Genomic DNA, 57,671 nt, shown 5'->3' with positions numbered 1-57,671 from the left:
TGTGACGAGAAATACGGATGTCAAGGTGAAGGAGGACAAGGCCAGCACCATCGTCCTGCCGGCTACGGCCAATATCAGCGACATCGTCGGAGCACTCAATGCCGTGGGCGCGACGCCGCGCGATACGATTTCGATTCTGCAGGCCATCAAGGCGTCCGGCGCCCTGCATGCAGAGCTGCAGATCATCTGATGCAGAATCAGAATGGTGAGAGAAAGGAAGATGCGGGATGCAGATAGCGCCTTTGGACCCGATGGGATGGAACGAACAAAGCGGGAATGCTGCAGGCTATGAATCTGCCCGCGCAGCGGCGGAGTCGAAGCAGTTCGAGTCCGTGCTGAAGGAGATGCAGAACAAAGCCGCGGCAGCCGGAAAACCGGCGCCGCTGATCGACAAAGAAGCTGCGGCGAAGCAGGACAAGGAGCTTCGGGAGGCCTGCCGCGGCTTTGAGGCCATGTTCCTGTCCATGATGTACAAGCAGATGCGGGCGACGGTGCCCGAGGACTCGCTGTTCGGGGAATCCAACGCCCGGCAGATCTTCGAGGATATGAGGGATTCGGAGCTCATGAAGCAGGCGGCGGAGTCCGGCGGCGTCGGGCTGGCGGATATGATGTACCGCCAGCTGTCCCCGCAGGTTCTGTCCAGGGAATCCGCGCAGCAGCAGGCGGCGCAAAAAGCACGGCAGGCAGCTGCTGCGGTGAAAAAATAAACAGGAGTCAACGGAATTGAATAGCCTTCTCTTGCGGGAAGGTGGCCCCGGACGGGGCAGGGGAATCGCCGGTAAGGCATGCCCTGCCCGATGCGGTCCGGCACCTTTTTGCGGGGGAAGGCTTTTTATTCTGTTTCATAGGAAGGAAGAGATAGGTCTATGAATAGGTTGAGACGAAGGGTTCTGGCGGTATTGCTGGCCGCGATGCTGTCGATGCCGGCGGCGTCGGCGGCAGATTTGACGGCGGTGCGTTATCACAGCGGCAGCGAACACGACCGGGTGGTATTCGATCTTTCGTCCATGCCGGATTACCGGGTGCGGACTTCGGCGGATGGACGCGAGGTGACGATTGATTTTCGCGATGTGTCGGCTGCGGCGAAGATCAGCCGGACACGGCTGGAAAGCAGCCGTATCGAGTCGGTGAAATACAAGGCCGGACAGGGGCATTTTCTTGTGACGCTGCGGCTGAAAAGCGGATTGGACTTTCAGGTCAGGAAGCTGAGCCATCCGGCGCGCGTCTTTGTGGATGTGGTGCCGAAGTCCGCGGTGAAGTCCTATGGCGGCAGCGAAACGAACAGTCGGAAGGATGCGGGCGCCCCGGCGTCTCCCGCCGCGGGCGGCGAAGGGAATATCCTGCCGCTTTCGTTTGACGGGCTGTACACCCGGATGGCCGCGCCGGGGATTGCCAGCCGCACCTATGTGTATTGGGACGCGGACGGCAAGGTTTCGGCGTATTTTGTCGAGGCGGACAAAAATCTTTATGCGGTGAAGCCGGTATTGGCGCGCGGACGGGTGCCGGGGCTGCAGACGACCAGCGGTATGTCCGATGCGGCCGATGCGGTGGCCGCGGTCAACGCGACCTATTTTGCGGGCAATGGCGACATGATCGGTCTGGTGAAGATCGACGGCGTGATCGCGGGAACGACGTATTATACCCGCTCCGCTTTCGGCCTGATGCCGGACGGCAGGCCCGTGTTCGGGCGCGTGTCGTACAGCGGGACGGTCACGCTGGGCGATGAAACACAGCCGGTATCGGGCGTGGATGCGGAGCGCGGAGAGAACAATCTGATCGTTTACAACAAATGGTACGGCAGCCGGACGCGCACCAATGAATACGGCATGGAATATACGGTGCGCAATGGAAAAGTGACCGGCATACAGACCGGAAATTCGCCGATTCCCGCGGACGGCTGCGTCATTTCCGTGCATGGGACAGCCGCTGAAGCCTTTGCGGGAGTACAGATCGGCGACCGGGCCGTGGTCACCGAGGATCTGGGCTCTCCGTGGAATGAAGCGGTGCAGATCATGGGAGCCGGGCCGCGTCTTGTTGAAGGCGGTCAGGTTCATGTGACGGCCGGAGAAGAGGAGTTCCCATCAGATATCCGTTATGGCCGGGCGCCGCGCAGCGCCGTAGCCGTGCTGCGGAACGGCAATTACTTATTTGGGGTTGTCGATGGGCGGCAGGCCGACAGTCACGGCCTTACGCTGACGGAATGGGCGAAGCTGCTGATCAAAATGGGAGCGGTGGACGCTGTCAATCTCGACGGCGGCGGCTCCAGCGATCTCGTCATCGGAGGGAAGGTGCAGAATAAGCCGTCGGACGGATCGGAACGGGCTGTCGGCAGCGCGCTGATTCTGATGAAAAAATGATGGGAATCCTGCCTTTCTGGACAGAGTATGATATAATAAACAGATAATGGGAGTTCAGACGTTTGAATGAGGTGAATTTTTTGCGCAGATATATCAAGAAGCTGGCTGCTGCGGGCATGGCCGCTGTGTTCTGGTCAGCTCAGGCGGCCTCCGTGCTGGCCATGGATCCGATCCTGCCCCACGATCAGGTTCGGCCGGGCATGACGGGAACAGCCTGGACGGTTGTCGACAGCTCCGGGGTACGGAAAGATTTTCAGGTGGATATCGTTGGCACGCTGGACAACGGAAAGGGCTCACAGCCCATGATTATGGCGAAAGCCTCCGGGCCGGTCATTGAACAGACGGGCGGCATTCTCCAGGGCATGAGCGGCAGTCCGGTCTATGTGGGCGGGCGTCTGGTCGGCGCGGTAGCGGCCGGTATCAAAGAAATGACGCCGTATACGTTCTTCATCACGCCGATCGATGAGATGCTCCCCCTCTGGAAAATGCCGGATCGGAAAAATCAAACGCATATTCATACGATCGATCTCCATAAGTTAGCGGAAGAACAGGCCAAAAAAGAGGCAGAGCAGAAAAAGAAACAGGAAGAGCGGGCCGGAAAGGGCGCCGGCGGCAAGCTGACTGGCGATGCGCTGATCGAGCGGGCCCGGGAAGCTCTGGCGGAGCAGAAAAAGAAGGCGGCCGCGGAAGAAGCGGCTTCCCCTGCCGCACCGTCTGAATCCGCCGGGAAAGCGGATTCTGCGGACGCGAAGGAAAGCGCCGCTCCGGCGGAAAAGACCGCCGAGCCCAAGTCGGTATTGTATTTCTCCGGCTTCAATCAGGCCGGGTTGAACTTCCTGCAGAAGCAGCTGGATCCGCAGGGAACCATGAAGTTCCTGCCGATGGGAGCGCCGGTTCAGGCGGATATGAACCGTACGGACTATGAGGCCTCGCTGGCTCCGGGATCGGCGATCGGCGTCGCCGTGGCCTATGGCGACTTTGCCGTAGGGGCCACCGGTACGGTCACGGCCGTCGATGGCCAAAAGGTGCTCGCTTTCGGACATCCGTTTATGCATCGCGGCAATGTGAATTATTTCATGACGGATGCAAAAGTCGTCGGAACGATCAGCGGGCAGAGCAATGGCATGAAGATCGCCAATATCGGCAGCATTATCGGCCGGATCAGTCAGGACCGTGCCACGGGAATAGCGGGGACGATCGGGACGTTCCCCGCGGTAGTGCCGATCCGGGTCAAGGTACGGGACGCTTCGCTGGCCCGTGTGGACGATTACGGCGCGCGCATTGCCTATGACGAGGATTTCCTCGCTCAGCTCAGCGGCGGCATCGCTTATGCGGCGATGAGCAAAACATCGGATAATCTGAGCGGAAGTACGGCCAAGGTTTCCTTCACGATCCGCACGAATGCGGTAAAGGGCGGCAAAGTGGAGCGAAACAATATGTTTTATAATGCGGCGGATGTCGGTCAGATCGCTATGGCGGAGCTCATGCAGGCGATGACGATCATCAGCCAGAATAGCGATATGGAATCCGATATCATTGATGTGCAGGTTCAGATCGACGTCGATGATACCCGGCGCACCGCGTCGCTGATTTCTGCGGTGCCGGACCGCAAGACCGCCAGACCCGGCGAGGTCGTGAACTTTACGACGACGATCAAGCCGTGGCGCAAGGCGAAGGAGACGATGATCATCCCCTATACGGTGCCGGAAAATCAGCCGGACGGGCCGCTGGTGCTCGATATCCGCGGCGGCGGATTGGTGCCGGCTACGCCGATCATGGTGCTGCAGCAGTCGGGACTGGACGTAAAGAGCGAAGACGATGCGAAGCTGACGGCGGCGGACCGGCTGAAGAAGCTGCAGGAAAGCGGGCGCAACAATGAAATCATCATCGCGCCGGGGCCGGTGCAGAAGCAGCTTTCCGCGCATGAACAGCGCAGGCTCGCACAGGAACAGGCCCGGCGCAAAGCCGCTTCGCGCAAGGTGACGCTTTTGGGAGCGGGCGAGAAGAAAAAAACCGGTGAGTCCAAGTTCGCGACGAACTACATCATCGACAATGTTATTCATGCGACTCTGCAGATCGAGAGAAAGTAAAAAGAGTCCTATTGTCATGAATCGTATATGATGATAAACTATTGGTTGATGCTTTTCAGGCGCAGCTATTAGGAGGAAAACGAACTTAATGGAAAAGTTGATTATACATGGGGGACGCCGGCTGGAGGGCCGGGTAAAGATCAGCGGAGCCAAGAACGCGGTGCTGCCGATCATCGCGGCGACGCTTCTCGGGCAGGATGCCCCCAGCCTGCTGGACGAGGTGCCGGCGCTGGAAGATGTGCATACGATCACCGAGGTATTGAAGAAGCTGGGAGTCAAGGCTGAGTTTGACGCCGCCGGGCATCAGCTTCACGTGGACAGCACGGTGATTGGCAGCTGTGAAGCGCCGTATGATCTGGTCCGCAAGATGCGGGCGTCGTTTCTCATCATGGGGCCGCTGCTGGCCCGCTGCGGCAAGGCGAGGATCTCTCTGCCCGGCGGCTGCGCGATTGGAACGCGGCCGATCGACCTGCATCTCAAAGGCTTTGAAGCGCTCGGCGCGGATATTCATATCGGCCATGGCTTCATCGAGGCGGCGGCGCCCGAGGGCCTGCACGGTGCGAAAATTTATCTGGATTTTCCCAGCGTCGGCGCGACGGAAAACATCCTGATGGCCGCTTCCATGGCCGAGGGACAGACGATTTTGGAGAACCCGGCGCAGGAGCCGGAAATCGTCGATCTGGCGAATTATCTCAATGTCATGGGCGCGAGGATTCGCGGAGCCGGAACGAATGTCATCAAGATCGACGGCGTGTCCAAGCTCATGGGGCGCGATTACACGATCATTCCTGACCGCATCGAAGCGGGGACCTATATGGTCGCGGCTGCGATGACCCGGGGCGATGTATATATCGAAAATGCGATCAGCGAGCATCTGAAGCCGGTTATCGCCAAGCTCAAGGAAGCGGGCGTCACCATCGAGGAGGATGTCAACGGCATCCGCGTAATCTGCGACAGCCGTACCAAATCGGTGGACATCAAGACGATGCCGTATCCGGGTTTTCCGACGGACATGCAGGCGCAGTTCATGGCCATGCTCGCCGTTTCCGAAGGAACTGGTCTGGTAACGGAGACCGTGTTCGAGAACCGGTTCATGCATGTCGACGAGCTGAAACGGATGGGGGCAAACATCAGAATCGACGGGCGCACCTCCGTGGTCGAAGGCGTCGAAACGCTGATGGGCTGTCAGGTCAAGGCGACGGATCTGCGCGCCGGAGCGGCGATGGTTCTGGCCGGACTGGTCGCCGAGGGAGAAACGCAGGTAGGATATATTCACCATATCGACCGCGGCTACGACAATCTCGTCGCCAAGCTGGTCGGGCTCGGTGCGGATATCTGCCGGGTGGACCAATGAGACGGTGCGGTTTCCATGGGACAGAGCGTGTGGAGCAGGGGGCTGTTCATGGAAAAACGGATATAAGACAGACTTCCTGGAGGTAATGTATGAGCAACAAAATCGAATCTCCGCTCCAGCTGGCGGATATCCGACTGAAAAACCGCGTGATCCGTTCGGCCGTGCACAGCTTTTTGGCGGATCAGGACGGATATATGACCGAAGCGGAATACGCCATGTATGAGGCACTGGCCGGATCCGGCATCGGGACGATCATCACGGGACATTGCTGTGTAGACCCGCTGGGGCGCGCCAATCCCGATCAGGTAAATATTTATGAGGATTGCTATGCCGGCCAGTTCCGCCGCGCCGCGGATATTGTTCATGCGCAGGGGGCGGTTCTCATCCCGCAGATCTCCCATGCCGGCCCGCGATCGATCGGGCATGACGATCTGGCTGATGTCGTGGCGCGGCCGCTGAAAAAAGGGCGAAACGCGCGGATGCTGACCGTGGAAGAAATCCATGCCATCGAGCGGCGCTTTATTCAGGCCGCAGTTCGTCTGCAGAAGGCCGGCGTCGACGGCGTGCAGCTTCATGCCGCACATTCCTATCTGCTTTCCCGTTTTATCGACCCGACGTTCAACCAGCGTACGGATGAATACGGCGGGGATGTGGCCGGCCGCTTCCGCATGACGGAACGCATTATCCGCGGGATTCATGAGGCCTGCGGCCCGTCGTTCCCCGTCCTAATAAAGATCAACATCGATACCAAGCAGGAAGACCATGCGGCTTACCGCGAGGATATGATCTGGATTCTTTCGCGCTGCCGGGAGCTTGGCGTATCGCTGGTGGAATTATCCGGCGTGGACTTCATCAATCAGCCCAAGACGGCGACGCTTTATTATCTGGACGAAGCAAAGCTGCTGAGACAGGCCGTGCCGCAGATGCCGCTGAGTCTGGTCGGCGGAGTCCGGTCGCTGGCGGATATGGAAGCCGTGCTGGATGCCGGACTGGATGCGGTATCGCTGGGACGATCTCTGATCGCCGAGCCGGATTTCCTGCCAAAGGCTTTGGCGGGAAAAACCTCTGTCTGCCTTTCCTGCAACCGCTGTTTTGTCCTGCCCCAAATGCATCCGGGCATTCGCTGCGTATGGGAATGGAAAGCCCGGCGGGCCAAGGCCGCGCAGTAAATCTTGCCAGTTTTTTGAAAATTACTTCTTTATGTTTACAAGTTGACACTTTTTTTTCATAGTGCTAAGATACAATCCATAAGAAAGTCCGGTCGCAATGGCGCGATATGGGTGGAATTGTTCGGATGTATCTTGCATAAGAACAAAAATATCCCGCCTGCATCATGCGATGCGGACGGGATTTATTTTTTTATCTATGGAAAGAGGGAGTTATGATGAATGGTTTGACGATTGTCGGTTTAGCCATCGTCGTATTCGTGGCCGCTTATGCCGGTTATGGCCGATGGCTGGTCAAAACGTGGGGGATCGATCCGCGGGCAAAAACGCCGGCCGTGAAGTATGAGGACGGTCAGGATTTTGCTCCGGCTTCGCGCTTTACGGTGTTTTCGCATCAATTTTCGTCCATTACCGGCGCCGGCCCTGTGACTGGCCCGATCATTGCGGCGATGTTCGGCTGGGCGCCGGCGCTGCTCTGGCTGCTGGTCGGCGGTGTGTTTTTCGGTGCGGTGCAGGACTTTACGGCGCTGTACGCATCGGTCAAAAATGAAGGTAAATCCATGGGCATGCTCATCGAGCAGTATGTCGGCAAGACGGGCCGCCGCCTGTTCCTGCTTTTCTGCTGGCTGTTCACGTTGCTGGTGCTGGCTGCCTTTGCCGACATCATCGCCAATACGTTCAACGGCATGACCAAGGCAGGGGCGCCGAACGTGCCGGGGGCTCAGGCCGCATCGATTTCCATGCTGTACATTTTTGTCGCGATGGGTTTTGGTTTCTTCATCCGCAAGGTCAACCCGTCGGGCGTTGTGAAGTTTCTGGTTGCTGTGGTTCTGGTTTTGGCCATGTTTGCCGTCGGCATGCAGTCCCCGCTCTATTTTGACGCGCAGACCTGGCGCTATGTCACGTTCGGCTACTGCTTTATCGCCTCGGTCCTTCCCATGTGGCTGCTGATGGAGCCGCGCGACTATCTGAGCGCGTTCCTGCTCCTTGGCATGGTTTTCGGCGGCGTGGTCGGCGTCATCGTTGCCAATCCGTCGATCAACATGCCGGCCTTTGTCGGATTTGAAGTCAACGGAAAGTCGCTGTTCCCGATTCTGTTCATCACGATCGCCTGTGGCGCCGTATCCGGGTTCCATAGTCTGGTGTCCTCCGGCACCTCGTCCAAGGCCATCGCCAAAGAGGACGATATGCTGCCGGTCGGCTACGGCGCTATGCTGGTAGAGTCGCTGCTCGGCGTCGTGGCGCTGGTCATTGCCTGCGCCGCAGCGTCCAACGGAGTTCTGCCGAAGGGTACGCCGTTCCAGATTTTTGCCGGAGCGATCAGCGGCTTCTTCCAGATGTTTGGCCTGCCTGCCGGCGTTTCCGCCTGCGTCATTACCATGTGCGTTTCCGCACTGGCCATGACGACGATTGATTCGGTCGCCCGCATCGGCCGCATGTCCTTTCAGGAGCTTTTCACACCGAGTGAGGGAGAAAAGCCAGGGGCGGTCGCTTCTCTCTGCATGAATACTTATTTCTCGACCGTGATTACGCTTTTCCTGGCATTCTTCCTCTGCATGGCCGGCTACATGAATATCTGGCCGCTGTTTGGCGCGGCGAATCAGCTTCTTTCCGCGCTGGTTCTCATTTCGCTGGCCGTGTTCCTCCGCACGACGGGCCGTAAGGGCTGGATGCTCTATGTCCCCATGACGTTCATGTTCATCGTGACTATGACGGCGCTGGTCATGAGCGTTGCCGGGGGAATCGCGAAGCTGCAGGCCGGCAGCTTCGTCCCGATGATCGACGGGCTGCAGCTCATTTTGGCATTGGCCCTGATGACGCTGGCTGTTCTTGTCGTCAAGCACTGCGGAAAAGAACTGATCAGCGGCAAAGCGGAAATGCCGCAGCCGGAAGAATAACCTGTTGCTTATATCCTGAGTCATAAAAACGCACCGGACAAGGTAAATGTCCGGTGCGTTTTGCTTGTGAAAAAACGCCGTCAGGCGGTTTTTAACGGTCAGTCCTCGTCGGTATCGCGGTATTCCAGCCAATAAGTAAAGGCTGTAGTCAGGACTGCCAGAATAATCCAGGTATACGATGGAATGGATGAAATCATGTTTGTTACCTCCTGGTCGATAAATAAGATCGGTGTGATAGCAAGCGTTGCTTTCCGATAGTCTGTACAGTATAGCAGGCGTTTATGAAAAGAAACAGGAAGTCAGGAGGACCGGCGGATATAAGCGTGATGAACGGCCGTGCTGAGGATCAGCAGCAGGATGCCGGCAAAGCCGAATACGAATGGCATGCCGAGCCATGTCGCGATGACCCCGCCGAGAATAGGGCCGGCCATGGAGCCGACCTGCTGGGCGGCAAAGAGGAGGCCGAAAATGCGCCCCTTATGGCTGGGCGGCGTATGGGCCGCAAGCACGGCATTGATCGCCGGATGAATGGCGCAGAAGAATAGTCCGCCGACAAACTGCATAAAAGCAAACCAGTAAAGATTCGGCCAGCTTCCCTGAAGGATCATCGTGATGCCCGCGCCCGCCATGCCGCAGCACATGGCGCGGAAAAATCCGCGGCGCTGGCCGAACGAGCCCCAAAACGGCGCGCCTATCGCGCCGGCAATGCCGCCGAGCGAGAAAACAAGGCCGGCCACGAAAACAAGATTCGGCAGATTGCCGGCCAGATGAGCGATATACGTTGTGAGGATCGGCTGGAGGATCAGGATAACCATCTGAACCAGCGTTCCGCACAAAAGCATATTGCGGATGAGCGGGATATGAAAGAGGCTGACCGTCCCGGGCTGCGTGGCTTTTTCCTGAGGCTGCGCGGCCGGCGGTTCCTTGATGACAAAGGTAAAAATGAGGAAGTTCAGGAACAGGGCGCCGGAGGCGAGGAAGAAGGAATACCGCATGCCGACAAGCTCGGCCAGCACGCCGCCGAGTAGAGGCCCGACGACGCCGCCCGCCGTCAGCACGCCCTGCATGATGCCGAGGCACAGCCCGAGGCGGCTCGCGGGAGCGTAAAGGGTCATAATCGCGAGATCCATCGGCCATAGTCCGGAAGCGAATCCCTGAAACAGCCGCATCAGCGTGAGCTGCTCGGGACTCTGCACGATTCCGCCGAGAAAATAGCTGATCGACAGGAGAAAACTGGCGCGCATGGCCATGAGTCGTTTTCCCTTCGTATCCGCCATCCTTCCCCAGATCGGCGCCATGATTGCCGATACGAGAAACGAGGCGGAAAACACAATGCCCGACCAGAGGCTGACGGATGCTGCATCCACGCCGAGCTCACGGGTCAGATACATCGGCAAAAAGGGAATCAGCATCGTATAACTGGCCGACATGAATAGAATATTGCAGGTCAAAATGCCCAATACGACTTTCCAGTTCAAGATAACACGTCCTTTTTCCATACATATGAGGGATGCCATCTATTTTATCACGCTGGGCGGAGATGTAAATGTTTTTCTTGTATTGCATAACACTTCGGCTTCTGCTAAAATAATATTGTTGCGGTTGTAGCTCAGATGGATAGAGCGTCCGCCTCCTAAGCGGCAGGTCGTGAGTTCGACTCTCACCAATCGCACCATGAATACTTCGCCCTGTGATGAGAGACGGAAGCCTGAACGGGGCGTTAAAAAGCGCAGAGGATTCTTTCCTCCGCGTTTTTTTGTTCCCTTTTTTTCTTCGGCGGTCAGCGCCTTACGTTGGCCATCCGGAGCATCGGCACATGCTCGATGAGGTTCATCTGGTGAGCGAGTTCATAAAAGGTATGCAGTCCGTCGAGATATTCTTCGGTGAGATCCCAGCGAATGACATTCCCGAGGTAATGGTCGAGCTGGTCGTAAGTGAATGGGCTGCCTGCGGCAATGGCCGAATCGATGACTTCTCTTTTATGCTCAAGACCGAGCCGGAATGCGCGGTGAATGCGGTCGTAGACGAGCTGCAGCAGTTCCGGCTGCTGCCGGGCGAAATTTTGGTTGGCCACCCAGAGCGCATAGACCATCTTTTTTCCCGTCAGCTGTTTCCATTCGCGCCCCAGATCGTAGTAAAAGAATCCCGGCTGGCGGTGGTGATAGAGCCACAGCGCATCGTCGCCGATGAGCAGGGAGGCGGAGGCGTCATCAGGGACCGGGTCCTCCGGCGTGATATGGCGTATATAATATTGGGGAATGGCGCCGTAGGCGGCGCGGAGAATGATCTTGAGCAGGCAGTGCGAAGTAGCGGATTTTGCCGTCAGGATGATCTTGTCGTTCTGCAGGGAATGAATGGGCTTGCGCGAGACGAGAAGGATGCTCTGGACATCGCCGTCGGTGCTGATGCAGACATCCGGAAGGATGACCAGCTCCTCGCTGTCTCTGGCATATATGATGGATGAGACATTGCTGACATCCAGCCGATGGGTCAAAATGTCGTTATTGAGTACGGCCGGCACTCCGCGCGTGATGGACAGCCCGCGGTCTGCGCCGTGTGCATAGCTCCAGGTAAGGGGCAGGACGTTCAGAAAATGGATATGTCCGACTCTTGGACAGCTCATAGAAGATGCTCCTTTCGTTCAAAAAGCTCATCCTTATTATACATGGCTTCTCCGCAAAAAGATATGAAGAGGGAAAAGTATACAATGTGCGAAGCAGCTGCAAACTGTCAGAAAAGAGCGAGGAATATTGACATTTCGTCCAAATGTGAGTAAAATTATTTGATAGAATCAACAAGATAGTTGTGAATTCTATCGACAGGAAAGACGCAGAAAAAGAACAGAAATGGACATCGGATGGTTTTAGGGGGAATTTGGTATGGATGATTATGTAAATGTAGGCCGCTGGTTTTCTATTCTGCATCGGCGCTCGCAGCTGTTTGTCGTGGAAGCCTGTCAGAAACTGCATCTTACCTTTTCCGAATATATCATGCTCATCCGGATTTATGATCATGAAGGAGCCAAGCAGGATGAGCTGGCGAACATGCTTTATCTGGATAAGGCCGTCGTGACCCGTACGGTAAATCTGCTTCAGGAGAAGGGGTTTATCTACCGGGAGGTGGATGCAGCGGACCGCCGCATTAAGCATATTTATCTGACCGATTTCGGACGCCAGCAGCACCAGTTCCTGCGCAATATCATTCAGGGCTGGGTAGACTATCTGGTGCGTGATATGAATGAAGAAGAAGTGCAGACGATGTTCCATGGCTTTAATCAGCTGGTGCAGCGGGCCTGCCACGCCGATCTGGTCAAGCTGGCGAGAAAACTGCCGAGTGGAGGCAATGTGCATGAGAAATTATAAAGGGAGTCTGGCAGCCTGTCTGGCTGCGGCGGCGATGATGGCCTTTTCCGGCTGCGGCGGCAGTCAGCAGGCGGAAAAGGCGCCGCTGGTCAAGACGCAGCAGGCGGGCAGCGCCTCGCAGGCGGATATCGGCTCGTATGCGGGAACGGTTCGCGGGCGTTATGAAACGAATATGTCCTTTCAGGTTGGGGGGCAGATCATTGCCCGCAATGTGCAGGTCGGTTCGCCGGTGCGAGCGGGTGATGTGCTGATGACGATCGATCCGCGCGATGTGGTGCAAAAAGCGAATCAGGGCGATGCGCAGGTTGCGTCGGCCCGTGCCCAGCTGGATCTGGCCCAGCGCAATCTTTCCCGCTACAGCGAGCTGTATCAGGAAAATGCTGTGCCGGCCGCGGTACTCGACCAGTATCAGGCCAGCTATGACGCGGCGTTTGCGGCTTATCAGAACGCGCTGGCGCAGGCCGCGCAGGGGCATAATGCGATGGGCTACACGAACCTGACTGCCGGAGCCAACGGCGTCGTTTCCTCCATTACGGCGGAAGAAGGACAGGTCGTAGCTGCCGGACAGACGGTGCTTACACTGGTTCAGACGAATGAGCTGGAAGTCGAGATTCAGGTTCCGGAAAATCGCGTGGCGGACATTCAGACCGGGATGCCGGTCACAGTGGATTTCTGGGCGCTTACGGGGCGGACCGACGGTGTGATCCGGGAGATCGCGCCGATGGCGGACAGCGCCGCGCGCACCTACCGCGTCCGCGTCTCCCTGCCGAATCCCCCTGCCGGGATGCAGCTTGGCATGACGGCCAATGTCCGCATGGTGCAGCCGGATGAACCGGACAGCGGCGCGGCGGGCGGTGCGATTCTGCCTCTTTCCGCCATTTATCAGGATGGAGACACGCCGCAGGTATGGCTTGTCGGCGAGGATGGAACCGTACGGCTCAAAGATGTTGAGATTGGTTCCTTTGGCGATAACGAGGTCGTGGTCTATGGACTGGCACCGTCTGATCTTGTCGTTACGGCCGGCGTTCACAAGCTGCATGAGGGCGAAGCAGTCCGGACGGAGGCATCGGCGTCATGAGAAATCTTACAGAACTGTCCCTGAAACACCGGACGCTGGTCTGGTATTTTATCGTCGTCGCCGTAATCGGCGGCGTATTCTCTTATTTCCAGCTCGGACGCATGGAGGACCCGCAGTTCACGATACGCCAGATGGTCATATCGGCCGCCTGGCCGGGCGCTACGGCGGAACAGATGCAGAATCAGGTCACAGACAAGCTGGAAAAGAAACTGCAGGATACGCCGGGGCTGGATTACATCAAGAGCGAGACGAGGGAAGGCCAGACCGTTATCTACGTCAATCTCAAGGATGAGGTGCCGAAAGCGCAGATCCGCCCGACTTGGCGCGATGTGCGCAATTTTTGTGAAGATATCCGGAAAGACCTGCCGGACGGAGTATACGGACCGTATTACAACGATCGGTTTGACGATGTTTATGGCTCGGTTTATGCTGTGACCGGTGACGGCTACAGCTATGAGGAAATGCGCCAGTACGCGGAAAAGACGCGCCGGATGCTGCTCAACGTGCCGAGCGTGCAGAAGGTCGAGCTGATCGGCGAGCAGCCGGAAAAAGTCTACGTCGAAATCGAACGGGCGAAGCTTTCCGAGCTCGGGCTTAATCCGCAGTCCATCGCGAGCGCGCTGAAGACGCAGAACGAAATGACGCCCTCCGGCATGGTGGAAACCGAAAGCGACAACGTTTATCTGCGCGTCAGCGGAACCTTTGCCGATGTCGGCGCGATTCGCGAAACAAGCATAGCGGCCAATGGCAAGGTGTTCCGCCTCGGCGATATTGCCAAAGTGGAGCGGCGTCCGGTGGAGCCGGCTGAACCGAAGATGTTCTTCAACGGCGAACCGGCTGTCGGCATTGCCGTGTCGATGGAGGACGGCGGCAACATTCTGGCGCTCGGGCGCAGCCTGAAAAAACAGATTGCCGATATTCAGCAGGAGGTACCGGTGGGCATTGAGATTCATCAGGTATCGGATCAGCCGTCGGTCGTCGATCATTCCATTTTTGACTTCGTCAAGACGCTGGTGGAAGCGATCGTTATCGTGTTGGCGGTGAGCTTCCTGTCCCTCGGCGTGCGCACGGGCATGGTCGTGGCCGGCTGCATTCCGCTCGTGCTGTGCGGCGTGTTCTGTATGATGTATATGCTGGGCATCGATCTGCATAAAGTATCGCTCGGCTCGCTGATTATCGCGCTGGGCCTGCTGGTCGATGACGCGATTATCGCGGTGGAGATGATGAGCGTCAAGCTGGAAATGGGGCTCAACCGATTTGACGCGGCCTGTTACGCGTTCCGTGCGACAGCGAAGCCGATGCTGACAGGTACGCTCATCACCTGCTCCGGCTTTATTCCCGTCGCCTTTGCTCAGGGCATGGCCAGTGAATTTTGTCAGGCGCTTTTTCCCGTCATCAGCATTTCCCTGCTGCTTTCCTGGATCGTCTCCGTCATGGTTGCGCCATTGTTCGGCTATCATCTGATCCGTGTCGAGGTCAAGCGCGATGCGGACGGGCGAATCGATCCGTATCAAAGCCGCTTTTACGTCTGGTTCCGCAAGGTACTGGGCTGGTTCCTGACGCACCGCCGGCTGGTTCTGGTGAGTACGCTGGCGGTATTTCTGATCTCACTGGGGATGATGAAGTTCATCAAGCAGGAATTTTTCCCGACGTCGACCCGTCCCGAGGTGCTTGTGGAAATGAAGCTGCCGGAAGGGGCTTCGATGGAAGCCTCGCAGCAGGTGGCCGACCGCATGTCCGACTGGCTGCAGGAGCGGCAGGAGCTGCTGGCCAATTATTCGTACTACGTCGGCCGGTATGCGCCGCGCTTCGTGCTGACCGTCGATCCGAAAGCCGACGCGGACAATGCGACGCAGTTCGTTCTCGTGGCGAAAGATACAAAATCCCGGGAAAAACTGGCGCAGGAACTGGAGCAGGCCTTCAGCGACGAGTTTTCGGACGTCCGGGCCAAGATTCAGTATATCCAGACCGGCCCGCCGTCCGACTATCCCGTTATGCTGCGCGTGACGGGGTATACGACGGATCAGGCCAAGGACCTGGCCCGTCAGGTCGAAGGCGTCGTCAGCAAGGACCCGAATCTTTATAACGTCAACACAGACTGGGGCGATAAAAGCAAGGTCATGCATCTGGAACTGGATCAGGCGAAGCTGCGCGCGCTTGGCGTCAGCAGCCAGACCGTTTCCCAGCAGATCTATACGGAGGTTACGGGGGCGTCAGCTGCGCAATTTTACGCGGGCGACCGGACCATCGATATCGATCTGCGGCTGGCCGGCACAGACCGGCGCGATCTGTCCCAAATCAAGGACCTGCCGATTTTCCTCGGAAAGGCTGGTTATGTGCCGCTGGAACAGCTGGCCAAGATCTCCTATGATGCGGAAGACGGCCTGATCAAGCGCCGCAACCTTATGCCGACCGTCACCGTGCAGGCGGATATTCACAGCGGGACGGCGAACGATGCCACGCAGAAAGCCTATGAGGCGACGAAAGAACTGCGGGACAGCCTGCCGTTCGGCTGCCGGATCGAGCCGGCCGGCACGCTGGAGGACAGTCAGGATAACGTTGCTTATCTGCTGAAGCCGGTACCGGTTATGGTCTTTATCATCATGACCCTGCTGATGTTCCAGCTTGGCAGCGCCAAACAGATGCTTCTGACCGTGCTGACCGCGCCGCTTGGCCTTATCGGCGTATCCTGGGGCATGCTTATCACCGGTTCGGCCATGGGGTTCGTGGCGGAGCTGGGAATTCTTGCCTTGTTCGGTATGATTATCCGCAATTCGGTCATCCTCATCGACCAGATACAAAAGCATCTGGCCGATGGAGAAAGCCCGTGGGATGCCGTGATTGATTCGGCCATCCTCCGCTTCCGGCCGATCATGCTGACGGCGGCGGCAGCCATTCTGGGCATGCTTCCGCTTATGGCCAGCACCTTCTGGGGGCCGATGGCCGTAGCCATTGCAAGCGGGCTTTTCGTGGCGACGGTTCTGACCCTGCTGGTTCTGCCGACGATGTATGCGGCAGCCTACCATGTGGAAAAGTAAACCAGTATCCGCATACGAAAAAGAATGAAATTGCGGTCCGTCTGACAGGCGGGCCGCTTTTTGTGCTCAGAAAAAGGGCTGGGACAAAATGAACTCATTTTGTCCCAGCCCCTGTTTCTTATTTCAGATCACTTTCATTTATCGACTGAATGTTGGTGTACTTGCCGTCCTTTGAATTATGCAGGGAAAGGGTGCCGGCCTTCCGCTGCGCTGCCGCTTTTTTATAAGCGGCGGAGTCGCGGTCGAAACCGGTGATTTTCCAGTCATGAACGGGTTTGACGTCAATCCTGCCTTTTTTGACCTCGCGGATGTAGCGGATGGCCATGTTGCGGATGGTCCCGTCCGTCTCGCCGAATGCCTTGAGCGAGGTCCAGAGCTCCGGGAAATGGCGTCCCTCCAGCGCGCCGCCTTTGGCGATGAGCTGGTTCATGCGATAGGCATTCATGCCCAGTTTGAGCTTGTCCGCATCGCCGATGAGCCTGCCCGATTTTTTGAGGCGCAGGTTCCGGATGCGGGAGCCTGCCGGCTGCGTCAGATCGATTTCGTAAGTGACGCCGCCGAAGATGTCATTCGTGCTGTACTTGGACGAACGGCGCGCGGGATTGTAGCTCGGCGCGATATCGCCGGGCTGTTTCTGATTGAAATAGGCCGCCGCCCATTCCATGTAGTCCTTGAGATCGCGTCCCGTCACCTCATATACCGTTGTCTCGCCGCCCGTGTATTCATAGTTGAACGCAATATCCTTGCGGCGGATCGGCCCGACTGCCTGCTGGGCGTTGTCGCGGCTGATGATGACCGACACGACATCGGCGCCGCTGTAATAGAGCTGGACTTCATTGAAGAAATTCGTGAGCGGCGTATCGGCCACCTGCACCTCGCTGATGCCCGGCATCGTGTCTTCCGGCACCATATTTATACCGGTCACTTCGCCGATTTGTTCATTGGCCACGGCACGCGCTTTTTCATGAAAGGGCGCCAGCTCCTTTTCCAGACCGGCATCGGACGAAGCCTTTCCGACCGGCAGGGTCTGCGCTTTTTTGTCCGTCAAAACGAACCGGCCGTTTTCCTTTCGGAACGTCAGGTCGATGCGCGTCAACGCCTGACCGTATTTATACGGCTCGGAAACGAGTACGCCGTGAATGGTTTTGCCGCTGACATTGCGGTGCATATGACCGGCTACGATGGCCGCAAGCTCCGGACATGCCGCAGCGATGTCCGTCACGCCGGTATCGGGAATATCATTCTCATTGTCCACGCCCATGTGCATGACGCCTACGAGTACATCCGCCTTTCCGTTCAGCTCCGCGATTGCCTTGCGAGTCTCATCCTTTGGATTTTTGACGACGACGCCTTTCAGGTGATCCGAGTTCTTTTCAAACTCGGCGATCATCGGCGTGTCCATGCCGATGATTCCGACGCGGATCCCGCCGCGTTTCACAACGGCCGTCGCCGGCATGAAGCGCTTTCCGCTGTCCCAATAGACGTTGCCGCAGAGCACCTGTCCCCGGAACTGTTTCGTCACATGGCGCAGTACGTCCAGACCGAAGTTGAACTCATGGTTGCCCATATTCCAGACATCGTATCCCATGCGGTTCATCGCCACGACCATCGGCTGCGCCTTGCCGGTATTGAACTGCTCGACGCTGTTGTCCTGAATGGCATCGCCGCAGTCGACCAGAATCGTATTCGGATTTTCCGCGCGAATCTGCCGGATCATGGTGCTGAGCTGTACCATGCTGCCTGAGCGGTCCTCGTGGTCTGTCGCGTAGTTCCACGGCATGAACCGGCCATGGACATCCGAAGTCCCGAGAATCGTGACCGTCACGGTATCACCGGCGGCGGCCCAGGCCACCGCGCCCGGGAAAGAACCGGTGATCATGGCAGATACACAGCCTGCCAGCAGAAGGTTTCGTATGTTGTTCCAACGCATTTTTTTTGCCCCCTTCACGGTGTGAATAGCAAACAGACTTTTCCCGAAGGAAAAGTCCGTTTTTGCTTCCAGCAAAGCGATTATTTGATTACATTCCAGTTATGGTCGCAGGTCGGCGTGATCGTCCCTTTCTCCTGCACATAGCGGATCATGAGGGCGCGCATCTGGCCGTCGTCGCCGTATTTGCGCATGGAGTCGAAGATGACCTTCGGCTTTTTGCCGTTCGTGTAGCCCATTGCCGCCATATAGCCGCTGCCGCCGTTCATGCGGTAGTCGTTGATGGCCATCGTGAACGTATCCGTGTCCTTGACATCCTTGCCCTTATACTGGAGCTTCGTGATGCGGCTGCCGACCGGCTTCGTCATGTCGATGGTGTAGTCCACACCCTGAATCATGTCGTAGTTGTAGTCCGGCGTCGTGCCGTAGAAGCTGGCCGCATGCTCCATGTACTTGCGCAGCTCAGCGCCGTTGATCTCGATGCCGTAGAGATAATTCTCGTAGATATAAAGGCCGGACATCTCCTGCAGAGTGATCGGTCCCTTGTCGATATTCTGGCTCGTGTTGAACGAAGCCGAAGCCGAAAGCTGCGTGCCGGCATAGTGGCGCTGCACTTCATTGACGAGATCGACGATCGCCGAATCCTGATGATTCGACTCCGCGCCGGAGAACTCATCGGCCGCCTGACCGATGACCGTCTGGAGGTGTTTCAGCGTCTTTTCGTGCCATGGCTTTACCTGAGCGACGATCGCCGGATCGTCCTTGACGCCTTTCGTCGAAACGGCCTGCGTCGAGACTTTCTGCACCGTCCATTTGCCGTCGGCTTTCTTGAGCGTCAGCTTGCTCACGCCGACGAATTTGCCGTCTTTGCCGCTTTCGACAACCGGTACGCCGTTGATGACGCCGTCGGAATAAACCGTTCCGTCCGGTCCCGTTACGCCTTTCTGGTTGTCAATGACGACATGGTTGTGCGCGCAGATCAGAAGCGAAAGCTCCGGGCAGGCCTCGGCGATGCTCACGACCTGATTCTCCGCCGAGTTGCGGTCGCCGCGCGGCACGCCCGAATGCGTCACGCCGATGATGATGTCGGCGCCCTGCGCCTTGAGCTCTTTGATGCACTGTTTTATGACCGGAACCTGATCGGTGAAGTGGACGCCGGCAAAATGCGACGGATCTTCGAAATTCGGGATAGCCGGCGTATCTGTGCCGATGATGCCGACCTTCACCTTTTCGCCGTCGATCTTGACCGTCTTCATGAGATACGGCCGGACGCCGTTCCAGGTCTTTCCGGTCTTATCATCAATGACGTTGGCGCCGAGGACGTTCTTGTTCTTGCCGATTGCCTTGCGCAGATAGTCGAGCCCGAAATTGAATTCATGGTTGCCGAGCTCGATCGCATCGTAGCCGATCTTGTTGAACGCGGCAAACATCGGGTGCTGGCCGGCTTTCCACTCATTCGGATGCTGAACCATATAGGTATCGAGCGGCGTACCCTGCAGGATATCGCCGCCGTCGATGACGAGGATATCGTCGTCCTGTCCTTTGTTTTTGCGGCCTTCATTGATGATCGTGCTGACCTTTGCCAGTCCGAGATCAGCCTCTTTGGCCGTAAAATAATTCCAGCCGATGACGCTGCCGTGAATGTCCGAGGTCGAATAGACCGTCAGATCCCCGGCGAATGCCGTTCCCGACGTAATGGCGGCAGACAGCGCGGCGATGGCCAGAATTTTTTTTGAACGTTTTCCAAACATATATCTTCCTCCCGTCAGCGAAAGACGCGTTCCGGGCTTTCTTCAGGGGAAAGCCCCGGGAACGGCTTCCTTTTCGCTAGAATCAGAACTGCCACTCCATACGGCCGAAGAGCTCTTTATAATTGTGGTTGCCGATCAGCGTCTTGCCGACTTCATACTGCAGCCAGGTATAGGTGTGCTTCATCGGATTGCCGATGATGCTGAGCGCGAGGCCCTTCGTGCCCGGGTCCATGGTGTAAGTAGCCGTCGGGCCGACGTTCTGGCCGACATAGCGGTAAGCAACGCTGGCGCCCCACTGGCCCTGATGCTCCGTGTTGAAGTTTTCGAAATCCTTGTAGCCGAGGACATAGTGGAAGGAATCGTTGTAGTTTTCCGCTGCAAAGTTATGGCCATAGTTGTACTGGAGCGCCCAGTTCTTATTGAAATGATATGTGGCCTTGCTCGTAACGACATTCATCTCATGTTTATGGGCGTTTTCACCAATAGCGGCTTTGCCATAGCCCGGCAGGAAGCCAAAATCATCGGAATCGAGATGATGGTAAGCTACGCCCGTATTGGTCCATTTGCCCGCGCTGACATTGAGACCAATAGCCTGATAACTGGCAGTTGCATCATTTACGGCATTTCCCTTTGCCACATCTTTAGCATAGAGGAAGTATTCATTGCCGCTGTTCAGGGTGAAGCGACCGGCATTGATCGTCGTGATAAGGCCCTTCTTTTTCCCGAAAGCGACCTGCGCGCCGGAGAAATGCGTATCGAACATGATGTCCATGTCGATGCCGACCGGCATGCGGCCGAATTTCCACGTCGTGTTGCCGTAGCGGCCCTCAGCCCAGAGACGCTTGAGGCCGAGCGTGCCCTGTGAATCATTTTTCATATCGCCGTAAGCATCGAGACGCGCGCGGACTTTCCAATGGTCGTTGACCTCTGCGATCGGTTCCAGACGGAACGTCGTGGAATTGTTGTTGGCGCGGACCTTGGTGTCGCCCTTTTGTGCTACCTTGCCGCCGTTGACATAGAGATCGATCGGCGCTTTGTCATAGCGGAGGCTGCCGTAGTCATAGCGCAGCATGCCGTGCCACTGTACCTTGTCGGCGTTTTTCTCGAGCTGTGCCACGCGCACGCCGAGGTTGTTCAGCTCATCGGCGAACTCAGCGGCGAGCTTGTCAATGAGCGCCTTGTCCGTGCCGCCGACATTCTGCTTTGCCATAGCCTTGGCAACCATCTGCGCCATCTCATAGCGCGTAATGCTGCGGTCTCCTTTGAACGTGCTGTTGCCGTAGCCTTCGATGACGCCGTCGGCGGCCAACTGCGTTACGGCATCATAGGCCCAGTGGTCAGCCGGTACGTCGCTGAACGGATTGGCCGCGGCAAACGTCGTGCCGGCAGCGCCAATGACCATGGCGGCGGTAAGTGTGGATACGAGTGATTTTTTCATGAATAACGCTCCCCTAAAGATAAAATGATTTCGAAGCCCCGCAACAAACAAACGCCCCTTACGAATGTATTTTTTTGTTCCGAGTCCTCCTGCAATGGACGAATCCATCGTTATTGCGATCTTATTATAGTTTGTTTTTTATTGATATAAAAGGACGGATGACCGGTATAGTCCATGTTTGTTTACTATTTTTTCAGACCGTTTTCATCTTCATTCTTTTTGTGGGCAAAATAAGATACCCCCGGACAGAACCATTTGTTTTTTACGATTCTGTCCGGGGGTATCCTTTTGAAGAAAGAAGAAAGAGTTATATCGTCAGGCTTCTTTGTGTTCGCCCGGGATATCCATGATCGCCTCCGGGCCATGCTGACCGGTACGGATGCGCACGGCGTCGCTGAGATCCGTTACGAAAATCTTGCCGTCGCCGAAATTGCCGGTGCGCAGAACCTTCTGCGCCGTATCGAGAACCTTTTCGACGGGTACCTCACAAATGACGGTTTCCACCTTGATCTTCGGAACCAGATTGATGTCATACTTTTTGCCGCGATATACTTCCTCGTGGCCTTTCTGCAGACCGCAGCCGAATACCTGACTAACCGTCATGCCCAGCACGCCGATCTCATTGAGCGCTTTCATCAGATCATCCAGCTTGCTGGACCGGGTGATGATCTCGATTTTCGTGATTTTCATGATGGCACCTTACCTTTCTCATTTTCCACTGCTCATACCCATGACCGTATTGGCCAGCATTTCGCTGGAATCTTCGAAACTGCCGAGCATCGGGCTGCCTGTCAGGACTGAACGGGCATAGCCGCGCTCACCGTGTTCGACGATATCGAGACCGGTAAGTTCTTCGGTTTCGTCAGCGCGAGCTTTAAGAAAGGCATTGACGATCTGATAGAGAACCCAAGTGCCGCAGATCGCAAGCGCATAAGCGACGGCGATCGAAATGAGCTGTGCGACGAAAAGATGCGTATCGCCGTAATACAGACCGTTGGCGCCGGCCGGATTGATGTCGGTGGTCGCCCAAATGCCGGTAGCGATTGCGCCCCAGGTGCCGCCGATGCCATGGACACCGAAAGCGTCCAGCGCATCGTCATAACCGAGTTTTTCTTTCAGGACAGCGACGGCGAAGTAGCAGACCACACCGCCGACAAGGCCGATGATGACGGCCGGGAGCGGCGCGACAAAACCGGCGGCCGGTGTGATGGCGACAAGACCGGCGATGCAGCCGGAAGCAGCGCCGAGAATCGTCGGCTTGCCGTTCATCTTCCATTCAGCGAGAACCCAGGATACGGTTGCTGACGCAGCCGCGGCCTGCGAGGTGACAAAGGCATTGGCGGCAAGGGCGTTGGCACCGAGAGCGCTGCCGGCATTAAAGCCGAACCAGCCGAACCAGAGAAGCGAAGCGCCAAGAACCGTCATGGGAAGATTGTGCGGGATCATAGCGGTATGACCATAGCCGGTGCGTTTCCCAAGCAGAATGCAGAGCGTCAGGCCGGAAACGCCGGAAAGAATATGGATGACCAGACCCCCGGCGAAATCCAGTGCGCCGAGATTGGCGAGGAAGCCGCCGCCCCATACCCAGTGGGCCATAGGATTATAAATGAAGATCGCCCAAAGCAGGATAAACACCGCAAAAGCGGCAAATTTCATCCGCTCGGCGAAAGCGCCCGTGATGAGTGCCGGAGTGATTACGGCAAACATGCACTGGAACGCGACAAAAGCCAGCTCAGGAATCGTGCCATTCTCCAGCACGTTCATACCGACGCCCGTAAGGCCGATCTTATCGAGGCTTCCGATGAAACCGTTGATATCTGTTCCGAATGTCATGGTATAGCCGATGAGGATCCACTCCACAGAAATCATCGCGACGATGAAGAAACTCTGCATAATGGTCGTAAGTACATTCTTGCTGCGGACCATGCCGCCGTAAAAGAGGGCAAGACCCGGTGTCATAATAAATACGAGGGCCGCACTGATGAGGACCCAGGCCGTATCGCCTGTATCGATCATGATAATCAAATCCTTTCTAAACGGTAATTCATGAAAATAAAAACAGATGAAGAAACATAATAGGGGGTAAGGGATAATAACAAATCAAAAAGGCGCACGCCATTCCGGGGGGAATGACGAGACGCCTTTGTCTCTGGCAGTGTGCCGGAGATGGCACACCGAAACATGATACTTGACAGACAACCAACAGAGGGGAAGAAAACAGAAAGCCCCGCAAAATCCGGTACCTGATTTTGCGGGGCGTCGTTGCCTCTCGTCTGTTGATGCTTTTATTATAGTCATCCTGACCGTCGGTGTCAATGGCAATCTTCATGTATACAAGGATACAGCAGGATGCCTTTGCGCGCGTTCCTGACGTTGTCTCGGCAGAATACGAACTTAAATCCCCCTTCTATCGCGAATGAAATGGATAATCAACCCCAAAATCGGGATCATGGAAGAAAACATTTATCCGATGCGGACGGGGTTCCTTTTACTGCGGCGCCTGCGCTTCGGGCAGGATGCCGTTCGGGGCGGGGAGGGAGCAGAAGGCCCGGAGACTGCGGATAAAAGCGCGTGCCGCCTGCGAAAGATAGCGGCTGCGCCGCCAGGCGATGAGGACGCGCCGGTGCGGATGGATGTCGAGAGCGGCGTAACAGGGCGGCTGAGCCGGCCGGAATCCGGCGACGATCGTATCGGGAAGCAGCGTCGCGCCGAGCCCTGCACCGGCCAGCGACTGGGCGGCCTCCAGACTGCGGGTTTCCAGCTTGATCTGCGGCGCAAATCCTGCTTTGGCGCAGAGCGTCATCATGTGGTTGTGAATCTTCTGCTCTGGATGCAGGCTGATAAATGGCGTGTCCCGGAGCGCCGCCAGCGGCAGCACCGGAAGGGACGGAGACAATCGGTCGGGCAGGCCGTAGTGGACGGCCAGAGGATGATCGGGCGGCAGGGCCAGCAGCAATTCTTCCTGAAACAGTTCCTCCGCGGTGAACTGCTTCAAATCGATGGGAGCAAGGGAAAGCACGATGTCTACACTGCCGTCCTGCGCGAGCCCTTCCAGCTGGCGCGTCGTGCTTTCGCGCAGCCGGACCTGTATTTGCGGGTAATCCCGCTGGAATCCGGGCAGAAAGCGGGAAAGAAGATACGTGCTGCGGAACGGCGAGCTGCCGACGGTGATGCTGCCGGCAGAGCGCTTCAGCATATCGTCCGTCCGCTGCTGAAACTCCTCATCGAGATCGAGGATGCGGCGGGCCGTTTCCAGATACAGGCTGCCGATCGCAGTCGGGCGCAGCGGCGTGACGCTGCGGTCGAAAAGGGGCGCGCCGATTTTTTTCTCGACGCCGGCGATCAGCTGGGACAGGGAAGGCTGGGAAATATAGAGCTTCTGAGCGGCCTTGGAGATGGTTCCCTCTTTGGCTGTGGTCAGGATATAGCGGAACTGACGAAATTCCATGATCGTACACCTCACTGATACATAGGGAAAAACCAATATATATTATAATTATATTCGTATTCGACTTATAACGGAAGGCCATCTATAATAAAAGCAGAAAGAAAAAGACGGTGCCCATCAGAGCACCGCCGCGCAGGATAAAGGATAAAGGAGAGGAAGGATATCATGACAAAGCAGGAAGCCGTATCCCGCATGACGGATACCATGGCGAAATTTGTCGCGTTCACGGGCAAGCGCCTGCCGGACGATGTCCGGCAGAAAATCGCGGAGCTGGCCGCGCAGGAAGAGGAACCGCTGGCGAAATCCATCTACCAGACCATGATGCGGAATCAGGAACTGGCGCAAAAGCTCAACCGTCCGAGCTGTCAGGATACCGGCGCGATTCAGTTCTTTTTGAAATGCGGCTCGGAATTTCCGTATCTGGGCGAATTGCCGTCCCTGCTTCGCGAGGCAGTCATACGGGCGACGAAGGATGCTCCGCTGCGTCACAATGCGGTGGAAACCTTTGATGAATACAACACGGGAAAAAATGTGGGCCTTGGCATACCGTCGCTGTTCTGGGATATTGTACCGGGGCGCGACGACTGCGAAATCTACACCTATATGGCGGGCGGCGGCTGCTCCCTGCCCGGCAAGGCAAAAGTCCTGATGCCGGGTGAAGGCTATGAAGGCGTGACGAAATTCGTACTCGACGTCATGACAAGCTATGGGCTCAATGCCTGCCCGCCGCTGCTGGTCGGCGTCGGTATCGGCACATCGGTCGAAGTGGCGGCTCTGCAGTCGAAAAAGGCCTTGATGCGCCGCATCGGCTCACACAATCCGAATCCGAAAGCGGCGAAAATGGAGCGGCTGCTGGAAGACGGCATCAACAAGATCGGCCTTGGCCCGCAGGGCCTGCGCGGCAAACATTCTGTCCTCGGCGTCAACATCGAGAACAGCGCCCGCCATCCGTCGGTGATCGGCGTAGCGGTGAATGTCGGCTGCTGGTCGCACCGCCGCGGCCATATATTATTTGACCGGGACTTGAACGTTACGATAGACTCTCATTCGGAGGTGGATTTCTGATGGCTGAAAAAGTGCTTACGACTCCGATCAGCGCGGAGGATCTGGAAGATATTCATGTCGGCGACGTGATCTATCTGACCGGCGAGCTTACGACCTGCCGCGACGTAGCGCACCGCCGCGTCATTGAGGAAAAGCGCCCGTTGCCGGTGGATATAAAAGACGGCGCGATCCTGCACGCGGGGCCGATCATCCGTCCGCTCGGCGGCGACCAATACGAGATGGTGACCGTAGGGCCGACCACCTCCATGCGCATGGAAAAATTTGAAGAAGCGTTCATCCGCGAGACGGGTGTGCGGCTCATCATCGGCAAAGGCGGCATGGGCGAGGGCACCATGCGCGGCTGCCGCGACTACAAGGCGATCCATTGCGTATTCCCGGCTGGCTGTGCCGTCGTAGCGGCCTCCTGCGTCGAGAAGATCATCGCGGCCAACTGGAAGGATCTCGGCATGCCGGAAACGCTCTGGACCAGCAAAGTCCGGAAATTCGGCCCGCTGATCGTTTCCATCGATACCCATGGGCGGAACCTCTTTGAGGAAAACAAAGTGATCTTCAATGAGCGCAAGGACAAGGTCTGCGAGGAGATTTGCCGGGAAGTCGGCTTCATCAAATAACCGGCTTCGGCTGCCGTTTCTTTCGCAGCGGCCTTTGAAGGAAGGAACCTCTGGATTCCCTGATGGGCTTATCAGCTGGCTTCGTGCGGCGTGATGACCTTTCCCCAGGCCTCGGCCAGCATGTCCATGCGCCAGCGGGCATTGGCCGGACTGGTGGACGGCAGAGCATGGAACGAAAGATCCGTCCGGGACAGCAGCGCCCGGTTATAGCGCCGGAACGCCTGAGCGGATTTTGCGCCGTTAAAGCAAATCGTATGGATTCGGGGATAATCCCGGAGCAGAGCAGTGAAATCATTGCCCTGCTCTTTTTTTATGGCCGAATCCAGACTGCCGTCCCGCTCGCAGGCCCCGATCGAGTCCCAGAGCGCGATGTGGCGGCGCAGCAGCATCCTCAGGCGCTCTTCATAGGCGGCGGGCGCCTCCCGTTCGCTGAGCAGGCGGGCCATGAGCGGCCAGAACCGGTTCTGCGGATGGGCGTAATACTGCTGCTCCTCAAGCGAGCGGACGCCGGGCATCGATCCGAGGATCAGGATGCGGCACGAGCTATCGATACTGGGCGGAAAGCCGATGCAATGCATATCCTTCAACTCCTGTTCGTTGGATTCGCCGCTCCGAAGCCGGGCGGCGGATTCGTTTTGCTTCTTTACCTTTCTTTCTATTCTATCATAGATTGGCCGGCCCGTTTCTTCTGCCTACACCAGCGTTTTTCTGCCGAAACTTTTGCTTGACAGAGCGCGCTTATTTGGTATAATAAACCCAACGAGTGAATAAGTGTTCATATGTTATAAACCGGGTATCTTGGAGGGAATCGCATGAATGAAAGACAGAAAAAACAGCTCATCCGCATCGTCGCGGCCGCAGTGCTGCTGGCCCTGCTGGCCGCTCTTCCCCTTTCGGGCTTGACGCGTTTTGGCGCCTATCTGATCCCCTATCTGCTGATCGGCTATGATGTCCTGTTCAAGGCGGCCCGCGGCTTGAAAAACCGGCGTCCGCTGGATGAATGTTTCCTCATGGCCGTGGCGACGCTGGGCGCGATGGGACTGGCCGTTTATGAGGATGGAGATTATACTGAGGGCGTCGCCGTCATGTTGTTCTATCAGATCGGGGAGTGGTTCCAGAGCTATGCGGCGGGGCGGAGCCGTCGGGACATCCGCAGCCTCATGGACATCCGGCCGGACTATGCGAACATCGAGCGGGAAAACGGACAGCTGGAGCAGGTCGATCCGCGCACCGTCGCGCCGGGTTCTCTGGTGATCGTCCGGCCGGGCGAAAAGATTCCGCTGGACGGCGTGGTGGAAAAAGGCGCATCCAGCCTGAATACCGTAGCCCTGACCGGGGAGAGCATGCCGCGCGATGTCGCGCCGGGCGATGCGGTGGCCAGCGGCTGCCTCAATCAGCAGGGGGTCCTGCGGATCCGCACCACGCGGGACTTCGGCGAGTCCGCGGCATCCAAAATCCTGCGGCTTGTCGAAGAGGCCGGCGCCCGCAAGTCGAAATCCGAGCGGTTTATCGCGCGCTTTGCCCGCGTGTACACGCCGGCTGTCGTCGGCGCGGCCATCCTGCTGGCGCTTTTGCCGCCGCTGGTCCGCGTGGCGGGTATGGGGCTGGCGCCGGAGTGGGGCGTCTGGTTTTACCGTGCGCTGACCTTTTTGGTCATCAGCTGCCCGTGCGCATTGGTCATCAGCGTACCGCTGAGCTTTTTTGCGGGCATCGGCGGTGCCAGCCGCCGGGGCGTCCTGATCAAGGGAGCCAATTATCTGGAAACGCTGGCCGCTGTCGATACGGTCGTCTTTGACAAGACCGGCACACTGACGAAAGGCGTGTTCGAGGTGTCCGCCGTCCATCCGGAAAAACTGGACGAGCGCCAGCTCCTCCATCTGGCCGCGCACGTCGAGAGGTTTTCCTCCCACCCGATCGCCGCGTCGCTGAAAGCCGCCTATCCCGATGAGGCCGACGACTGCCGGGTGGAAGAGGCCGAAGAGATCGCCGGGCAGGGCATTCGGGCCCGCGTGAACGGCAAGACGGTCTGCGTGGGAAACAGCCGCATGATGGAGCGCATCGGTGCGGCATGGCGCGAGTGCAGCCATGCCGGAACGGGGACGGTAATCCACGTCGCGGTTCAGGGCGTCTATGCCGGTCATATCATCATCGAGGACGTGATCAAGGAGCACGCGGCGGAAGCGATTGCCGGACTGCGTGAAAACGGAGTCCGGAAGCTGGTCATGCTGACCGGCGATGCCCGCCCGGTGGCGGAGTATGTAGCGGGCCGTCTCGGTCTGGATCTTGTCTATAGTGAGCTTTTGCCCGCCGGCAAGGTAGACCGGGTGGAGCAGCTCTTGGCGGAAAAGAAGGGAAGCCGCGGCCGTCTGGCCTTTGTCGGCGACGGCATCAACGATGCGCCGGTTCTTTCCCGCTCCGACGTCGGCATTGCGATGGGCGCGCTGGGCTCCGACGCGGCCATCGAGGCGGCGGACGTCGTGCTCATGGACGACGACCCGATGCAGATCGTCGCGGCGCAGCGCATTGCCCGCAGGACGATGCGCATTGTGCGTCAGAACATCTGGGGCTCCATCGGTGTCAAAGCGGCCGTGCTGCTGCTCGGCGCATTGGGGCTGGCCAACCTCTGGGCGGCCGTTTTCGCCGATGTTGGCGTCATGGTGCTCGCCGTCTGCAATGCGATGCGGGCCCTGCTGGGCGTAAAAAAAACCGGAGCGGAATCTTCCGCCCCGGATTCCGCGGCGCCGGATGGGCCGCAGCATTCCTATCGGATTGAGGTAGACTGTGCGAACTGCGCGGGACTGATGGAGGACGCGGCCCGCCACACGCCCGGCATCCGGACTGCGGCGGTAAACTTCATGGCGCTCCGCATGAACGTGGAGTTTGAAGAAGGGCAGGAGCCTGCCGCGGTCATGGCGCGGGTCCGCGCGAACTGCAAAAAAATCGAAAACGACTGTGAAATCTACTTTTGAGCAGGTGTGCCGTCGGTTACTCCGGACAGGTGAACCCATTCTTCATCCGCAGGCGGCGCAGCAGCTTTTCCTTTGCCTTGCTGATGCTCTGGCGCGTGACGCCGAGGATTCGCGCGGCCTGCACCTGTGTGAGATCCTGCACGAACAGGAGATTCAGCAGCCGCTTTTCCGCCGGACTCAGCCAGTGGAGGAGCTGCCGCAGATACTCCCGGCGGCAGACCGTCTCCTCGGGGTGGCCCTCCGGACAGCCATCGGGCGCGCCGAGGAGGCCCGGGCAGACTTCCGCTGCGCCTTCATGCACCGTGCGGCTCCGCTCCCGGCGCAGGCGGGCCGCCGCATCATGGAGGCGCAGCCGCACGCGCCGCTGCAGAAACGCCGCGAAATGCACGCCGCGCTCCGGATCATAGTCATGCACGGCCTCGACAAAGGCAAGGCGCGCAAGGCCCTCCGTCTCGTCGCCGAGCGCCGACAGATACCGCCGTCCCGCCTCATGCCGCAGCAGCCCCTGATACAGCGCGAAGAGCCGCAGCATAGCGCCGCTGTCCTCCGCCGCCAGCCGGATAAGCGCATCCTCCTCCTGCTTGCTCATCGCGTAAACCGGGTCTCTGTCGCTGTTTTTGTTTTCCATAGGGATTCCTCCTTCTTCTCCACGGTTATCCATCTCAAACGGACAAATCCATTGTAAAAGATGCGAATGAGGTGCGAAAAAGCGCGAATGGTGAACCATTCGCGCTTTTTCGTACCCTTTTCAGGACTATTGTGCTATAATAAGCGCAATAAAGGGGGGGATTCGTATGCGATTGGAAGAAATCATCAACCAGCATATGAGGGATTTGAACGACACTGACATGGCGATCTGGAAGTACATCCTCCAGCACCGCTCAGAGGTGCGGCACACCTCGATTCATGAGCTGGCCCGCGCCTGTGCCGTGTCGAGCACGACTGTCGTGCGCTTCGCGCAGAAACTGGGATTTGACGGCTTCGGGGAGCTAAAGGCCGTCATGAAGATGGAAGAGCCGGCCAAGTCCTTCTACCACGAGGATGTGCTGCAGGACATGCAGGACTTCTACCGCCAGACCAGCGAAAAACTGTTCAAGCGCAGCTTCGACGAAGCGAGTCAGCTGATTCATGAAGCCAATCGCGTATTCGCCTTTGCCTCAGGCTATGTGCAGAGCAACGTCATTCAGGAAATCAAGCGATTGTTTTTTTACGACAACGTATTCATCTACGAGATTCGGGGCTATGAAGAGTTCCGCTCCGTCATGCGGAGCGTGACGCGCGACGACCTCTTTATCTTCGTCGCCCTGTCCGGCGAGACTTCGATGGTCGTAGACTTCGCCCGCCAGCTGCAGCTGCGCGGCGTCCCGCTGATCTCGATCACCAAGCTGCACGACAATACGCTGGCCAGTCTCTCGACGGTCAACCTGTATGTATCGCCGGCCCGGTTCCAGCTCTACGACGATGACGACGAGCACACGGCGTTCCAGTCGATGATGCCGTACTTCATGCTCATCGAGATCTGGTATGTCAAATACCGCATGTACCTCGTGCGGCAGGACAAATAACCAGTCGGGGCAAGGGTACATGGGGTGTGTACCAAATTTCATGAAATGTAACAAAATACCGCATGAGGGCAATATGCCGAAAGGCCGCGAAACTATTGAGTTCGCGGCCTTTTTGCGTTATTCTTTAAGCAACAAGATAACCGTGACGTGGAGTCCGGCAGAGGTCGGATGTCCGCGCAGCAAGTTCATCATCATCCTTCCCCGGCGGGGAAGATAAAAATGGAGGTTGGGGTTATGTCAATCAGTAAGGACCGCGTCATGCAGGGGATGCAGCGGTTTGGCGGCGCGATGTACACGCCGGTCATCCTGTTCGCATTCTTTGGTATCATGGTTGCGATTTCCATCGTCTGCAAGAACGAAGGACTTCTCGGAAGTCTGGCGGCCAAGGGAACGCTTTGGTATGATTTCTGGTTCGTCGTCGAACAGGGCGCCTGGACCGTATTCAGCCAGATGCCGATCCTGTTCGCCATCGCCGTGCCGATCGGCTTCGCCAAGAAAGAACCGGCGCGCTGCGCGATGGAATCGTTCGTCATCTACATGGTGTTCAACTATTTCATCTCCGGCATCCTCACACTGAACGGCGCGTTCTTCGGCGTAGATTATAGCCAGAGCGCCGGAGCCGGCACAGGACTCGCGATGATCGCGAACATCAAGACCCTCGACATGGGCATGCTCGGAGCGATCTTCATCGCCTGCGTCACCGCATGGCTCCACAATCGCTTCTACGACACGGATGTTCCGGACTGGCTCGGCATCTTCAAAGGCCCCGCCTTTGTCGTGGCCGTCGGATTCCTCGTCATGCTGCCGATGGCCCTGATCTTCTGCTTCGTATGGCCGGCCATCCAGCACGCGATCATGCAGTTCCAGGGCTTCCTGAAAACCAGCGGCATCGTCGGCGTATGGTGCTACACCTTCTCCGAGCGCATCCTGCTCCCGGCGGGCCTGCACCACTTCATCTACCTGCCGTTCATCTTCGGCCCGGCCGTCTGCGACGGCGGCATCCAGCAGTACTGGCTGCAGCACCTCAATGACTTTGCGACAAGCGCGCACAGCCTGAAAGAAATGTTCCCGGAAGGCGGCTTTGCCCTTCACGGCAGCGCCAAGGTATTCGGCCTGCCGGGTGCGGCGCTCGCCATGTACATGTGCGCTAAACCGGAAAAGAAGAAAAAGACCGCAGCCCTGCTGATCCCGGCCACGATCACGGCAATGCTCTGCGGCATCACGGAGCCGCTGGAATTCACTTTCCTCTTCGTCGCTCCGCTGCTGTATCTCGTCCATGCGGTTCTCGCTGCGACGCTTTCCTCGACATTGTACCTCTTCGGCCTGTCCGGCAACTTCGGCGGCGGCCTCATCGACTGCTTCGTACAGAACTGGATTCCGCTCTTCAAGTTCCATGCTGGGACCTATATCACTCAGATCATCATCGGTCTCTGCTTCTTCGTGATCTACTTCCTCGTATTCCGCTTCATGATCCAGAAGTTCGACTATAAGACGCCGGGCCGCACGGACGACGATGTGGAAGACAAGCTCTTCTCCAAGGCGGAATATCAGGCCAAGAAAGAAATGGAAGAGATGGGCATGGCGGACAACCCGCAGGCCATCAAAGCGAAAGTATTCCTCGACAACCTCGGCGGCCCGTCCAACATCAAGGAAGTCACGAACTGCGCAACGCGACTGCGCGTCACAGTCAACGACCCGGACAAAGTAAAACCGGCCTCGAAGTTCACTAAAGCCGGCGCGTTCGGTCTGGTCAAGAACGGCCATGCCATTCAGGTCATCGTCGGACTCTCCGTCCCGCAGGTGCGCGGCTACTTCGACGCCCTGCTCAAAGGCGAGGTCATAAAGCCCGCCGCCACTGAACAGGAAACGGCTCCGCATCATGCTCCGGCCGCGCCGGACCTGGCGATGAAGCTCAACGCATACATCTCCGGACACCTCATCGACATGTCCGAAGTCAAAGATGAAATGTTCTCGCAGAAAATGATGGGCGACGGCGTAGCCATCGACCCGTCCGGTGATACCGTCGTCGCTCCGGCCGATGCCGAAGTCACGATGGTCATGGAAGAAAGCCTGCATGCCGTCGGGCTGCGCCTCGACAACGGCGCGGAGCTTCTGATCCATGTCGGCATCGACACGGTCAAGCTCGAAGGCAAGGGCTTCGAGCTCCTGACGAAACAGGGCGCACGCGTCAAAGCCGGCGATCCGCTGGTCCGGTTCAACCGTCAGGTTATCAAGGACGCGGGCTATCAGGACACCGTTATCATGGCGGTCACCAACTACACCGACTATCCGCAGATGAAAAAAGCGGCCGATCAGGACGTCACGGCCAACGAAACGCCGATCCTGACCTTCTGAACCGCTCCCGGCGGAGGGCGAAAGCCCTCCTGCCAAGGCAAAACCAAAACGATTTAAGGAAAGATACTCATGAATGATTTGAAATGGTGGCAAAAGACGATCGTCTATCAGGTCTATCCGAAAAGCTTCATGGATACGACCGGCAGCGGGCAGGGGGACATCCCCGGCATCACCCATCGTCTGGACTACCTGAAAACATTGGGAGTCGGGGCCATCTGGCTCACTCCCGTCTACCCGTCGCCGATGGTGGACAACGGATACGACATCGCGGACTACACCGGGATTGATCCGTCCTACGGAAGCATGGAGGACATGGACGAACTGATCGCCGAGGCGAAAAAGCGGGACATCCGCATCGTCATGGATCTGGTTTACAACCATACCTCCGACCAGCACAGCTGGTTCCGCGAGTCGCGCTCAAGCCGCGACAATGCCAAGGCCGACTGGTATATCTGGCGCGACGCGAAGCCGGACGGCTCCGCGCCGACCAACTGGCGCAGCATCTTCGGCGGCAGCGCCTGGACATGGTGCGAGGAGCGCCAGCAGTACTACCTGCACACCTTCGCCGAAGCCCAGCCGGATCTCAACTGGGAAAACCCCGACGTCCGGCGGGCGCTCTACGATGCCGCGAACTTCTGGGTGGACAAAGGCGTCGGCGGATTCCGCATCGATGCCATCGTCTACATCAAGAAACCGCAGGACTTCGCCGACGGCGAGCCGGACAGCGCGGACGGCATGGTCAACATCCATAAGATCATCGCCGACACGCCGGGCATCCTCGACTTCCTGCACGAGTTCCGCCGCGAGGTATTCGACGGGCATGACATCTTCACCGTGGCCGAAGCCAACGGCGTCGAGCCGTCGGAGCTTGCCGACTGGGTCGGCGAAAAGGGTGCCTTCGACATGCTGTTCGAGTTCAGCCACATGAATCTTGAATTCCCGGACGGCGAGCTCTGGAGCCACGCGACAGGCTGGAACCTGAAGCTTTTGCCGCAGCTCAAAGCCTGCCTGACGGCCAGCCAGCAGGCGACCGCGGACAACGGCTGGTATCCGGTATTCTTTGAAAACCACGACCAGATGCGCAGCGTCCGCCACTTCTTCCCCGACGACGCCGACCCGGCCGTTACGGCCAAGGCCATGGCGACCGTCCTGCTGACCCTCCGGGGTACGCCCTTCATCTACGAAGGACAGGAAATCGGCATGGACAATATCGCCTGGGACACCATCGGCGAATACAACGACATCTCCTCGCATGGCCAGTACGAGCTGGCTCTGGGCGAAGAATTCAGCGAGAGCGAAGCGATGCGCTTCGTCCATCGGTACAGCCGCGACAATGCGCGCACGCCGATGCAGTGGACGCGCGGCTATCAGGCCGGCTTTACCAAAGGGAAACCATGGCTGCCGGTTCATGAGGACTACCGGACCTGCTGCGTCGAGAGCGAAGCGCTCGACGAGCACTCCGTGCTGATCTACTACCGCCATCTATCCCGCATCCGCCGCACTGGCGAGGTTGCGGACATCCTGCAGCAAGGCTCCTATCAGGAACTTCTGCGGGAGCATCCGGAAATTTACGCATTCCGCCGCCGTCTGGGACATCGCCAGACGATTACGCTGGTCAACTTCAGCGGCCGGGAAGCCAGCTATCCGGCGGATCTTCTGACGGGCGCGTCGACGGTGATTACCTCGATGCCGGGCACCTGCAAAGGAACCCTGCGCCCCTATGAAGCCGCAGTCTATGTCATGGAAGGAGAGGACGACGCATGAAGATCGCAGCCAGCGATTACGACGGGACACTGTTCCGCAACGATACCATCGCGGCCGCCGATGCACAGGGTGTGCATCGCTGGCGGGAGGCCGGACACCTCTTCGGTGTCGTCACAGGCCGTGACTACGGCATGCTGGCGCCCCAGCTCCGCCACTATGGTATCGAATCCGACTACGCCGTCTGCAACAACGGCGGCCTGATCTGCAAGGCAGACGGCACACCCCTTTGGCAGGGCAGGATTCCCCTGCAGACACTAGCCGAAATGGTCAGGGAGCCGGGTGTGCGCCGCTCCTTCCACTTCGCCTTCTCCGCGGCGGACAAGACATACCTCTACCATGAGCGCGAAGGCTCATGGATCAGCCGCGAGGCGAAACAATGGGACTTTACCATCGTTCCGATCACCGAGCAGGACATCATGAGCCTGCCGCAGATACACCAATTCTCACTGGGCTACCCTGACCCCAGTGAATCGGCCGAGGTCAGCGAGATTCTCAACGCCCGTTACGGCGATGTGATCCACGCCTACCCGAACCGCTGCAGCCTGGACATCACGCCCAAAGGCATCAGCAAAGAACAGGGCATCCGCAAACTGATTGAACTCATGGGCTGGTCGAGTCCGGAGATCTACACCATCGGTGATGAGATCAATGACCTGCCCATGATCGAAGCCTTCGGCGGTTTCACCGTCGACACGGCGCGCGACGCCATCAAGGCAAAGGCCCGCGGGGTCTACGCCGGCGTCGGAGCCATGCTTGAGGCGAATATATAACCCCTTTTTTCATCCCTTTTTCGACTCCCTACATTAGTTGGTGCACAGCGCTCCCCTTTGCTGTGTGCCACCCCGAAAAATCCAGCGACGCGGGAAGGCTCCCGCCGCCGCTGTTGCGATAACATCCTTATGGATATGTGCAGAGGTTTTCCTATCGGAACAAGGAAAGATGCGAAGACCTCTTCTCATATAAAAAGAATTGTGAGAATGTTTGCAAGCCGCAGACAATACTGCAAGGTTTGCAGACGAAAGGGAAAGGAAGTATCATCTATGAGACTCAACAAGAAAGCTCTGGCAATCCTCACGGGACTCACCCTCAGCGCAGGACTCGGCAGCACGGCTTTCGCGGCATCGGCGGACAGCTTCACCGATGTGCCGAAAGACCACTGGGCCTATCAGGCCCTCGACTACCTTGCCAAGGAAGGCGTCATTGACGGCATGGGCGACAGCACCTTCCAGGGCGGCCGCACCATGACCCGCTACGAGATGGCCAGCATCGTCGCCAAGGCCATGCAGAAAAAAGACGTCAGCTTCGGGGACAAAGCTGTACTGGACAAACTTTCCGCGGAGTACGCCGGCGAACTCGACACCCTGAACAAAAAAGTCGACGCCAACACGAAAGCCATCAAAGACCTCAACGCCAAGACGGATAAGTTCAAGGTCTGGGGCATGACGCGTGTACAGGCCGGCGATGATAATGGATTGGTAAAAGATGGACATAACGGCGATTATAATAACCGTTTCTATATGGATCTTGAGGGTTCGATGAAGATCAATCCGTATGCTACGGCTCGTTTCACTATCGAGAAAAATGCCCGCACGCGCGACAGTGAATACAGCACCTTAAAAACGGGTGATGTTAGATGGGTTAAGCATAAAAAAGCAGACGGTACCTATGAATGGTCTGAACGTCCTATTGTTTATGATAAGACCATTTCGGCGGAAACGCGTGATAGTGAACAGGCTGATGCCAACCATAATGGATCAATCAGCAACATTTGGGTTGAACTGGCATTGGGTAAACAGCATAACTGGTATACCAATATCGGCCGCAAATGGAACGGCATCGGCATGCAGAACCTGTTGCTTGGCGGACAGATTGATGGTATCGCAACTTATCATCCGATTGAAAAAGGTCATGGCTGGTGGTTCAGTGCGCAGTATTTCAAACCATCGGCAGACTGGTCGTCTGATCAGAATATCGAAGTTGATGATAATGGAAAGGTTATCAGCGTAGATCGTTACACGCATCGTGCTCCGGTAGCGGCAGCAGTAGACTTCTGGGGTCCGCTTGGCAAATACATGGATGCAAACATTGCTTATGCACGTGTTGTAGGACATGAGCTTGAGCATAACGATGGTAATCTTGGTTTCTACACTGGTGCTAAGAACTTTATCAGTGCAGATTTGAAGATCAGACCGTTTAAGGACTTTAGTGTGACAGGTTCGTATGTCAAGTCTGATGCAAAATATGATTGGATGAAGAGCTATGCAGGGTTTGCTAAGTTTGATACAGACTGGGCTGTGCGTATGGAGTATAAGGGAACAGATTTGAATAAAGTAAAATCCTGGGGCCTTTATGCAAAGTGGGTTAACCTTGGTGTGGCTGCTGATCTCGGTCATGATGATGAGTGGGCTACGCGTGAACCGACCTTTGTATCTGGTGTTAAAGGCTGGTATTTCGGCTTCAAGATGGTTCCGTGGAAAAACTGCGAATGGGAGACGATGTGGGCTCCGCATCTTACGGAAAATACCAATGGACGCAATGATGCTGGAGAGCGGACGGCTTACAAGCGCCACATCCTCCGCAGCTGGGTGGACTTCCATTTCTAATCTGCTGAAAGCAGCTTGAAGCACTCTCCCAAGCGCCCAACCCCTCATCCGGGTTTGCTCCGCTCACCCACCTTCCCCCCAAGGGGAAGGCATGAGGAGATAAGCCTTCTCCTCAGGAGAAGGTGGCCGCGAAGCGGTCGGAAGAGGTGTTCCACGCGGGGCGTATCTTCCCGCGAAGCGGCCATCGAACAATGTCCCCTCATCCGGCCTCGCTCCGCTCACCCACCTTCCCCCCAAGGGGAAGGCATGAGGAGATAAGCCTTCTCCTTAGGAGAAGGTGGCCGCGAAGCGGTCGGAAGAGGTGTTCCACGCAGGGCGTATCTTCCCCGAATGGGACATCGAACAGCGATCCCCTCATCTGGGTTTGCTCCGCTCACCCACCTTCCCCCCAAGGGGAAGGCATGAGGAGATAAGCCTTCTCCTGAGGAGAAGGTGGCCGCGAAGCGGTCGGAAGAGGTGTTCCACGCAGGACGTATCTTCCCCGAATGGGACATCGAACAGCGATCCCCTCATCCTGGTTCGCTCCGTTCACCCACCTTCCCCCAAGGGGAAGGCATGAGGAGATAAGCCTTCTCCTGAGGAGAAGGTGGCCGCGAAGCGGTCGGAAGAGGTGTTCCACGCAGGACGTCTCTTCCCCCGAATGGGACATCGAACAGCGTCCCCTCATCCGGGTTCGCTTTGCTCACCCACCTTCCCCCCAAGGGGAAGGCATGAGGAGATAAGCCTTCTCCTTAGGAGAAGGTGGCCGCGAAGCGGTCGGAAGAGGTGTTCCACGCAGGGCGTCTCTTCCCCGAATGGGCCATCGAACAATGTCCCCTCATCCGGGTTCGCTTTGCTCACCCACCTTCCCCCCAAGGGGAAGGCATGAGGAGCACGGCTTATGGGAGAAGCATGGTCATATAGGTAATAAGGAAGCTGTGAAAATCCGTTTTCACAGCTTCTAATCTATCACACAAATTCCTTGTTGAAAGGAGCTTTACAATGAATCGCAAGCAACTTTTAGGGCGTGCCGTGGGCATGTCCCTGACTCTGAGCCTTCTGGCGGCGCCGTATGTGGCCCCGGCGGATGTCATGCCTGCGGCAGTCAGCTGGTCGGTCGCGGAAGCGGCTGAGTCTGTCGGCGCCGAGGATGTCGTGCTCGTCGGTACGGTGCAGACGAAGTTTGGCGCTGGTACGGACTGGGCGCCGGCGGACGGCAAGACGAAGATGAAGCCGGTCGGCAAAGGCATGTACGAGTACAAAGGCAAGCTGCCGAAGGGCAACTATGAGTACAAGATCGCCATCGGCGGCAGCTGGGGCGAGAACTACGGCGCGGACGGCGCGCGTGACGGCGCGAATATGAAGCTGAAGCTCACGGCTCCGGCCGAGGTCACCTTTACTTATGACAGCATCACGCACAAGACGACGGCGACCGTCGCCGGTGCGGCTGCGGCTCCGGCGGCCGCGAAGGAAGCCGAGGCTCCACGCCCGGCCGGCGCGGTTCAGAAGGATGATGTCGTGCTCGTCGGCACGGTGCAGACGGCACTCGGCGCCGCCAAGGACTGGGATCCTTCGGATGCCAAGACCATCATGAAGCCGGACGGCAAAGGCCATCGCGTGATCTCCGGCCTCATCAAGAAGGGCAATTATGATTTCAAGGTCGCGGTCGGCGGCTCGTGGGATCTGAACTACGGCAAGGACGGCCAGCTGAACGGCGGCAATATCGCCCTGCGCCTTGCGGCCGATCATAAGGTCACGTTCACCTTTGACGAAAAGACGCATCAGATTTCCTACGACTACGAGGGCAAGGCGGCCGAGCAGGCGAAGTTCGCCAATGAGCGCGATGTCGTGCTCTGCGGCGATCTGCAGACCTTCGGCGGTGCCAGCGCGAAGTGGGCTCCGTCCGATATGGCGACGAAGATGACGCCGACCGATCATGGCTTCTACACCTTTACCATCAAGAATCTGCCGGCCGGCACGTACAACTATAAGATTGCGATCAATGGCTCCTGGGCCGAGAACTACGGCTTGAACGGCATCGCCGACGGCGCGAACGTCGCCATGACGCTCGACAAGCCGGAGACGGTCACGTTCTACTACAACGATAAGACGCACCGCATCGCGGACAGTCACAGCTACAAGATGCTCGCGAAGGATGAGCTGCCGGTGATCTCCGGCATCCCGGGGATCGCGGACGGCACGATGGTTGACCTGATGCTGTCGAACCTGTACCAGGCGAACGCGAAGGTCGCCGCCGGCGAATATACGGCTGTGATCTCGCAGAAGGGGCAGGCGCCGGTCTCGCAGAAGCTCCATATCACGAAGAGCACGGATGTCGCGTTCTATTATGATGCCGTGCACAAGCACATCATCGCGGACGACGGCAGCATCCGCGCCGACAAGGTCGTTCATGACAGCTGGAACAAAGACGAGCGCAGCCCGTGGGGCGCGGTCGCCGAGGGGACGCCGGTCACGCTGAAACTCAAAACCGGCGCCGGTGACGTCCAGACGGCGAAGCTCATGGTCACGAAAGCGGCCATGACGGCCAAGGGCGGCGACGAGTACAATCCGGACTATGATTCCGGTACGACGTCTTACTATGCGATGACGAAGGTCGGCACGAAGGACGGTCAGGATCTCTGGCAGGTCACCTTTACGCCACAGACCTACGGCATCTATGGCTACAAATTCGTGCTCAACGACACGAAGGAGTACGGCGACGATACCAAGACGGGCGGCACGGGCGAGCTGAAACTGGCCGGCACGAAGTATTTCCAGGTCACCTGCTACAAGAAGGGCTACGAGACGCCGCAGTGGGCGAAGGAAGCCGTCTGCTATCAGATTTTCCCGGATCGTTTCTTCGACGGGGATAAGAGCAACGACAATGCCCGCACGACGGCGCGCGGCAATCAGCCGGTGCAGCACCGTAGCTGGTCGACGCCGCCGGCCAACTCGGGCGCCGGTGCGCTGGACGGCGACAAGTGGGACTGCAACGATTTCTACGGCGGCGATCTGGCCGGCATCACGCAGAAGCTCGACTATCTGAAGGGCCTCGGCATCACGGCCATCTACGTCAACCCGATCTACGCGGCCTCCTCGAACCATCGCTACGATGCGCGCGACTACGGCTCCGTCGATCCGTTCCTCGGCAACTTCGACGATCTGTCGAAGCTCGCGTCCGAGATGAAGAAGCGCGGCATGCACCTCATCATGGACGGCGTGTACAACCACATCGGCGACGATTCCATCTATTTCGACCGTTATGGCAAGTACAAGACGGTCGGCGCCTACGAGTATTGGAGCCGCATCTACGACCTCATGAACACGAAGAAGCTCACCGAGGCGCAGGCCAAGGCCGAGGCGAAGAAGCAGCTTGAGGCCGAAGGTCAGGTATTCAGCCCGTGGCATTGGGAGAACTGGTTCGATATCAAGAACGTCAAGGCGAAAGACGAGATGGGCGAGAAATACGCTTACCATGATTGGCAGAGCTTCTCGAGCCTTGCTCCGTTCCGCGACAAAGACTTCCCGGGCTACTCCGCGTCCACGCCGAAGCATACGGATCTCGGCGATTATCTGCTCTATGGCAGAGACGGCGAGAAGGGCGTTATCATGAAGTGGTTCGACTACGGCCTCTCCGGCTGGCGTCTCGATGTCGCCAAGGAAGTTCCGCCGGGATTCTGGGCCGATGTCCGCGACGAAGTAAAGACCATCAAGACCCAGAGCGGCGATACGCCGCTGCTGCTCGGCGAGATTTGGCAGGACGGCTCGCAGTTCTTCATGGGTGATTCGATGGATTCCGTCATGAACTACAAGCTCTCCGATACGCTGATGCACTTCGTCATGGGCGGCAAGGCGCAGGACAGCGACGACGTGCTCACGCAGCTGCGTCAGAACTACCCGAAGCAGGCGCTCTATAACCTCATGAACATCGTCGACTCGCACGACACGGCCCGCGCCATCTATACCTATGGCGGCGGCAAGGACGGTGTCGTACAGGCACAGAAAACCGACTTTGACTATGCGCTCGGCAAGGCGCGCCTGAAGATGGCCGCGGTATTCGAACTCGGCTATCCGGGCATGCCGACCATCTACTACGGCGACGAGGCCGGCCAGTTCGGCTCGAAGGATCCGGACTGCCGCCGCGCTTTCCCGTGGGGCAAAGAGGACAAGGATCTGCAGAACTTCTACAAGAAGATCATCGCGGTTCGCAACAACAACAAGAACGTCTTTGCCCTCGGCGACCTCGATACGCTCACGGCCAAGGATAACATCTACGCTTATCAGCGCACCGCAGTCGACGGCTCCGGCAAAATCGGTGTCGTCGCGCTCAACAACGGCAAGGCTCAGAAGATTGCCATCCCGGTAAAAGCCGCCGACGGCACGGTACTCAAAGACCAGCTCACCGGCGTCAAAGCCACCGTACAGAGCGGCAAAATCACCGTCAACATCGGCCAGAATCAGGCCCTGATGATGGTCAACGCCTAAGCGAAAAAAGAATTTCATAACACAAAAGGCACTCCGCATGGAGTGCCTTTTTGCTATGGAAATCTAAGCCTTCCCCTCAGGGGAAGGTGCCGAACGAAGAGAGGCGAAAGAGGTGTTCCACGCAGGGCGTTCCTTCCCGCGAAGCGGCCATCGAACTTCGTCCCCTCATCCGGCCTCGCTTCGCTCACCCACCTTCCCCCCAAGGGGAAGGCAGTCGCACCGAGGGTAAGCCGTCCTCTCAGGGAGCGCGAAGTCGCGGGATGCCGGGGGCATCCCCGAGCGGTGGCCCGAAAGGCCGGGAGAGGTGTTCCGCACAGGGCGTCTCTTCCCGCGAAGCGGCCATCGAACAACGTCCCCTCTAAGCCTTCCCCTCAGGGGAAGGTGCCGAACGAAGAGAGGCGGAAGAGGTGTTCCGCGCAGGGCGTTCCTTCCCGCGAAAGGGCCATCGAACAATGTCCCCTCATCCGGCCTCACTTCGCTCACCCACCTTCCCCCCAAGGGGAAGGCAGTCGCACCGAGGGAAAAGCCGTCTCCTCAGGGGGCGCGGGTTGGTTTATTACAGGTTGTGAACTTTGGTACGGATTGATGCGCCGGACATTGTCCGGCCATTGGCTGCGCGCTACAATATAAGGTGAAAGAAAGATGGATTCCGGCGGGGATATCAGAGGCTGGGATGTTAAGGAGGAGTAAGTATGTTTACAGGGGAAAAGAGCATGCGCGTCGGGCGGCGGATTTTGCTGCAGGTGCTGCTTCTGGTGGCGGTTGTTTCCGCGTTTTTGTCGGTTGCGTCGTTTCTGCAGAACCGGCAGACGATGGTGCAGACGACGCAGTCGATGCTGGTGGCGCGCGCGGATGAGAGTTCGAAGAGCATCGCCCGGCTCATCGGGAACAAGAAGGAGATTCTGCACAATATCGCGGCGCTGCCAGCTGTTCGCTCGCTGGACTGGGCGCAGCAGCGGCCGGAGCTTTTGGCGCAGGCGAAGAACTGGGGCTTTGAGGGAATCTTTTTCTTCACGGTAGACGGTCATGGCTGCTATCCGGATACGAATGAGATCAAGGATCAGTCCAGCGAGCCGTTTTATCAGATGATTAAAGAAAAGCGGGAGTTTGTGACGGAGCCGTTCATCCGGGAGAATGAGCAGGATTCGATCACGACGATCATTGTGCCGGTTCAGTCGGCGTCTGGGCAGCTGATCGGTTATCTGGGCGGCACGATCAAGCTGGACACGGTCAATACGATTATTCAGGACATTGAGATCGGTGATCATGGCTATGCGTTTATCGCCAATGGCGACGGCCAGTTCGTCGCGCATAAGGATATGAAAAAGGTATTGGGCAGGGAAAAGCTCAGTGATGAAGGAACGCAGGCCGCGGAGGAGCTGACCGGAGCCGTGAAGCAGCAGCAGACCGGTCTGCGGGAGATGCAGCTGTCCGGGCAGGATGTCTGGGCCGCGTATGCGCCGATCGATGGAACCAGCTGGAATATCGTGCTGGTTTCGGATAAGGATGAAGTGCTGGCGGGCGTGTATCACAGCGCCATGGTGCAGGGTGTGCTGTTTTTGGTGGCGGTGCTGCTGAGCATCCTGCTGACCCGGCAGATCAGCGGGACGATTTCCGCCGAGCTGGGCGATGTGGATACCTTTGCCCGGGAGCTTTCCCGGTATAACCTGAGCTATCAGGGGACGCCGCGCAAGATGGATGAATTCGGCGAGACGATCCTCGCGCTGAATCAGAGCACACAGGCCATGCGGGGCGCGGTTCAGGCGGTTCAGCAGCAGAGCGACGGTATCGCGCTTTCCTGCGGGCAGATGGACCGGATGTTTGGCGAGACGGCGGACGATGTTCAGCAGGTCGCGGCGGCGACGGAGGAGATTTCCGCGACGATGGCGCAGTGTTCCTCGACGCTGGACAATGTCGCGAAGATGGTCAAAGCGGTCGATGCGTCCACCGGTCAGGCTGTGCGCCGTACGGAGGAGGCCCGCGGGCTGGCCGGACGGATTCACGATGACGCGCAGCATATGCAGCAGCAGGCGGACGGCTCGTATGCGCATGTGCAGAATGTGGCGGCAGAGTGCGGGGAGAAAGTGCGCGATGCGCTGAAAAAAGTGCAGGTCGTGGAAGAGATTTCGAACATGGCCGGCAGCATTCTTGAGATTTCGGAGCAGACGAATCTGCTCGCGCTGAACGCGGCTATCGAGGCGGCCCGCGCGGGTGAGCAGGGCCGCGGCTTTGCGGTCGTAGCCGATGAGGTCAGGAAGCTGGCCGAAGCGTCGAAGGACACCGTTACGCGGATTCAGGAAGAGGTCGGTCATACGCTGGCTGCGGTCGAGGACCTTTCCGGTGCGTCCAAGGAGCTGCTGGACATCATGGAGCATGATATTCTGTCGGATTATCAGTCCATGCTGAAGGTCGCCGGTTCTTATCAGGAGGCCGGCAGTGATGTCCGCAAGATTTCGCAGGAGTTCGGCAGCCTGACGGATGGGATTGCCCAGTCGGTGCAGGAAGTCACGCAGCATATCGCTGACGTGGCCGAGTCGGTCGGTCAGGTCGCTTCGACGACGAATCAGATCGCCGAAAACATGACCAATATCTCGGGCAAGAGCGCGGATATTTCCGAGTGTGTCGAGCGGAACAAGACGGCGGCCACCGCATTGAAAGAGGCCGCGGATAAATTTCAGGTCGATGTGAAGCACTGAAAAAGCTCATGGCTCCCGCAGGAAGAAATGCTTTCTGCGGGGCTTTTTTCTGTCCGCTGCGGCGGGAGCGAACCGGCCGGCGCGATTGACGGGCAATTTTCGGCAGGGTATAATGAAGAGTAGTATACGGAAAGGTGGAAGATAAGCATGAAAATCACCATCGGCAGTGACCACGGCGCTGTCCAGCTCAAAGAGGAAATCAAAATGGTTCTGAAGGAATGCGGCGACATCAAGGTAACGGATGTCGGCACGTTCGGGACGGAGTCGGTCGACTATCCGGACATCGCGGAAAAGGTCTGCGCGGATGTGGCGTCCGGCAAGGCCGACCGCGGCATTGCGCTCTGCGGCACAGGCATCGGCATTTCCATTGCCTGCAACAAGATCAAGGGCATCCGCTGCGCGCTCTGCAATGATGTGTACTCGGCGAAAATGTCGCGCCATCATAATGATGCGAACGTTCTGGCCATGGGCGGCCGCGTGCTGGGCTTCGGCCCCGCCGGCGAGATCGTCCGCGCATGGGTTGAGACGGAGTTTGACGGCGGCCGCCATGCGCGCCGCGTGGGCAAGATCATGGCATTGGAGCAGGACTGAGTCCTTTGCCGGCCGCGAGACAGACTAACCATTCGTCATGTCGTTTTCTATCTATATAATAGGAGGTTCTCCCGCATGAGTCTTATGGAAACACTGAAACAGTCCGATCCCGAAGTAGCCGCCCAGCTCGACAAGGAGCTGAATCGCCAGCGCAGCAAGCTGGAGCTGATTGCCTCGGAAAACATCGTCAGCCGCGCCGTGCTGGAAGCGCAAGGCAGTGTGCTCACGAACAAATACGCCGAGGGCTATCCGGGAAAACGCTATTACGGCGGCTGCGAGTATGTGGATGTCGTGGAACAGCTGGCCATTGACCGGGCAAAGAAGCTGTTCGGCGCGGCCTACGCGAACGTCCAGCCTCATTCCGGTGCGCAGGCCAATATGGCGGTGTTCTTCGCTCTGCTTCAGCCCGGAGATACGGTCATGGGCATGAACCTCACGGACGGCGGCCATCTGACGCATGGCAGTCCGGTCAATATGTCGGGCAAATACTTTAAAATCGTCCCGTACGGCGTCACAAAGGAAACGGAGACGATCGATTACGATGCGCTGGAGAAAAAAGCGCAGGAATGCAAGCCGAAACTCATCGTGGCCGGCGCTTCGGCGTATGCCCGCATCATCGACTTCCCGCGTCTGGCCGAGATTGCGCATGGCGTGGGCGCTTATCTCATGGTAGATATTGCGCATATCGCCGGACTGGTGGCGGCCGGCGAGCATCCGAGCCCGGTGCCGTATGCCGATGTCGTGACGACGACGACGCATAAGACGCTGCGCGGGCCGCGCGGCGGCATGATCCTCTGCAAAGACGCGGAGTTCGGCAAGCAGTTCAACAAGGCGGTATTCCCCGGCATTCAGGGCGGCCCGCTGATGCATGTCATTGCGGCCAAGGCCGTTGCGCTGGGCGAGGCTCTGCGTCCGGAGTTTAAAGCGTACGCAAAGCAGGTGAAGAAGAATGCGGCCGTGCTGGCGGAAACGCTGATGGCGGACGGATTCCGCATCGTTTCCGGCGGCACGGACAATCATCTGATGCTGGTCGATCTGACGAGCAAAGGCATCACCGGCAAAGAGGCGCAGAACGTTCTGGACGAAGTAAACATCACGGCCAACCGCAACACCATCCCGTTTGAACCGCTGTCCCCGTTCGTCACGAGCGGCATCCGTCTCGGATCGCCGGCGCTTACGACACGCGGTTTCAAGGAAGAGGATATGCGCGAGGTCGGCAATATCATCGCTATGGTTCTGTCCCATCCGCAGGATGAAAAAGCAAAAGAAGAAGCCAGAGCCCGCGTCGCCGCGCTCTGCAAAAAATATCCGCTGTACGAATAAACGATGGCTTTCCGGGAAGGCTCTGGTAAGCCTTCCCATAGCACAAGCAAGAAGGAGATTCGTGTAATATGTCTGAAGAACTGAACGCTCATGTGATCGATCACCCGCTGATTCAGCACAAGCTGACGCTGATGCGCGACAAAACGACGGGAACCAAGGACTTCCGAGAACTGCTGGAAGAAATCGCCATGCTCATGGCCTATGAGATCACCCGTGATTTCCCGCTCAAAGAGATCGAGATTGAGACACCGGTCGCCAAATGCAAGGCAAAAGTCCTCGCTGGAAAAAAGGTCGGCGTAGTCCCCATTTTGCGTGCCGGACTCGGCATGCTGAACGGCGTGGTCAACATGATCCCGGCGGCCCGCGTCGGTCATGTCGGCATGTACCGCGACCCGAAAACACTTAAACCGGTAGAATATTACTGCAAACTGCCGAACGACGTAGCCGAGCGTACCCTGATCGTCGTCGATCCGATGCTCGCCACGGGCGGAAGCGCATCGGCCGCCCTGAGCCTGCTCAAGGAAAAAGGCGCCAAGTCGCTCATCCTCATGTGTCTCGTCGCCGCACCGGAAGGCATCCGCGTCATCAACAAAGAACACCCTGACGTACCGCTCTACGTCGCGGCGATAGACGAAAAACTGAACGAAAAAGGCTACATCGTCCCCGGCCTCGGCGACGCCGGCGACCGCATCTTCGGCACACTCTAACCCCGCAAGGGGCGCTCCGATGCCAAGCCTTCCCCTCAGAGGTCGCGAAGCGCTGGATGCCGGGGGCATCCCCGAGCGGTGGCCCGGAGGGCCGGAAGAGGTGTTCCCTGTAGGATGTTGCATCCCCGAAAGGGAGAGCGAACCCCTCATCCGGGTTCGCTCTGCTCACCCACCTTCCCCAAGGGGGAAGGCAGCAGATATAGAGGTGTGACTATTGAGGAAATATCGTGAAGATTTGACCGAGAAAGCACAATCTCTGCGACGGAATATGACGAAGGAAGAACGCCATCTGTGGTATGATTTCCTAAGGACTTTTCCATATCGGTTTCGCAGGCAAAAACCGATCGGGTGTTACATTTTGGATTTCTATTGTGCCGAGGTTCGGTTAGCAGTAGAACTGGATGGCAGCCAGCATTTTGAAGAAGCGGGAGAAGCTTATGATAAAGACCGCACCCGTTATCTTGAACATCAGGGGATTCGAGTCCTCCGTTTTTCCAATCGTGAGCTCTGGGAGAATTTCGATGGAGTGCGTATGGCGATTTATTTGGCTGCTGGAATCGATAAAGACAAATAAACCCATCTCCCTTTAAGCCTTCCCCCCAGGGGGAAGGCATGAGGAGGAGCACGGTCGTTAAGCCTTCCCCCTAGGGGAAGGTGCCGAACGAAGAGAGGCGGAAGAGGTGTTCCGCGCAGGGCGTTTCTTCCCCGAATGGGACCATGTTGAAAGCAAGTCCCCCCTCATCCGGGTTCGCTGCGCTCACCCACCTTCCCCCCAGGGGGAAGGCAGTCGCTCCAATGCCAAGCCTTCCCCTCAGGGGCGCGAAGCGCGGGATTCGGCCTTTTTGTTTTGTCATAACTATCAAGAGGAGTTTTGATTTTGAGTAATTTAGAAGTAGGAATTGTGGGCTTGCCGAATGTTGGCAAGAGTACGTTGTTTAACGCGATTACGAAAGCCGGTGCGGAGGCGGCGAATTTCCCGTTCTGCACGATTGAGCCGAATGTCGGCGTGGTGGCGGTGCCGGATCCGCGTTTGAAGGTGCTGCATGAGATGTATCAGTCCAAGAAGACGACGCCGGCGTCGGTGCGTTTTGTGGATATTGCGGGACTGGTCAAGGGCGCGTCGAAAGGCGAGGGGCTGGGCAATAAGTTTCTGGAGCATATCCGTCAGGTCGATGCGGTGGCGCATGTAGTTCGCTGTTTTGACGATCCGAACATTACGCATGTCGAGGGCGGCATCGATCCGCTGCGCGATATTGACATCATTCAGACGGAGTTGTGTCTGGCAGATTTGGAAATCGTCGAGAAGCGCATCATGAGGCTGGCTAAGATTGCCAAATCCGGCAGCAAGGAAGCCCGTGTCGAGGATGAGATTCTGCGCCGCATCAAGGCTGTGCTCGATGAGGGAAAGCCGGCCCGTCAGGTCGAGCTTACGGAGGATGAGCTGGCGATGATCCGGGAGATGAATCTCCTGACGCTCAAGCCGGTTCTCTATGTGGCCAATGTCGCGGAGGATGAAGTGGCTACGGCGTATGACGAAAACGCGTATGTCCAGAAGGTCAAGGCCTTTGCGGCGGAAGAGGGCGCGGAAGTCGTGGCGATTTCTGCCCGCGTCGAGTCGGAGATCGCTGAGCTGGATGAGGAAGAGGCCAAAGCGTTCCTTGAGGATCTTGGGGAAACGGAAAGCGGCCTCGATCGCTTGATCAAGGCCGCCTTTGAACTGCTGGGGCTGCAGACGTTCCTGACTGCCGGGCCGGATGAGTGCCGCGCCTGGACGATCGTCCGGGGGACGACGGCGCCGAAGGCCGCCGGCAAGATTCATACGGATTTCGAGCGCGGCTTCATCCGGGCGGAGATTGTCAACTATGACGATCTCGTGGCCAATGGCAGCGTCGCGGCAGCCCGTGAAAAAGGGCTGGTGCGTGTGGAAGGAAAGGATTATGTTATGCAGGATGGCGATGTCGTCAATTTCCGCTTCAATGTATGACCGTTGTATGGCGCTTTACCGCGTTTTCTTGCGGTAAAGCGCTTCCCGCCGGTCGGCAAAGACATCCATGCTTTCTTTGATCTGATTGCGTATGACGGGGCGCAGGTTGCCCTGCAGGATGGTTTCTTCTTCGTCGGCCCGGGCGAGAATCTCGCCCCACGGGTCGATGATGGCGGAGTGGCCGCCCATCTGCAGATCGTCGGCAGCGATTCCCGTTTCGTTGCAGGCTACGACGAAAACCTGATTTTCGATGGCCCGGGCGCGGATCAGCGTCTGCCAGTGGATGAGGCGGTCCAGCGGCCACGCGGCCGGCAGGAACAGGATCGCGATATCCTCAAGCGCCAGACGGCGGATCAGCTCCGGGAACCGAACGTCGTAGCAGACGGCGATGCCGCATTTTACGCCGTCGAGCGAAAAGGTCACGATGCTGTCGCCCGCGGTAAAATCGTCTTTTTCGCCGCTGGGCGTGAAGAGATGCGTTTTGTGGTAGGTGGCGGTCAGGTGGCCTGTGCGGTCGAAGATATAGCAGGTGTTGAAGACCTGCGCGCCGATGGCGTTGGCGATTGTACCGCCGACGATATTTACCTGATACTGCTCCGCCAGACGCGAGAGGGCCTCGCGTGTCTGCGCGCCGTCTGCGTCGGCGTAGTCCGCGATCGGGCGGGGATAGAAGCCGAGCCGCCAAAGCTCCGGCAGCAGCAGGACGTCGGGGCGGCTCTCCATAGCCTCGGCCGTCATGCGGTAAAGGGTGGACATATTTTTTTCCGGTTCGCCAAATGCAATCTTCATTTGCAGGGCGGCAACTCTCATCGTACATCACCTCGGGATATCGCGCCGCCGCATCGGGCGGTGCAAAAGGAGAATCAAGGATGGAACAACAGGTTCAGCTGGGCGACATCGTCCGCATGAAAAAACCGCATCCGTGCGGCAGCAGCGAGTGGGAAGTCCTGCGCGTCGGCATGGATTTTCGGCTGAAATGTCAGGGCTGCGGACATCTGGTCATGCTGCCCCGGCCGAAATTCGAGCGAATGGTGCGCGGGATTGTACGTCATGCCGCGCCGCAGTCCTGACGCCACAAACTGAGTATATCTGCTTTATATCATAGCACAGCCATTCCGCGAGGAAAAGCGGCAAATGCCATTCCGCGCGGGTGGCTGTTTTTGTGTGCGCGGGGCCTCAAAAGCTCCTTCGGTATACAGAATATTTATAGTGAAACACTTGTCAAAGGGAAAACATTATGCTATCATAAGAAACATGTTCGTACAGGAAGGACAAAAACCGAGGAAACATGGAAACTCGTGTCGTTTTATCCTTGCGATACGGACGGAAGCATAGATTTTGTCTGGATTGTTTGGGAGGAATAAGTTGATGAAAAAGACTCTTGTATCCGCACTGACTACGGCACTCGTTGTCGGCGCAGCCAGCACGACGTTTGCTGCTGCCAACCCGTTCTCCGATGTACCGGCCGACCACTGGGCTTATGATGCAGTAAGCCAGCTGGCCGCTGACGGCGTCATCGAAGGCTACGGCGACACGACGTTCAAGGGCGACAAGAACATCACGCGCTATGAGATGGCGCAGATGATCGCCAAGGCGATGGCCAAGACGAATGTCGGCAGCAGCGACAAGGCGCTGATCGACAAACTGGCCGCTGAGTTCTCCGATGAACTCAACAACCTCGGCGTCCGCGTAGCAAACCTCGAAAAGAACGCCGACAAGGTGAAGTTCACGGGCATGGTCCGCTATGATTACTGGTCTACGCGCAACGACGCCAAGAATACGGCTCGTCCGGATCAGAAGATCGACCACGTTCTCTTCCGCCTCTATCCGGATGCCGAGATCAACGATCACTGGCATGTTCAGGCCCGTCTGCAGGGTACATGGACTCCGGCCAAGGACACGGCTTCGGAGATGAAGCTCAGCTACGTCCATGCCGAGGGCAATTATTCGAACTTCAACGTGAAGCTCGGCAAGATGCCGCTGTACTCCACCAGTGACGACGGACTGATCATGGATGGCATGTTCTCCGGTGCGCAGATGACGTTCGGCAACAAGCTGAAAGCGATCGTCAGCGCGGGCCGTCAGGATCTGTCTGCCGATGGCTATGATCTGATGGCAGGCAGTGTCAGCGAGTATGATAAAGTTGGCTACGTCACTTCGGACATGACGGTTTCTAACCTTGTTCGTGCGCATCAAAATGGCGAAAAAGATGATGTGGCAGATTACCAGTCCCTGCAGCTGGTGGAGACGACCGGCAAGCTGACGGCCGGCGCCGGCTATCATCGTTTCCAGAGCAAGGACTTCGCGTTCTTCAACGGCTACGATAAGACGCAGAAGGAAGACAAGGCGGACATCTGGACCGTCGGCGGCAGCTATGCGTTTGACAAGAATGTTGCGCTGGCCGGTTACTATGGCGAGAACACGGATGCGGATGCGTTTGAAAAGGCCGGCAGCGTACAGCTCAGCTACAAGGGCGCATCGGCTGCCAACAAAGGCTCCTGGGGCGCGTTTGCTGCTTACCGCCATCTCGGACAGAATGTCTCCTTCTCCCCGACGTATGATGATATGTGGGAAGGCATGAAGGGCTATTCCTTCGGCGCAAGCTATGCTCCGCTGAAACATGTCATCGCTTCGGCCTCCTATACGATGGGCAAGGATCTGGCTACGGATACGGATTCCAATATCCTCTTCGGCCGTCTGAAGCTCGTCTGGTAATTTCTTCAATCCCTTTAAATCAGCCAAGGCCCCTGCCGGCAGAGTGTTTCTCCGGCAGGGGCCTTGGCTGATTTAAAGGGATTAACGCAATTTTAATCTTCTGGTTGGTTGCAAATGTCAAGAGAACATGTTAAGATAAAATTAATCGGGGGAAAGACAGGGATGAGACTGAGGAAACATGGACACTCATGAGGAATCCTTGTCCGGGGAAGCCCCGGGAATGTAAGGTTTCATTATATAGGGAGGAATTTCTCATGAAAAAGACTCTTGTATCCGCACTGACTACGGCACTCGTTGTCGGCGCAGCCAGCACGACGTTTGCTGCTGCCAATCCGTTCTCCGATGTACCGGCTGACCACTGGGCTTATGATGCAGTAAGCCAGCTGGCCGCTGATGGCGTCATCGAAGGCTACGGCGACACGACGTTCAAGGGCGACCGCAACATCACGCGCTATGAGATGGCGCAGATGATCGCCAAGGCTATGGCCAAGACGAATGTCGGCAGCAACGACAAGGCGCTGATCGACAAACTGGCCGCTGAGTTCTCCGATGAACTCAACAACCTCGGCGTCCGCGTAGCAAACCTCGAGAAGAACGCTGACAAGGTAAAGTGGAACGGCGAGGCTCGTTACACGTACACGAGCGAGCGTCATGATGTGAATATGCTGCAGGGCAACAAGAAGAATACGAAGAAAAACAAAGATGAGCTGCTGCTTCGTCTCGAGCCGACGGCTGAGGTCAATGCCAACTGGCAGGTAAAGGCGCGTCTCGATGCTTCCACGAATATGGAGAGCGACTCGGCTTTTAGTGGTGATTCCGATAAGGTTAAGCTGCAGCGTATTTGGGCGCAGGGCAACTACAAGAACTTCCAGACGAAGCTCGGTAAGTTCCCGGATGGCACGGCCTATGATAATTCTATGATGCTCAATAACCAGATGTCTGGTGCTGAGGTTACGGTAGGCAACCAGCTCAAGGCTACGCTGCGCGCTGGCCGCATTGATCTGAACTCTGACAGCCAGTATAAGAATCTGCATGCCTTCGGGGTAGACGATGATGCTGCTAATCTGCAGAGCATTGCCCTGACCTATCAGCTGGGCAAGGCAGTTGGGACGGCTGCTTACTATCATGCAGACAGCGATGTGTTCAAAAATGCTAATCACCAGTATCTGAAATTTAACAATAACGCAGACGAAGATGAGATGAGCACTTGGGAAGTAGCTGGAAAGTATCGTTTTGACAAGAACGTTGCTCTTGGCGGCGCTTATGCTGAAAACACGAAAGCTGACAGCTATGAGAAGGCTGGCTTTGTACAGCTCGACTATAAGGGTGCTCAGAAGGCCAACAAGGGCACTTGGGGTGCTTATGTCGCTTACCGTCATCAGGGTGCAGGCGTAGTCATCGACCCGAATGTCGATGGCGTCGGTTACAACCAGAAGGGCTGGGAAGTTGGCACGAGCTACACGCTGTTCAAGAACACGGTTGCTTCGGCGAAATACTTCAACGGCAAGGATCTGCATAACGACAAAGATGCTTCCAAGCTCTTCGGCCGTGTCGAGTTCTTCTTCTAATCCAGCAGGATTACTTTTACCACGACATACAAACCGGGACAAAGCGGGTTTCGCTTTGTCCCGGTTTTTTTGCGCCTTTTTGCCGGAAGGTGGAAGGATTGCGATGCCTGCATCGTCTGATTTGCGCTTAATTCCGCTGTTTTCTGCCTGTTCTTAAAGTTGACTTAGAAAACTATCTAATCGAACCATAATGGAAGAATAATGGTCTGTTAATTGTAATTGACAGCGTCAAGTAATACAATAAAGATGTTTCAAGGGAAAGAAACGGAAACGGACACGGAGGAAACAAGGACACTCATGAAGCTCCGCCGTTCTCTTTTCCGGGACGAAGATCAACAGGCTTTTCGCCTTTGCGGCGAAGAAGAATGGAGGAGTTTATTATGAAAAAGACACTTGTTTCTGCACTCACTACGGCACTTGTTGTTGGCGCGGCATCCACGACGTTTGCGGCGACCAACCCGTTTTCCGATGTACCGTCTGACCACTGGGCATACGATGCGGTAAGCCAGCTGGCCGCCGACGGCGTTATCGAGGGCTACGGCGATTCGACGTTCAAGGGCGACAAGAACATCACGCGTTATGAGATGGCGCAGATGGTTGCCAAGGCGATGGCGAAGAGCAACGTAAACAGCACGGACAAGGCGCTGATCGACAAGCTGGCCGCAGAGTTCTCCGATGAACTCAACAACCTCGGCGTCCGCGTCAGCAATCTCGAGCGCAATGCCGACATGGTGAAATGGAACGGCGAGGCTCGCTACACCTACACCAGCAAGCGCGATAAATCCGCGACGGATACGAAGGTAAACGATGATGAGCTGCTGTTCCGTCTCGAACCAAGCGCGGAAGTCAACAACAACTGGCATGTCAACGCCCGTCTCGATGCCTCGACGGATCTTTCCAAGGACAGCGACAAGGACAACCATGGCAGCAGTCAGGATGCGCAGGTCAAGCTGAAACGCATCTGGGCTGACGGCCAGTACGGCAACACGAATGTAAAACTCGGCAAGCTCCCGATGCAGCTGGACAGCAACCTGCTCTTTGATGATGAGATTTCCGGTGCGTCCCTCACGACGGGCAAGGACCTCAAGCTCACGCTGCAGGCTGGCCGCTTCGATCTTGACGGCGATACGAACAACGATTCGGTCAACGCGGCCGCCGGAGTAAAGGATGATACGGCCAATATGCAGAGCGTCGGCCTGCAGTATGGCAGGAATAAGCTGAGCCTTGGCGCCGCTTATCATCATCTGAACAGCGATACGTTCAAGTATATGAGCGAGTATCGTGACGGCAGCACGAGCGATGAAGCTCAGATCTGGTCGGTCAACGGCCGCTATGCGTTCGATAAGAACGTCGCTCTCGGCGGTTCTTATGCGGAAAACGCCAAGGCGGACAACTACAAGAAAGCTGGAACGGTAGAGCTGGACTATAAGGGTGCTGAGCCGGCCAACAAGGGAACCTGGGGTATCTACACGGCTTATCGCCACCTCGGCCAGAATGTCGCCCTCGATCCGTCCTATGATGGCGCATGGGCCGGCACGAAAGGCTGGGAAGTCGGCACGAACTACACGATCTTCAAGAACACGGTAGCCAGTGTGAAATACTTCAACGGAGAAAAATTGGGTAACGGCAAAGACGCGGAGAAGCTCTTCGGCCGTGTTGAGTTCAAATTCTAATTTCGATTTGTCCGGCGCGACCAGATAAGAAGCAGGCAAAAGCTGCTGCGTGGGTTTATACAACCCGCGCGGCAGCTTTTTTGTGCTGCAGCTTTCCCTGAGAGAAAGACTTAATCCCGGAGCGACTGTCTTCCCTTTGAGGGGCGGCTTAACCTTGGAGCGACTGCCTTCCCCCTCGGGGGAAGGTGGGCGAGCGAAGCGAGGCCGGATGAGGGGCAAGAGGGACAACGCCTGAACGCGCGCATTTTTCTCGGTTGGATAAAACAAGCCGAAATCCGCCTTTGTTTTTCGTAAAACTGAAAAAACACGAAAAAAATTAGTGTGGAACCGTTGCCAATTGTAAGAATTTATGATATGATAGGAACTGTCCAAAGGGGAGGACAAAAAGGGGAAAACGAGGGAACAAGGGAACTCGTATGAAAACAATCCCATACATTTTTATGCTCTCCCTGCGGATAAGGGGTTTATTTTATATTAAGGGGGAGTTTCTATTATGAAAAAGGCTCTGGTTTCTGCTTTGACGGCGGCTTTTGTCGCCGGCGCCGCGTCCACGACGTTTGCTGCGGCAAATCCGTTCAGCGATGTACCGTCCGATCACTGGGCGTATGACGCGGTGAAGCAGCTGGCCGCCGACGGCGTTATCGAGGGGTATGGCGATACGACGTTCAAGGGCGACAAGAACATCACGCGCTATGAGATGGCGCAGATGGTCGCCAAGGCGATGGCCAGGACGAATGTCGGCGGCAGCGACAAGGCGCTGATCGACAAACTGGCCGCTGAGTTCTCCGACGAGCTCAACAACCTCGGCGTCCGCGTAGCGAATCTGGAAAGAAATGCGGATAAGGTCGCATGGCATGGTACGGCGGAGTACACGTTCCAGCACTACATGAACAAGGATCAGAAAGACGACCGCTTTGACAGTCGCAACAATCTGCTCCTGCGCCTGCTGCCGGATGCGGAAGTTAACCAGAACTGGCATGTCAAGGCCCGTCTTGATGCCAATACGTTCCTCGATGAGGACAGCAGCACGAACGCAGAGGATAACGGCAAGGTCGATCTTAAGCGTGTCTGGGCCGAGGGCCATTACGGCACATATCGCCTCATGTTCGGTAAATTTGAGGCACCGGATCCAGATACGATTACAGATCTTGCGTTTTCCGGTGCGGAAGTCAGCCGCACGCCGGAAGCCAATGGCTTCGGCTGGGTGCTCGGTGCCGGCCGTGTAAGCTCGCCGACCACATTCGGTTACGGTACGGGTGATACGGCATATAACGCCGACGATACGGCCAATTACCAGTATGCCGGTGTCAGCCTGAAAAAGGACAAGCTTTATGGGGCCGTACGCTTCCATCATCTGAATGCAGACCTTGGAACTACACAGGTGAAGAAGACCTATGCGAAGTCTGCGACGGACGATGCCAATATCTGGCTCGCAAAAGGAACCTATACCTTTGACCATAACTGGGCATTCAAGGGGTTCTATGCGCAGAATACGGAAGCGGATTTTTATGACAAAGCGGGCAGCGCTGAACTTGACTATAAGGGCGGCCAGCCGGAAAATGCCGGTACATGGGGCCTCTGGGCTGCTTATCGTCACTTTGGGCGCAATGCCTTTATTGCCAGCCCGTGGGATGTCATCAATACCTATAACTATGGCGAAAAGGGCGTCGAGATCGGCGGCAATTATGTGCCGTTCAAGAATACGATCATCACCTTGCGCTATGGCAATGGCAAGGATCTTCAGACGGACAACAAGGTGGAGAACCTCTTTGGCCGTGTGAACTTCCTGTTCTGATCCGTATCATATCCGGACCAACTGGATCAATTTTTCACACATGGACTGGGAGAGCAGGCTGCTTTGACGGATTTTTCGTCAAAGCAGCCTGCTTTTTTTGCGAAAAGGGATTGACAGATCGGGAAAAGGCGTGTATTATTAATCAAGTCGCTGCAGGTCAGGAACCATAAGAAGCGCGGAAAAAACGCAAAAAAAGTTCTTGACAGGAAAAAGTCGATGCGATATACTAAATGAGTCGCTGAGATGAGCGGCGGGGCGAAAGCCTCAGGTGGTTCTCTGAAAACTAAACAATGCAACATGAATCATTTGTGATTCA

41 protein-coding genes and 1 tRNA gene (1 of these 42 running past the window's edge) are annotated in these 57,671 nt (G+C 57.1%); 31 read left to right on the top strand and 11 right to left on the bottom strand.

The window, feature by feature from the left end:
• From FYJ78_RS11210 to FYJ78_RS11180, 7 genes are all read left to right on the top strand, one after another.
• Positions 1–190, top strand: partial view of a flagellar basal body P-ring protein FlgI gene (locus tag FYJ78_RS11210; protein WP_154621471.1) — the 3' portion only. Its footprint begins 932 nt before the window's first position; the window shows 190 of its 1,122 coding nt (coding positions 933–1,122); its start codon lies off the left edge, out of view; its stop codon occupies positions 188–190.
• 37 nt (positions 191–227) lie between these two features.
• A complete protein-coding gene (locus tag FYJ78_RS11205) occupies positions 228–707 on the top strand; it encodes a rod-binding protein (protein ID WP_408014462.1) in 480 nt (159 codons plus the stop codon).
• Positions 708–866: 159 nt separating this feature from the next.
• Positions 867–2,357: a phosphodiester glycosidase family protein gene (locus tag FYJ78_RS11200; RefSeq protein ID WP_154621470.1), complete on the top strand. Its 1,491-nt coding sequence runs from the start codon at positions 867–869 to the stop codon at positions 2,355–2,357.
• A 71-nt stretch (positions 2,358–2,428) separates the two neighbouring features.
• Positions 2,429–4,447: a SpoIVB peptidase S55 domain-containing protein gene (locus FYJ78_RS11195; protein WP_328597718.1), complete on the top strand. Its 2,019-nt coding sequence runs from the start codon at positions 2,429–2,431 to the stop codon at positions 4,445–4,447.
• 88 nt (positions 4,448–4,535) lie between these two features.
• Positions 4,536–5,801: a UDP-N-acetylglucosamine 1-carboxyvinyltransferase gene (murA, locus tag FYJ78_RS11190; protein WP_154621469.1), complete on the top strand. Its 1,266-nt coding sequence runs from the start codon at positions 4,536–4,538 to the stop codon at positions 5,799–5,801.
• An 89-nt stretch (positions 5,802–5,890) separates the two neighbouring features.
• Positions 5,891–6,970, top strand: coding sequence for an NADH:flavin oxidoreductase (locus FYJ78_RS11185; protein WP_154621468.1), 1,080 nt, complete (start codon positions 5,891–5,893; stop codon positions 6,968–6,970).
• Positions 6,971–7,185: 215 nt separating this feature from the next.
• A complete protein-coding gene (locus FYJ78_RS11180; protein ID WP_154621494.1) occupies positions 7,186–8,865 on the top strand; it encodes a carbon starvation CstA family protein in 1,680 nt (559 codons plus the stop codon).
• Positions 8,866–9,164: 299 nt separating this feature from the next.
• On the opposite strand, the gene FYJ78_RS11175 is transcribed toward FYJ78_RS11180, so the two are convergent.
• The gene (locus FYJ78_RS11175) at positions 9,165–10,343 is read right to left on the bottom strand and encodes an MFS transporter (protein ID WP_154621467.1); all 1,179 of its coding nucleotides are present in this window, start codon (positions 10,341–10,343) and stop codon (positions 9,165–9,167) included.
• Positions 10,344–10,463: 120 nt separating this feature from the next.
• Here FYJ78_RS11175 and FYJ78_RS11170 point away from each other — a divergent pair.
• Positions 10,464–10,540, top strand: a tRNA-Arg gene (locus tag FYJ78_RS11170).
• Positions 10,541–10,645: 105 nt separating this feature from the next.
• Here the strand turns inward: FYJ78_RS11170 and FYJ78_RS11165 are convergent.
• Positions 10,646–11,488: a menaquinone biosynthetic enzyme MqnA/MqnD family protein gene (locus FYJ78_RS11165; RefSeq protein ID WP_154621466.1), complete on the bottom strand. Its 843-nt coding sequence runs from the start codon at positions 11,486–11,488 to the stop codon at positions 10,646–10,648.
• Between the two features lie 256 nt (positions 11,489–11,744).
• Here FYJ78_RS11165 and FYJ78_RS11160 point away from each other — a divergent pair, with 256 nt between their 5' ends.
• Genes FYJ78_RS11160 through FYJ78_RS11150 form a run of 3 tightly spaced genes read left to right on the top strand, consistent with a single transcriptional unit; the run spans position 11,745 to position 16,343 of the window.
• Positions 11,745–12,227 carry a MarR family winged helix-turn-helix transcriptional regulator gene (locus FYJ78_RS11160; protein WP_154621465.1) on the top strand — a complete coding sequence of 161 codons (483 nt, stop codon included), beginning with the start codon at positions 11,745–11,747 and terminating at the stop codon, positions 12,225–12,227.
• Positions 12,214–13,305, top strand: a complete 1,092-nt coding sequence (locus FYJ78_RS11155; RefSeq protein ID WP_154621464.1) for an efflux RND transporter periplasmic adaptor subunit — start codon at positions 12,214–12,216, stop codon at positions 13,303–13,305. Before FYJ78_RS11160 ends, FYJ78_RS11155 begins: the two co-directional genes overlap by 14 nt.
• The gene (locus FYJ78_RS11150; RefSeq protein WP_154621463.1) at positions 13,302–16,343 is read left to right on the top strand and encodes an efflux RND transporter permease subunit; all 3,042 of its coding nucleotides are present in this window, start codon (positions 13,302–13,304) and stop codon (positions 16,341–16,343) included. Before FYJ78_RS11155 ends, FYJ78_RS11150 begins: the two co-directional genes overlap by 4 nt.
• A gap of 118 nt (positions 16,344–16,461) precedes the next feature.
• On the opposite strand, the gene FYJ78_RS11145 is transcribed toward FYJ78_RS11150, so the two are convergent.
• The 6 genes from FYJ78_RS11145 to FYJ78_RS11120 all read right to left on the bottom strand — a co-directional run bounded on the left by FYJ78_RS11145 (position 16,462) and on the right by FYJ78_RS11120 (position 24,907).
• Positions 16,462–18,273: a bifunctional metallophosphatase/5'-nucleotidase gene (locus tag FYJ78_RS11145; protein ID WP_154621462.1), complete on the bottom strand. Its 1,812-nt coding sequence runs from the start codon at positions 18,271–18,273 to the stop codon at positions 16,462–16,464.
• Positions 18,274–18,353: 80 nt separating this feature from the next.
• Positions 18,354–20,021, bottom strand: a complete 1,668-nt coding sequence (locus tag FYJ78_RS11140; protein WP_154621461.1) for a bifunctional metallophosphatase/5'-nucleotidase — start codon at positions 20,019–20,021, stop codon at positions 18,354–18,356.
• Positions 20,022–20,103: 82 nt separating this feature from the next.
• Entirely contained in the window at positions 20,104–21,459 is a 1,356-nt protein-coding gene (locus FYJ78_RS11135; protein ID WP_154621460.1) for an S-layer homology domain-containing protein, read from the bottom strand.
• 315 nt (positions 21,460–21,774) lie between these two features.
• Positions 21,775–22,149 carry a P-II family nitrogen regulator gene (locus FYJ78_RS11130; protein ID WP_154621459.1) on the bottom strand — a complete coding sequence of 125 codons (375 nt, stop codon included), beginning with the start codon at positions 22,147–22,149 and terminating at the stop codon, positions 21,775–21,777.
• 18 nt (positions 22,150–22,167) lie between these two features.
• Positions 22,168–23,475: an ammonium transporter gene (locus FYJ78_RS11125; protein WP_154621458.1), complete on the bottom strand. Its 1,308-nt coding sequence runs from the start codon at positions 23,473–23,475 to the stop codon at positions 22,168–22,170.
• 472 nt (positions 23,476–23,947) lie between these two features.
• Complete coding sequence (locus FYJ78_RS11120; RefSeq protein WP_154621457.1) at positions 23,948–24,907, bottom strand: LysR family transcriptional regulator; 960 nt, start codon at positions 24,905–24,907, stop codon at positions 23,948–23,950.
• Between the two features lie 165 nt (positions 24,908–25,072).
• On the opposite strand from FYJ78_RS11120, the gene ttdA reads away from it, so the two are divergent.
• Positions 25,073–25,972 carry a L(+)-tartrate dehydratase subunit alpha gene (ttdA, locus tag FYJ78_RS11115; protein WP_154621456.1) on the top strand — a complete coding sequence of 300 codons (900 nt, stop codon included), beginning with the start codon at positions 25,073–25,075 and terminating at the stop codon, positions 25,970–25,972.
• Complete coding sequence (ttdB, locus tag FYJ78_RS11110; protein WP_154621455.1) at positions 25,972–26,583, top strand: L(+)-tartrate dehydratase subunit beta; 612 nt, start codon at positions 25,972–25,974, stop codon at positions 26,581–26,583. The genes ttdA and ttdB overlap by 1 nt, the downstream gene beginning before the upstream one ends.
• A 71-nt stretch (positions 26,584–26,654) precedes the next feature.
• Here ttdB and FYJ78_RS11105 read toward each other — a convergent pair whose 3' ends face one another.
• Complete coding sequence (locus FYJ78_RS11105; protein WP_154621454.1) at positions 26,655–27,161, bottom strand: DNA-deoxyinosine glycosylase; 507 nt, start codon at positions 27,159–27,161, stop codon at positions 26,655–26,657.
• A 234-nt stretch (positions 27,162–27,395) separates the two neighbouring features.
• Here FYJ78_RS11105 and FYJ78_RS11100 point away from each other — a divergent pair, with 234 nt between their 5' ends.
• Positions 27,396–29,552: a heavy metal translocating P-type ATPase gene (locus FYJ78_RS11100; protein ID WP_154621453.1), complete on the top strand. Its 2,157-nt coding sequence runs from the start codon at positions 27,396–27,398 to the stop codon at positions 29,550–29,552.
• A 16-nt stretch (positions 29,553–29,568) separates the two neighbouring features.
• On the opposite strand, the gene FYJ78_RS11095 is transcribed toward FYJ78_RS11100, so the two are convergent.
• The gene (locus FYJ78_RS11095; RefSeq protein WP_195847954.1) at positions 29,569–30,180 is read right to left on the bottom strand and encodes a sigma-70 family RNA polymerase sigma factor; all 612 of its coding nucleotides are present in this window, start codon (positions 30,178–30,180) and stop codon (positions 29,569–29,571) included.
• Positions 30,181–30,346: 166 nt separating this feature from the next.
• Between FYJ78_RS11095 and FYJ78_RS11090 the strand changes: the two genes are divergently transcribed.
• From FYJ78_RS11090 to ychF, 12 genes are all read left to right on the top strand, one after another.
• On the top strand, positions 30,347–31,117 hold the full coding sequence (locus FYJ78_RS11090; protein ID WP_154621451.1) for a MurR/RpiR family transcriptional regulator: 771 nt from the start codon (positions 30,347–30,349) through the stop codon (positions 31,115–31,117).
• A 234-nt stretch (positions 31,118–31,351) separates the two neighbouring features.
• The gene (locus FYJ78_RS11085; RefSeq protein WP_154621493.1) at positions 31,352–33,472 is read left to right on the top strand and encodes an alpha-glucoside-specific PTS transporter subunit IIBC; all 2,121 of its coding nucleotides are present in this window, start codon (positions 31,352–31,354) and stop codon (positions 33,470–33,472) included.
• Between the two features lie 69 nt (positions 33,473–33,541).
• Positions 33,542–35,236 carry an alpha-glucosidase gene (locus FYJ78_RS11080; protein ID WP_154621450.1) on the top strand — a complete coding sequence of 565 codons (1,695 nt, stop codon included), beginning with the start codon at positions 33,542–33,544 and terminating at the stop codon, positions 35,234–35,236.
• Positions 35,233–36,006 (top strand): HAD-IIB family hydrolase, encoded by a 774-nt coding sequence (locus tag FYJ78_RS11075; protein WP_154621449.1) that lies wholly within the window; start codon positions 35,233–35,235, stop codon positions 36,004–36,006. Before FYJ78_RS11080 ends, FYJ78_RS11075 begins: the two co-directional genes overlap by 4 nt.
• A 270-nt stretch (positions 36,007–36,276) precedes the next feature.
• Positions 36,277–37,839 carry an S-layer homology domain-containing protein gene (locus FYJ78_RS11070; RefSeq protein WP_154621448.1) on the top strand — a complete coding sequence of 521 codons (1,563 nt, stop codon included), beginning with the start codon at positions 36,277–36,279 and terminating at the stop codon, positions 37,837–37,839.
• 981 nt (positions 37,840–38,820) lie between these two features.
• Positions 38,821–42,303 carry a pullulanase X25 domain-containing protein gene (locus tag FYJ78_RS11065; protein WP_154621447.1) on the top strand — a complete coding sequence of 1,161 codons (3,483 nt, stop codon included), beginning with the start codon at positions 38,821–38,823 and terminating at the stop codon, positions 42,301–42,303.
• 692 nt (positions 42,304–42,995) lie between these two features.
• Complete coding sequence (locus FYJ78_RS11060; protein ID WP_154621446.1) at positions 42,996–44,999, top strand: methyl-accepting chemotaxis protein; 2,004 nt, start codon at positions 42,996–42,998, stop codon at positions 44,997–44,999.
• Between the two features lie 147 nt (positions 45,000–45,146).
• The gene (rpiB, locus tag FYJ78_RS11055) at positions 45,147–45,590 is read left to right on the top strand and encodes a ribose 5-phosphate isomerase B (RefSeq protein WP_154621445.1); all 444 of its coding nucleotides are present in this window, start codon (positions 45,147–45,149) and stop codon (positions 45,588–45,590) included.
• Positions 45,591–45,665: 75 nt separating this feature from the next.
• Complete coding sequence (gene glyA, locus FYJ78_RS11050; RefSeq protein ID WP_154621444.1) at positions 45,666–46,913, top strand: serine hydroxymethyltransferase; 1,248 nt, start codon at positions 45,666–45,668, stop codon at positions 46,911–46,913.
• A 68-nt stretch (positions 46,914–46,981) separates the two neighbouring features.
• Entirely contained in the window at positions 46,982–47,620 is a 639-nt protein-coding gene (upp, locus tag FYJ78_RS11045; protein ID WP_154621443.1) for a uracil phosphoribosyltransferase, read from the top strand.
• A 214-nt stretch (positions 47,621–47,834) separates the two neighbouring features.
• Positions 47,835–48,194, top strand: a complete 360-nt coding sequence (locus FYJ78_RS11040; RefSeq protein WP_154621442.1) for an endonuclease domain-containing protein — start codon at positions 47,835–47,837, stop codon at positions 48,192–48,194.
• Positions 48,195–48,497: 303 nt separating this feature from the next.
• Positions 48,498–49,604: a redox-regulated ATPase YchF gene (gene ychF / locus FYJ78_RS11035; protein WP_154621441.1), complete on the top strand. Its 1,107-nt coding sequence runs from the start codon at positions 48,498–48,500 to the stop codon at positions 49,602–49,604.
• Positions 49,605–49,619: 15 nt separating this feature from the next.
• Here ychF and FYJ78_RS11030 read toward each other — a convergent pair whose 3' ends face one another.
• The gene (locus FYJ78_RS11030) at positions 49,620–50,414 is read right to left on the bottom strand and encodes a carbon-nitrogen family hydrolase (protein WP_154621440.1); all 795 of its coding nucleotides are present in this window, start codon (positions 50,412–50,414) and stop codon (positions 49,620–49,622) included.
• 59 nt (positions 50,415–50,473) lie between these two features.
• On the opposite strand from FYJ78_RS11030, the gene FYJ78_RS11025 reads away from it, so the two are divergent.
• The 5 genes from FYJ78_RS11025 (at position 50,474) to FYJ78_RS11005 (ending at position 57,355) form a co-directional block, all read left to right on the top strand.
• A complete protein-coding gene (locus FYJ78_RS11025; protein WP_154621439.1) occupies positions 50,474–50,674 on the top strand; it encodes a DUF951 domain-containing protein in 201 nt (66 codons plus the stop codon).
• Between the two features lie 298 nt (positions 50,675–50,972).
• The gene (locus tag FYJ78_RS11020; protein ID WP_154621438.1) at positions 50,973–52,319 is read left to right on the top strand and encodes an S-layer homology domain-containing protein; all 1,347 of its coding nucleotides are present in this window, start codon (positions 50,973–50,975) and stop codon (positions 52,317–52,319) included.
• Positions 52,320–52,573: 254 nt separating this feature from the next.
• Positions 52,574–53,887 carry an S-layer homology domain-containing protein gene (locus FYJ78_RS11015; RefSeq protein ID WP_154621437.1) on the top strand — a complete coding sequence of 438 codons (1,314 nt, stop codon included), beginning with the start codon at positions 52,574–52,576 and terminating at the stop codon, positions 53,885–53,887.
• Between the two features lie 380 nt (positions 53,888–54,267).
• Positions 54,268–55,560, top strand: coding sequence for an S-layer homology domain-containing protein (locus FYJ78_RS11010; RefSeq protein WP_154621436.1), 1,293 nt, complete (start codon positions 54,268–54,270; stop codon positions 55,558–55,560).
• 493 nt (positions 55,561–56,053) lie between these two features.
• Positions 56,054–57,355, top strand: coding sequence for an S-layer homology domain-containing protein (locus FYJ78_RS11005; protein ID WP_154621435.1), 1,302 nt, complete (start codon positions 56,054–56,056; stop codon positions 57,353–57,355).
• Positions 57,356–57,671: the final 316 nt, after the last annotated feature.

The organism is Wylensekiella montiformis (assembly GCF_009697385.1).
GTDB classification, from domain to species: domain Bacteria; phylum Bacillota; class Negativicutes; order Selenomonadales; family Selenomonadaceae; genus Selenomonas_A; species Selenomonas_A montiformis.
This window is presented reverse-complemented; position numbering and strand designations above follow the sequence as displayed.

Excerpts from the sequence above, each read along its gene's own strand:
- FYJ78_RS11205 (WP_408014462.1), top strand. The coding sequence starts at position 228 with ATGCAGATAGCGCCTTTGGACCCGATGGGATGGAACGAACAAAGCGGG.
- FYJ78_RS11200 (WP_154621470.1), top strand. The coding sequence starts at position 867 with ATGAATAGGTTGAGACGAAGGGTTCTGGCGGTATTGCTGGCCGCGATG.
- murA (WP_154621469.1), top strand. The coding sequence starts at position 4,536 with ATGGAAAAGTTGATTATACATGGGGGACGCCGGCTGGAGGGCCGGGTA.
- FYJ78_RS11185 (WP_154621468.1), top strand. The coding sequence starts at position 5,891 with ATGAGCAACAAAATCGAATCTCCGCTCCAGCTGGCGGATATCCGACTG.
- FYJ78_RS11180 (WP_154621494.1), top strand. The coding sequence starts at position 7,186 with ATGAATGGTTTGACGATTGTCGGTTTAGCCATCGTCGTATTCGTGGCC.
- FYJ78_RS11165 (WP_154621466.1), bottom strand. The coding sequence starts at position 11,488 with ATGAGCTGTCCAAGAGTCGGACATATCCATTTTCTGAACGTCCTGCCC.
- FYJ78_RS11160 (WP_154621465.1), top strand. The coding sequence starts at position 11,745 with ATGGATGATTATGTAAATGTAGGCCGCTGGTTTTCTATTCTGCATCGG.
- FYJ78_RS11155 (WP_154621464.1), top strand. The coding sequence starts at position 12,214 with ATGAGAAATTATAAAGGGAGTCTGGCAGCCTGTCTGGCTGCGGCGGCG.
- FYJ78_RS11150 (WP_154621463.1), top strand. The coding sequence starts at position 13,302 with ATGAGAAATCTTACAGAACTGTCCCTGAAACACCGGACGCTGGTCTGG.
- FYJ78_RS11145 (WP_154621462.1), bottom strand. The coding sequence starts at position 18,273 with ATGCGTTGGAACAACATACGAAACCTTCTGCTGGCAGGCTGTGTATCT.
- FYJ78_RS11140 (WP_154621461.1), bottom strand. The coding sequence starts at position 20,021 with ATGTTTGGAAAACGTTCAAAAAAAATTCTGGCCATCGCCGCGCTGTCT.
- FYJ78_RS11135 (WP_154621460.1), bottom strand. The coding sequence starts at position 21,459 with ATGAAAAAATCACTCGTATCCACACTTACCGCCGCCATGGTCATTGGC.
- FYJ78_RS11130 (WP_154621459.1), bottom strand. The coding sequence starts at position 22,149 with ATGAAAATCACGAAAATCGAGATCATCACCCGGTCCAGCAAGCTGGAT.
- FYJ78_RS11125 (WP_154621458.1), bottom strand. The coding sequence starts at position 23,475 with ATGATCGATACAGGCGATACGGCCTGGGTCCTCATCAGTGCGGCCCTC.
- FYJ78_RS11120 (WP_154621457.1), bottom strand. The coding sequence starts at position 24,907 with ATGGAATTTCGTCAGTTCCGCTATATCCTGACCACAGCCAAAGAGGGA.
- ttdA (WP_154621456.1), top strand. The coding sequence starts at position 25,073 with ATGACAAAGCAGGAAGCCGTATCCCGCATGACGGATACCATGGCGAAA.
- ttdB (WP_154621455.1), top strand. The coding sequence starts at position 25,972 with ATGGCTGAAAAAGTGCTTACGACTCCGATCAGCGCGGAGGATCTGGAA.
- FYJ78_RS11105 (WP_154621454.1), bottom strand. The coding sequence starts at position 27,161 with ATGCATTGCATCGGCTTTCCGCCCAGTATCGATAGCTCGTGCCGCATC.
- FYJ78_RS11100 (WP_154621453.1), top strand. The coding sequence starts at position 27,396 with ATGAATGAAAGACAGAAAAAACAGCTCATCCGCATCGTCGCGGCCGCA.
- FYJ78_RS11095 (WP_195847954.1), bottom strand. The coding sequence starts at position 30,180 with ATGGAAAACAAAAACAGCGACAGAGACCCGGTTTACGCGATGAGCAAG.
- FYJ78_RS11090 (WP_154621451.1), top strand. The coding sequence starts at position 30,347 with ATGCGATTGGAAGAAATCATCAACCAGCATATGAGGGATTTGAACGAC.
- FYJ78_RS11085 (WP_154621493.1), top strand. The coding sequence starts at position 31,352 with ATGTCAATCAGTAAGGACCGCGTCATGCAGGGGATGCAGCGGTTTGGC.
- FYJ78_RS11080 (WP_154621450.1), top strand. The coding sequence starts at position 33,542 with ATGAATGATTTGAAATGGTGGCAAAAGACGATCGTCTATCAGGTCTAT.
- FYJ78_RS11075 (WP_154621449.1), top strand. The coding sequence starts at position 35,233 with ATGAAGATCGCAGCCAGCGATTACGACGGGACACTGTTCCGCAACGAT.
- FYJ78_RS11070 (WP_154621448.1), top strand. The coding sequence starts at position 36,277 with ATGAGACTCAACAAGAAAGCTCTGGCAATCCTCACGGGACTCACCCTC.
- FYJ78_RS11065 (WP_154621447.1), top strand. The coding sequence starts at position 38,821 with ATGAATCGCAAGCAACTTTTAGGGCGTGCCGTGGGCATGTCCCTGACT.
- FYJ78_RS11060 (WP_154621446.1), top strand. The coding sequence starts at position 42,996 with ATGTTTACAGGGGAAAAGAGCATGCGCGTCGGGCGGCGGATTTTGCTG.
- rpiB (WP_154621445.1), top strand. The coding sequence starts at position 45,147 with ATGAAAATCACCATCGGCAGTGACCACGGCGCTGTCCAGCTCAAAGAG.
- glyA (WP_154621444.1), top strand. The coding sequence starts at position 45,666 with ATGAGTCTTATGGAAACACTGAAACAGTCCGATCCCGAAGTAGCCGCC.
- upp (WP_154621443.1), top strand. The coding sequence starts at position 46,982 with ATGTCTGAAGAACTGAACGCTCATGTGATCGATCACCCGCTGATTCAG.
- FYJ78_RS11030 (WP_154621440.1), bottom strand. The coding sequence starts at position 50,414 with ATGAGAGTTGCCGCCCTGCAAATGAAGATTGCATTTGGCGAACCGGAA.
- FYJ78_RS11025 (WP_154621439.1), top strand. The coding sequence starts at position 50,474 with ATGGAACAACAGGTTCAGCTGGGCGACATCGTCCGCATGAAAAAACCG.
- FYJ78_RS11020 (WP_154621438.1), top strand. The coding sequence starts at position 50,973 with ATGAAAAAGACTCTTGTATCCGCACTGACTACGGCACTCGTTGTCGGC.
- FYJ78_RS11015 (WP_154621437.1), top strand. The coding sequence starts at position 52,574 with ATGAAAAAGACTCTTGTATCCGCACTGACTACGGCACTCGTTGTCGGC.
- FYJ78_RS11010 (WP_154621436.1), top strand. The coding sequence starts at position 54,268 with ATGAAAAAGACACTTGTTTCTGCACTCACTACGGCACTTGTTGTTGGC.
- FYJ78_RS11005 (WP_154621435.1), top strand. The coding sequence starts at position 56,054 with ATGAAAAAGGCTCTGGTTTCTGCTTTGACGGCGGCTTTTGTCGCCGGC.